Source organism: Mucilaginibacter sp., from assembly GCF_964263795.1.
Taxonomy (GTDB): Bacteria; Bacteroidota; Bacteroidia; order Sphingobacteriales; family Sphingobacteriaceae; genus Mucilaginibacter.
This window is the reverse complement of record NZ_CAXVWK010000113.1, coordinates 1-57,671: the sequence shown is the minus strand read 5'-3', so window position 1 is coordinate 57,671 and position 57,671 is coordinate 1. Positions and strand designations below refer to the sequence as shown.

56 protein-coding genes and 1 tRNA gene (1 of these 57 running past the window's edge) are annotated in these 57,671 nt (G+C 44.5%); 10 read left to right on the top strand and 47 right to left on the bottom strand.

Translation table 11 applies throughout. The features are described from left to right. From ACE5CV_RS18250 to fabG, 3 genes are all read right to left on the bottom strand, one after another. Nucleotides 1–1,423, bottom strand: the 5' portion of a protein-coding gene (locus ACE5CV_RS18250) for a hypothetical protein (RefSeq protein ID WP_374951634.1). 650 nt of this gene lie to the left of the window's left edge; 1,423 of the gene's 2,073 nt are visible here — the first part of the coding sequence; the start codon lies at nucleotides 1,421–1,423; the stop codon falls past the left edge of the window. A gap of 83 nt (nucleotides 1,424–1,506) precedes the next feature. Next, nucleotides 1,507–1,752, bottom strand: a complete 246-nt coding sequence (locus ACE5CV_RS18245) for a DUF3253 domain-containing protein (RefSeq protein ID WP_374951633.1) — start codon at nucleotides 1,750–1,752, stop codon at nucleotides 1,507–1,509. A gap of 71 nt (nucleotides 1,753–1,823) precedes the next feature. Continuing rightward, on the bottom strand, nucleotides 1,824–2,567 hold the full coding sequence (fabG, locus tag ACE5CV_RS18240) for a 3-oxoacyl-[acyl-carrier-protein] reductase (RefSeq protein WP_374951632.1): 744 nt from the start codon (nucleotides 2,565–2,567) through the stop codon (nucleotides 1,824–1,826). Between the two features lie 262 nt (nucleotides 2,568–2,829). Between fabG and ACE5CV_RS18235 the strand changes: the two genes are divergently transcribed. Next, nucleotides 2,830–3,108 (top strand): hypothetical protein, encoded by a 279-nt coding sequence (locus ACE5CV_RS18235; RefSeq protein WP_374951631.1) that lies wholly within the window; start codon nucleotides 2,830–2,832, stop codon nucleotides 3,106–3,108. 60 nt (nucleotides 3,109–3,168) lie between these two features. On the opposite strand, the gene ACE5CV_RS18230 is transcribed toward ACE5CV_RS18235, so the two are convergent. From ACE5CV_RS18230 to tatA, 4 genes are all read right to left on the bottom strand, one after another. Next, nucleotides 3,169–3,342, bottom strand: coding sequence for a hypothetical protein (locus ACE5CV_RS18230; protein WP_374951630.1), 174 nt, complete (start codon nucleotides 3,340–3,342; stop codon nucleotides 3,169–3,171). Nucleotides 3,343–3,367: 25 nt separating this feature from the next. Continuing rightward, complete coding sequence (locus ACE5CV_RS18225) at nucleotides 3,368–3,568, bottom strand: hypothetical protein (RefSeq protein ID WP_374951629.1); 201 nt, start codon at nucleotides 3,566–3,568, stop codon at nucleotides 3,368–3,370. A 2-nt stretch (nucleotides 3,569–3,570) separates the two neighbouring features. Then, the gene (locus ACE5CV_RS18220) at nucleotides 3,571–3,774 is read right to left on the bottom strand and encodes a cysteine-rich CWC family protein (RefSeq protein WP_374951628.1); all 204 of its coding nucleotides are present in this window, start codon (nucleotides 3,772–3,774) and stop codon (nucleotides 3,571–3,573) included. Between the two features lie 206 nt (nucleotides 3,775–3,980). Further along, a complete protein-coding gene (tatA, locus tag ACE5CV_RS18215) occupies nucleotides 3,981–4,157 on the bottom strand; it encodes a twin-arginine translocase TatA/TatE family subunit (RefSeq protein WP_374951627.1) in 177 nt (58 codons plus the stop codon). Between the two features lie 246 nt (nucleotides 4,158–4,403). Here tatA and ACE5CV_RS18210 point away from each other — a divergent pair, with 246 nt between their 5' ends. Further along, a complete protein-coding gene (locus tag ACE5CV_RS18210; RefSeq protein WP_374951626.1) occupies nucleotides 4,404–4,721 on the top strand; it encodes a hypothetical protein in 318 nt (105 codons plus the stop codon). Nucleotides 4,722–5,819: 1,098 nt separating this feature from the next. Here the strand turns inward: ACE5CV_RS18210 and ACE5CV_RS18205 are convergent. The 6 genes from ACE5CV_RS18205 to dctA all read right to left on the bottom strand — a co-directional run bounded on the left by ACE5CV_RS18205 (nucleotide 5,820) and on the right by dctA (nucleotide 13,769). After that, a complete protein-coding gene (locus ACE5CV_RS18205; RefSeq protein ID WP_374951625.1) occupies nucleotides 5,820–8,192 on the bottom strand; it encodes a ribonucleoside-diphosphate reductase subunit alpha in 2,373 nt (790 codons plus the stop codon). Nucleotides 8,193–8,338: 146 nt separating this feature from the next. Then, entirely contained in the window at nucleotides 8,339–9,313 is a 975-nt protein-coding gene (locus ACE5CV_RS18200; protein ID WP_374951624.1) for a ribonucleoside-diphosphate reductase small subunit, read from the bottom strand. Nucleotides 9,314–9,965: 652 nt separating this feature from the next. Beyond that, on the bottom strand, nucleotides 9,966–10,340 hold the full coding sequence (locus ACE5CV_RS18195; RefSeq protein ID WP_374951623.1) for a methionine-R-sulfoxide reductase: 375 nt from the start codon (nucleotides 10,338–10,340) through the stop codon (nucleotides 9,966–9,968). 212 nt (nucleotides 10,341–10,552) lie between these two features. Continuing rightward, nucleotides 10,553–11,311, bottom strand: a complete 759-nt coding sequence (locus ACE5CV_RS18190) for a TlpA family protein disulfide reductase (RefSeq protein ID WP_374951622.1) — start codon at nucleotides 11,309–11,311, stop codon at nucleotides 10,553–10,555. A 121-nt stretch (nucleotides 11,312–11,432) separates the two neighbouring features. After that, the gene (sucD, locus tag ACE5CV_RS18185; RefSeq protein ID WP_374951621.1) at nucleotides 11,433–12,311 is read right to left on the bottom strand and encodes a succinate--CoA ligase subunit alpha; all 879 of its coding nucleotides are present in this window, start codon (nucleotides 12,309–12,311) and stop codon (nucleotides 11,433–11,435) included. A 231-nt stretch (nucleotides 12,312–12,542) separates the two neighbouring features. After that, nucleotides 12,543–13,769: a C4-dicarboxylate transporter DctA gene (gene dctA / locus ACE5CV_RS18180; protein WP_374951620.1), complete on the bottom strand. Its 1,227-nt coding sequence runs from the start codon at nucleotides 13,767–13,769 to the stop codon at nucleotides 12,543–12,545. A gap of 100 nt (nucleotides 13,770–13,869) precedes the next feature. Here dctA and ACE5CV_RS18175 point away from each other — a divergent pair, with 100 nt between their 5' ends. Further along, a complete protein-coding gene (locus tag ACE5CV_RS18175; protein WP_374951619.1) occupies nucleotides 13,870–14,697 on the top strand; it encodes an oxaloacetate decarboxylase in 828 nt (275 codons plus the stop codon). A 2-nt stretch (nucleotides 14,698–14,699) separates the two neighbouring features. On the opposite strand, the gene ACE5CV_RS18170 is transcribed toward ACE5CV_RS18175, so the two are convergent. The 3 genes from ACE5CV_RS18170 to ACE5CV_RS18160 all read right to left on the bottom strand — a co-directional run bounded on the left by ACE5CV_RS18170 (nucleotide 14,700) and on the right by ACE5CV_RS18160 (nucleotide 16,252). Then, nucleotides 14,700–15,539, bottom strand: coding sequence for a sulfite exporter TauE/SafE family protein (locus ACE5CV_RS18170; protein WP_374951618.1), 840 nt, complete (start codon nucleotides 15,537–15,539; stop codon nucleotides 14,700–14,702). Nucleotides 15,540–15,606: 67 nt separating this feature from the next. Further along, nucleotides 15,607–15,954, bottom strand: a complete 348-nt coding sequence (locus ACE5CV_RS18165) for a DUF86 domain-containing protein (protein ID WP_374951617.1) — start codon at nucleotides 15,952–15,954, stop codon at nucleotides 15,607–15,609. Beyond that, nucleotides 15,941–16,252, bottom strand: a complete 312-nt coding sequence (locus ACE5CV_RS18160) for a nucleotidyltransferase family protein (protein WP_374951616.1) — start codon at nucleotides 16,250–16,252, stop codon at nucleotides 15,941–15,943. The genes ACE5CV_RS18165 and ACE5CV_RS18160 overlap by 14 nt, the downstream gene beginning before the upstream one ends. A 160-nt stretch (nucleotides 16,253–16,412) precedes the next feature. On the opposite strand from ACE5CV_RS18160, the gene ACE5CV_RS18155 reads away from it, so the two are divergent. Next, entirely contained in the window at nucleotides 16,413–18,251 is a 1,839-nt protein-coding gene (locus tag ACE5CV_RS18155) for a UbiD family decarboxylase (RefSeq protein WP_374951615.1), read from the top strand. Between the two features lie 119 nt (nucleotides 18,252–18,370). Then, complete coding sequence (gene dapA / locus ACE5CV_RS18150) at nucleotides 18,371–19,249, top strand: 4-hydroxy-tetrahydrodipicolinate synthase (RefSeq protein WP_374951614.1); 879 nt, start codon at nucleotides 18,371–18,373, stop codon at nucleotides 19,247–19,249. A gap of 86 nt (nucleotides 19,250–19,335) precedes the next feature. Here dapA and ACE5CV_RS18145 read toward each other — a convergent pair whose 3' ends face one another. Further along, on the bottom strand, nucleotides 19,336–19,515 hold the full coding sequence (locus tag ACE5CV_RS18145) for a histone H1 (RefSeq protein WP_374951613.1): 180 nt from the start codon (nucleotides 19,513–19,515) through the stop codon (nucleotides 19,336–19,338). Between the two features lie 287 nt (nucleotides 19,516–19,802). Beyond that, nucleotides 19,803–20,960: a hypothetical protein gene (locus ACE5CV_RS18140; RefSeq protein WP_374951612.1), complete on the bottom strand. Its 1,158-nt coding sequence runs from the start codon at nucleotides 20,958–20,960 to the stop codon at nucleotides 19,803–19,805. A 107-nt stretch (nucleotides 20,961–21,067) separates the two neighbouring features. Between ACE5CV_RS18140 and ACE5CV_RS18135 the strand changes: the two genes are divergently transcribed. Then, nucleotides 21,068–21,805, top strand: a complete 738-nt coding sequence (locus tag ACE5CV_RS18135; protein ID WP_374951611.1) for a DUF5020 family protein — start codon at nucleotides 21,068–21,070, stop codon at nucleotides 21,803–21,805. 44 nt (nucleotides 21,806–21,849) lie between these two features. On the opposite strand, the gene ACE5CV_RS18130 is transcribed toward ACE5CV_RS18135, so the two are convergent. From ACE5CV_RS18130 to ACE5CV_RS18005, 26 genes are all read right to left on the bottom strand, one after another. After that, complete coding sequence (locus tag ACE5CV_RS18130) at nucleotides 21,850–23,094, bottom strand: aminotransferase class I/II-fold pyridoxal phosphate-dependent enzyme (RefSeq protein WP_374951610.1); 1,245 nt, start codon at nucleotides 23,092–23,094, stop codon at nucleotides 21,850–21,852. A 201-nt stretch (nucleotides 23,095–23,295) separates the two neighbouring features. Continuing rightward, complete coding sequence (gene ftsZ, locus ACE5CV_RS18125; protein ID WP_374951609.1) at nucleotides 23,296–24,888, bottom strand: cell division protein FtsZ; 1,593 nt, start codon at nucleotides 24,886–24,888, stop codon at nucleotides 23,296–23,298. Between the two features lie 199 nt (nucleotides 24,889–25,087). Next, on the bottom strand, nucleotides 25,088–26,443 hold the full coding sequence (gene ftsA, locus ACE5CV_RS18120; protein WP_374951608.1) for a cell division protein FtsA: 1,356 nt from the start codon (nucleotides 26,441–26,443) through the stop codon (nucleotides 25,088–25,090). Nucleotide 26,444: 1 nt separating this feature from the next. Further along, entirely contained in the window at nucleotides 26,445–27,566 is a 1,122-nt protein-coding gene (locus tag ACE5CV_RS18115; RefSeq protein WP_374951607.1) for a cell division protein FtsQ/DivIB, read from the bottom strand. Continuing rightward, on the bottom strand, nucleotides 27,559–28,911 hold the full coding sequence (gene murC, locus ACE5CV_RS18110) for a UDP-N-acetylmuramate--L-alanine ligase (protein ID WP_374951606.1): 1,353 nt from the start codon (nucleotides 28,909–28,911) through the stop codon (nucleotides 27,559–27,561). Before murC ends, ACE5CV_RS18115 begins: the two co-directional genes overlap by 8 nt. 49 nt (nucleotides 28,912–28,960) lie before the next feature. Further along, a complete protein-coding gene (gene murG / locus ACE5CV_RS18105) occupies nucleotides 28,961–30,064 on the bottom strand; it encodes an undecaprenyldiphospho-muramoylpentapeptide beta-N-acetylglucosaminyltransferase (protein ID WP_374951605.1) in 1,104 nt (367 codons plus the stop codon). A 53-nt stretch (nucleotides 30,065–30,117) separates the two neighbouring features. After that, complete coding sequence (locus ACE5CV_RS18100) at nucleotides 30,118–31,278, bottom strand: FtsW/RodA/SpoVE family cell cycle protein (RefSeq protein ID WP_374951604.1); 1,161 nt, start codon at nucleotides 31,276–31,278, stop codon at nucleotides 30,118–30,120. Nucleotides 31,279–31,304: 26 nt separating this feature from the next. Next, nucleotides 31,305–32,699, bottom strand: coding sequence for a UDP-N-acetylmuramoyl-L-alanine--D-glutamate ligase (gene murD, locus ACE5CV_RS18095; protein WP_374951603.1), 1,395 nt, complete (start codon nucleotides 32,697–32,699; stop codon nucleotides 31,305–31,307). A gap of 17 nt (nucleotides 32,700–32,716) precedes the next feature. Continuing rightward, on the bottom strand, nucleotides 32,717–33,958 hold the full coding sequence (gene mraY, locus ACE5CV_RS18090; RefSeq protein ID WP_374951602.1) for a phospho-N-acetylmuramoyl-pentapeptide-transferase: 1,242 nt from the start codon (nucleotides 33,956–33,958) through the stop codon (nucleotides 32,717–32,719). An 11-nt stretch (nucleotides 33,959–33,969) separates the two neighbouring features. Further along, a complete protein-coding gene (locus ACE5CV_RS18085) occupies nucleotides 33,970–35,430 on the bottom strand; it encodes a UDP-N-acetylmuramoyl-L-alanyl-D-glutamate--2,6-diaminopimelate ligase (protein WP_374951601.1) in 1,461 nt (486 codons plus the stop codon). After that, nucleotides 35,427–37,523, bottom strand: coding sequence for a penicillin-binding protein (locus ACE5CV_RS18080; RefSeq protein WP_374951600.1), 2,097 nt, complete (start codon nucleotides 37,521–37,523; stop codon nucleotides 35,427–35,429). Before ACE5CV_RS18080 ends, ACE5CV_RS18085 begins: the two co-directional genes overlap by 4 nt. After that, nucleotides 37,520–37,933, bottom strand: coding sequence for an FtsL-like putative cell division protein (locus tag ACE5CV_RS18075; protein WP_374951599.1), 414 nt, complete (start codon nucleotides 37,931–37,933; stop codon nucleotides 37,520–37,522). Before ACE5CV_RS18075 ends, ACE5CV_RS18080 begins: the two co-directional genes overlap by 4 nt. Beyond that, nucleotides 37,930–38,832 (bottom strand): 16S rRNA (cytosine(1402)-N(4))-methyltransferase RsmH, encoded by a 903-nt coding sequence (rsmH, locus tag ACE5CV_RS18070; RefSeq protein ID WP_374951598.1) that lies wholly within the window; start codon nucleotides 38,830–38,832, stop codon nucleotides 37,930–37,932. The genes ACE5CV_RS18075 and rsmH overlap by 4 nt, the downstream gene beginning before the upstream one ends. Beyond that, the gene (gene mraZ / locus ACE5CV_RS18065; protein WP_374951597.1) at nucleotides 38,825–39,289 is read right to left on the bottom strand and encodes a division/cell wall cluster transcriptional repressor MraZ; all 465 of its coding nucleotides are present in this window, start codon (nucleotides 39,287–39,289) and stop codon (nucleotides 38,825–38,827) included. The genes rsmH and mraZ overlap by 8 nt, the downstream gene beginning before the upstream one ends. 481 nt (nucleotides 39,290–39,770) lie before the next feature. Then, a complete protein-coding gene (locus tag ACE5CV_RS18060) occupies nucleotides 39,771–41,282 on the bottom strand; it encodes a glycoside hydrolase family 32 protein (protein ID WP_374951596.1) in 1,512 nt (503 codons plus the stop codon). Between the two features lie 80 nt (nucleotides 41,283–41,362). After that, a complete protein-coding gene (locus ACE5CV_RS18055) occupies nucleotides 41,363–41,782 on the bottom strand; it encodes a hypothetical protein (RefSeq protein ID WP_374951595.1) in 420 nt (139 codons plus the stop codon). A gap of 69 nt (nucleotides 41,783–41,851) precedes the next feature. After that, on the bottom strand, nucleotides 41,852–42,274 hold the full coding sequence (locus ACE5CV_RS18050; protein ID WP_374951594.1) for a VOC family protein: 423 nt from the start codon (nucleotides 42,272–42,274) through the stop codon (nucleotides 41,852–41,854). A gap of 29 nt (nucleotides 42,275–42,303) precedes the next feature. Continuing rightward, on the bottom strand, nucleotides 42,304–42,930 hold the full coding sequence (locus ACE5CV_RS18045; RefSeq protein WP_374951593.1) for an outer membrane beta-barrel protein: 627 nt from the start codon (nucleotides 42,928–42,930) through the stop codon (nucleotides 42,304–42,306). Nucleotides 42,931–43,165: 235 nt separating this feature from the next. Continuing rightward, nucleotides 43,166–45,034, bottom strand: a complete 1,869-nt coding sequence (locus ACE5CV_RS18040) for a CocE/NonD family hydrolase (protein ID WP_374951592.1) — start codon at nucleotides 45,032–45,034, stop codon at nucleotides 43,166–43,168. Nucleotides 45,035–45,124: 90 nt separating this feature from the next. Then, nucleotides 45,125–46,315, bottom strand: coding sequence for a phosphoglycerate kinase (locus ACE5CV_RS18035; protein WP_374951591.1), 1,191 nt, complete (start codon nucleotides 46,313–46,315; stop codon nucleotides 45,125–45,127). Between the two features lie 96 nt (nucleotides 46,316–46,411). Beyond that, nucleotides 46,412–46,846, bottom strand: a complete 435-nt coding sequence (locus ACE5CV_RS18030) for a GNAT family N-acetyltransferase (RefSeq protein WP_374951590.1) — start codon at nucleotides 46,844–46,846, stop codon at nucleotides 46,412–46,414. Further along, the gene (gap, locus tag ACE5CV_RS18025; protein WP_374951589.1) at nucleotides 46,843–47,841 is read right to left on the bottom strand and encodes a type I glyceraldehyde-3-phosphate dehydrogenase; all 999 of its coding nucleotides are present in this window, start codon (nucleotides 47,839–47,841) and stop codon (nucleotides 46,843–46,845) included. Before gap ends, ACE5CV_RS18030 begins: the two co-directional genes overlap by 4 nt. A 503-nt stretch (nucleotides 47,842–48,344) precedes the next feature. After that, nucleotides 48,345–49,343 carry a GTPase ObgE gene (gene obgE / locus ACE5CV_RS18020; RefSeq protein WP_374951588.1) on the bottom strand — a complete coding sequence of 333 codons (999 nt, stop codon included), beginning with the start codon at nucleotides 49,341–49,343 and terminating at the stop codon, nucleotides 48,345–48,347. A 108-nt stretch (nucleotides 49,344–49,451) separates the two neighbouring features. Next, on the bottom strand, nucleotides 49,452–50,024 hold the full coding sequence (locus ACE5CV_RS18015) for an adenylate kinase (protein WP_374951587.1): 573 nt from the start codon (nucleotides 50,022–50,024) through the stop codon (nucleotides 49,452–49,454). A 59-nt stretch (nucleotides 50,025–50,083) separates the two neighbouring features. Next, a tRNA-Arg gene (locus ACE5CV_RS18010) sits at nucleotides 50,084–50,157 on the bottom strand. Nucleotides 50,158–50,259: 102 nt separating this feature from the next. After that, the gene (locus tag ACE5CV_RS18005) at nucleotides 50,260–50,718 is read right to left on the bottom strand and encodes a redoxin domain-containing protein (protein ID WP_374951586.1); all 459 of its coding nucleotides are present in this window, start codon (nucleotides 50,716–50,718) and stop codon (nucleotides 50,260–50,262) included. Between the two features lie 83 nt (nucleotides 50,719–50,801). On the opposite strand from ACE5CV_RS18005, the gene ACE5CV_RS18000 reads away from it, so the two are divergent. Next, complete coding sequence (locus ACE5CV_RS18000) at nucleotides 50,802–51,197, top strand: VOC family protein (protein ID WP_374951585.1); 396 nt, start codon at nucleotides 50,802–50,804, stop codon at nucleotides 51,195–51,197. A 23-nt stretch (nucleotides 51,198–51,220) separates the two neighbouring features. Further along, nucleotides 51,221–52,204: an NAD(P)H-quinone oxidoreductase gene (locus ACE5CV_RS17995; protein WP_374951584.1), complete on the top strand. Its 984-nt coding sequence runs from the start codon at nucleotides 51,221–51,223 to the stop codon at nucleotides 52,202–52,204. A gap of 141 nt (nucleotides 52,205–52,345) precedes the next feature. On the opposite strand, the gene ACE5CV_RS17990 is transcribed toward ACE5CV_RS17995, so the two are convergent. Together ACE5CV_RS17990 and ACE5CV_RS17985 are read right to left on the bottom strand one after the other, a co-directional pair. Further along, nucleotides 52,346–53,683, bottom strand: a complete 1,338-nt coding sequence (locus ACE5CV_RS17990; RefSeq protein WP_374951583.1) for an SGNH/GDSL hydrolase family protein — start codon at nucleotides 53,681–53,683, stop codon at nucleotides 52,346–52,348. 14 nt (nucleotides 53,684–53,697) lie between these two features. Then, entirely contained in the window at nucleotides 53,698–54,921 is a 1,224-nt protein-coding gene (locus tag ACE5CV_RS17985) for an OmpP1/FadL family transporter (RefSeq protein WP_374951582.1), read from the bottom strand. A gap of 205 nt (nucleotides 54,922–55,126) precedes the next feature. Between ACE5CV_RS17985 and atpD the strand changes: the two genes are divergently transcribed. Both atpD and atpC read left to right on the top strand, forming a co-directional pair. Further along, nucleotides 55,127–56,632 (top strand): F0F1 ATP synthase subunit beta, encoded by a 1,506-nt coding sequence (gene atpD / locus ACE5CV_RS17980; RefSeq protein WP_374951581.1) that lies wholly within the window; start codon nucleotides 55,127–55,129, stop codon nucleotides 56,630–56,632. A gap of 74 nt (nucleotides 56,633–56,706) precedes the next feature. Next, nucleotides 56,707–56,955 (top strand): ATP synthase F1 subunit epsilon, encoded by a 249-nt coding sequence (atpC, locus tag ACE5CV_RS17975; protein WP_374951580.1) that lies wholly within the window; start codon nucleotides 56,707–56,709, stop codon nucleotides 56,953–56,955. A 65-nt stretch (nucleotides 56,956–57,020) separates the two neighbouring features. Here the strand turns inward: atpC and ACE5CV_RS17970 are convergent. After that, nucleotides 57,021–57,671, bottom strand: a 651-nt coding sequence (locus ACE5CV_RS17970; RefSeq protein WP_374951579.1) for a Fic family protein, incomplete at its 5' end; no start/stop codon positions are given.

Sequence of the window (57,671 nt, the reverse complement as noted above, 5' to 3'; positions counted from 1 at the left end):
CTTCGCCTGTCAGCACCGCTTCACGGCGGCCGCCAATTTCATTGAATGCCAAGAGCGGGTAGTTGGTTGCTAAGTTGCCTATCTTTTGTTTAAGTAATACTGCCGCAGATGAAGCTGCTTCGTAACTACCAAAAGGCGATAACAGCGGCGGCAATTTGCTTAGTTTAGTCTGCGTAGAGTCGGATAAGGTAAAGGCCGAAAAGGTGCTTACCGGCTGCGCAAAGGTTTCCTGCACTTCCTGCCGGCCGGCCGATAACTTTATTGTTTTTTGATAGGTATTCAATCCCTGAATCTCGGCCTGCGCACCGGTTATAAACCACAGCGGCATTTTACTGCCAAGCACCTGCTGCAGCTTAGCATAACTTCCGGCACCGGGCTGATAAAGTATTGCCATGCTATAATCGCTGATCGATAGTGAGCTCATATCGGCGAGGAGGCTGGGCTTTACCTCAAAGTTGCGGTTGGTTTCGATAGCGTTTTTGATAACGCTGACATCAGGATGCGGTGTATCATACAGAAGCAGCACTTTCTGCCGCGCATCAAGCACCTCTATGTAAATAGTTTCGATATTGTTCTGTACAGAAATTTCATTTGCAACAGGCGCCAGCTTGAACGTAAATTTGCGGATACCTTTTCTATCAGCGTTCAGTTTTAGCGGCAACACCTTTTTAAAAGCTGCGGATGTGATATTGATGTTCTGAGCGGCTACCTGGCGGCCATCTTCTGTCACGGTTAAGCGCATGGTTTCGCCCTGGCTTTGGTAAGCCTCTGCGAGTAATTCTACTTCAAAATCATTCCCTAAAAAAACTGTTTTGTTATAGTTGACATTGCCGATCAGTAAATCCCGGCGGGGTACCGTATCCCCCTGGGCAACAGTATAAATATTGGTTTTGATGTTGCGCGCTTCGTATTGCGGGTCGCTTCCCAGGTTAGATAAGCCATCGGTGGCAAGCACCAGCGCACCGATATTGCGGTTCACAAACCGCTCGTTCAGTTGATGAAGAGCGTTATAAATATTGGTTTGTTTGCCCTTGAAATTTCCTGTTAATCCATCGTGAAGACCACTATCAAACGTAAACTCATGCACCTCATAATCATTTCCCAATTGTGCTTTAAGTCTTGCTAATCCGTCAACGGATGTACCGATATCCCCTGACTTTGAAAACAGCTTAATAGATTCCGAATTATCCTGCGCAATCAGTATCACCGGCTTTTGTGGCTGATAGCTTACTGTACGGATTAAAGGCGACATTAAAAGTAAGGCTAAGATGGATACTACTGCTGCCCTGAAAGAAAACAAAATGTATCGCGGCCGTTTAGCTAATTGCACTGGTTGCCGGTACATCAGCCATGCGTAAAGCAAGCCCAATAACAGGCAGGCAGGTATCCACCATATTGAAGCTGATCCCCAGGTGACGGACATTTAGTTGAGGGTGATGAGTTTTGAGTAACGCTTGATGCTCATAAGAACCATACCTGCAAAATGCGAAATTATTGTGATAAGGGCTATTTTAATTTGATACGGATTGGGCCTTTGATGTGGTTGATATCAACCGGTTCACCCTTTTGAGTAATCACTACTTTGCCGGCATGTTGCAACCCAATGGCGGCATCCCTTACCTCCTGCATATGCTTGCGCCAGTCGGCTGGGAATAAAGCCCGGGCAATTTCACTCGGGCAGGTTGATTTATCAGGTCCGCGGTCAGTAGCTACATCGATAATAGTTTGGGAAATGGACAGCTTGTTTGCCATTCATTTACAACAAAGGAGGCAAGCTAATGCTTGCCTCCTTTGTTAATATAATTTTTAATACTATTTCTTTCCTACAACATTCCACCATCTACAGGGATCACCTGCCCGGTAATGTAAGTTGCCATATCTGATGCCAGGAACACACAGGCATTTGCCACGTCTTCGGTTTCGCCGGCACGTTTCAACGGGATAGCCGCAGCCCAGCCTTCAACCACTTTAGGGTCTAAAACTTCGGTCATTTCGGTACGGATAAAACCCGGTGCCACCACGTTGGTACGAATATTACGTGAGCCTAATTCCTTCGCTATCGATTTTGAGAAGCCAATAATACCTGATTTTGAAGCCGCGTAATTGGCCTGGCCGGCATTGCCCTGCACACCAACTACCGAGCTCATGTTAATAAATACCCCTTTACGGTTTTTCATCATGATCTTGGATGCTGCCTTGGTTACATTGAAAATAGATTTCAGGTTAACGTTCAGCACTTCATCCCATTGCTCTTCGGTCATCCGCATCAGTAAACCATCTTTGGTAATACCTGCATTGTTAACAACGATATCTAACGTACCAAAATCTGCTACAATGTCTGTGATCAGTTTTTCAGCCTCATCAAATTTGGATGCATCGCTGCGGTAACCTTTTACCTGCGTACCAAAACTTTGCAATTCGTTTTCAAGTGCCTCGCCTTTTTCAACAGACGACAGATAGGTGAACGCCACATTAGCGCCGTGCTCGGCAAATTTCTCGGCTATTTTACGGCCGATGCCTTTTGATGCACCGGTGATCAGTGCGGTTTTACCTTCAAGTAATTTCATAATTTAGTGTGCTATGCAAAGATGCGAAGATAGAAATTTAGTCGGAAAGTTTAAAAAGGCGGAAAGCCCGTAAGACAGCACACCACACCGCAAATATTTAAAACGCTTATCCCTATTTGGTGTTAGGTTAATACAAATCAGCCCATATGATAACCGCCAAGATCATCCGCCACCGCCATAAGTACCATCACTACATGAACGACGACCTTAAAGAGGTACCGAGGAGACTTTTTTCAAGATCGTTTTTTCTGACCCTGCTGAAATGGATCTGTTTCAAGCATGGATTGTAAAACATGATGGCGAGTATAATTACAACAAGGAGTTAAGCAAACAGGAAGGAAAGTTCCCAAAGGTGCCGATGTTTCATGATGAAATCTGCTGGTGCGATATCATGACCTATTACCTGCTGCATGTTGCCGGCTTTAGTTTTCATTCGGTAATTGAGCCTTACAAAGGCGAAGTATATTTAAAAGATGCGGTTGCTAAAGCAAAAGATGAGGTGGTAAGTGAAGACAACGATTATGCAGGTAATCCGTCCTAACCTTAATTTGAGGATTGCTGTCGGTCATTCGCAATGATGCCGGAGGCACACAGGTTTGTATTAATACTTAAGTGCCAGCGGACCATCCTTAATTACCAGTACCGATAAGCCGGGTTTGGCACCGGGTGTTAGCTGTGCTATGAATTTACCGCGAATCAGTATATCTACTTCGATGATGCCGTCGCTGGTTTCTATCCATTCGCAGCGCACATCATCTTCAGATCTGATTGGCAAGGTTGCAGCATCTGTAGCCAGATATTCAACAGGGATTTACAAAAGGTTTGTCCGCTTCATTCCAAAAGCTGGCAACCGGCGCGGCAGCCAGGTTGTATAGCCATACATCGGCAACTTCATCGTTACCCTGCATTAGGTAAGCATAGGCAACGCGGCCATCATCTTCAATTTTCACAGAAAAGAACCGGTCAAACTCGCAATAATATTGTGCGGAAAATACGGACATGATCAAACCTGCAGACTCTCCTGATACTCGGCCTGCAACTCCAATAAACACTTGGCGCACATACAGCCTTCGTAGTTTTCGCTGATGTATTGCACTTCGTTCAAATTCAGCTGCACTATGCTGCACTGGCATTTGGTGTAAGAATTTGCTTTACACTCTATACCTGTACCGCAGCGGTCGCAACTGATGATCTCGTGTTTAGTCATTGCTTAATAGCCTATGGTCAATCAATTATCGTCCATGGTTTAACAAATGTCGTAAAGTTAGCGCGGATATCGATCATTGAAGCGTAAAAGGTATACCTACCTTAGGTGCTTCCTGATTTGATATTTGCTTGCCGGAAAAGAATATTAATTAATTATCGGATGCTCAATTAATACAAAAGCAAAAGGCCCCGTGCGGGGCCTTTCATTTATGCTTTGTTGATTGGTTCTGTCACCGGCGCCGGCTCTGATGTGCCGTCTTGTGCGCTCTTAAATTCTTTCATTCCTTTTCCAAGGCCTTTCATCAATTCAGGTATCTTTTTACCGCCAAATAATAATAAAATCGCTAATATGATCAATATGATCTCTGGTGCGCCTAATCCCATGGTATTTAAAGTTTAATGTTTGTATATGCTAACCTACGCAAAAATTGCGGGTTCGATTTTATATAACATCATAATTACATAAAGGTTATAAATATTCAAGTGTATTTATCTTTCCTTTAAGATTACAATTATCCTAAAGGTAGTGATTATTTTATCAATCGAAATTATTTTAATTTAAACGATAAAAACAACAAACATTTCATGGTTACCGATTGTCGTACATATACAAACAACAAACTTAAAATTATGGAAATCGATCAAAATTTTCCGGACGAACAACAGAATTATTCGTCGGATGCTGAAGACACATCTGTTGACAGGGATATCGCAGATCAGGAAGATTATCCTGAAACCGGTAGTGATACATTAACTGGTGCTGATACAGATCTTTCAGATACCGATACTGATACCGAATCGGACGATCTGAGCGACTTGGATGACGTGGATACCGAAGCCGATGGCGAAGGTGACGACGACTTACTCGATGACGAGGATGACGACCTTGTAGACGACGATGAGTTGGCGAGCGATGACGACGATGAACTAACATCCGACAAATTGTAACAAAGCCTGCTTATTTAAAAGGCTTTAGCCTCTTAAACATTGCTATTTTAACCCCGGCCCTTAACCAGCCGGGGTTATTTATTTCTACCAAGTATGTTCACGTTCACGGCCGTGAACGCTGTTAATTATCATGAACACGTGACAATCAGTAATTTAATAATTAGCGATATCGAATCACTGACAAAGTAGCGCCACCAACATCAAACTTTATCGCACCACGCAGTCATGTATATTACTCCCGCTGTCATCCTGAACTTGTTTCAGGATCTCTCAGGACGGTGACATTAAGCTGTCTACTTTGCGGGTGGGTTGCTGAAATAAATTCAGCATGACAGCTGGGTTGGCTTATTAGCGCGTGTACTCCTTTGTTTATCCCAATGCTGCATAATCGCGCCGATGGTACATTATGGGTTACAACTAATTTGAAGATTTGATGATCTTCCAATTTTGTATATTGTTGAACTTTTGGATGGGGCGTAAATTAAGGTGTAGCTTTCCTTTGAATTTAAAAAATTGCGAAGGTCGTTTACGCTAATATTTCTGTTCAAACAGTTTTTCAAAACGTATTTTAATTTGTCATAATCTAACAAGGCATTAATTTGTGCCGATTTCCCGACTTCAAGTTGCCCGACAAATTCATTTTTGACTAACAAGTTAAGGGTATCACGAAACATTTTTTTACTAATTAAAAAGCAATGACCTAACGAATCGGTACTTTCAGAATCGGATCTTGTTAAAATTATCGGATTTTGACTTTTATTAGTAATATTCAGTTCAAATATAATTCTACCCATTTCATTACCAGTTGTGTCGCATTTTAGTGCAATTTTTTTCAAAGAGAAAATCACTATCTTATTTTGAGGAGTACTACTGTTACAACTAAAAAAAATAAATGCTATAAACAATAAAATCGAATTACAAATAGATTTGATTACAAGGTTGTTCATTAAGTTTGTTTGAATGGTTAACTTGTACTCTTATTTTGTAGTCGGTATTCCCAACGCACCACTTATGCGCGAAGTTTCCCCAGCCCAATATAAACAAAAAGACCGTACTACTTTCGCTGCACGGTCTTTAACTTATGTAAGATTATGGTGATTAGGCACTGCAGGTAACACATCCCTCTTCCATAGAGCAAGACGGGCCGGCCGGTATCTCATCGGCAATTTGATTAACCACTTCCGGGATAACCGGATCCATGTTTTTACCGCCCTGGTTCTCAACGGTAAATTTAACCGCCTGCGATGCTGCTTGTGTACGCAGGTAATACATACCTGTTTTTAAGCCTTTCTTCCATGCGTAAAAGTGCATTGAAGTTAATTTTGACGCATTTGGCGAATTAATGAACAGGTTTAACGACTGCGACTGACAGATGTAAGCACCCCTATCGGCGGCCATATCTATAATGTTACGCATCTTAATTTCCCACACAGTTTTGTAAAGCTCTTTGATATCGGCAGGGATCTCTGCAATATCCTGGATGGAACCGTTTGCGGTAATGATCCTGTCTTTCATGCTGTTTGTCCACAAGCCGCGGTCAACCAGGTCGCGCAGTAAGAATTTGTTCACGATGATGAACTCGCCACTTAATACACGGCGGGTATAAATGTTTGAGGTATATGGCTCAAAGCACTCATTATTACCCAATATTTGCGAAGTTGATGCGGTTGGCATCGGCGCTACTAACAGGGAGTTACGCACACCGTGGTTCATTACATCTAAACGCAGGTTTTCCCAATCCCAACGGTCACTTGCCGGTTTTACATCCCAAAGGTCAAACTGGAATTTACCTTTAGATAGCGGCGAACCTTTAAAGGTTTCGTAAGCGCCATCTTTTAAAGCCAGGTCTTTAGATGCCGTCATGGCAGCAAAGTAAATGGTCTCAAAGATCTCTTTGTTCAGCTGGCGTGCTTCTTCGCTCTCAAACGGATAGCGCAGCAGGATAAATGCATCGGCTAAACCTTGCACACCTAAACCAATTGGGCGGTGGCGCAGGTTAGAGTACTCGGCCTCTTTAACCGGATAGTAATTATGATCGATGATCTTGTTCAGGTTCAAAGTAGCCTGGTAAGTAACCTCGTAAAGTTTTGCGTGGTCAAACTTACCATCAATAACAAAGCGTGGCAATGCTAACGAAGCCAGGTTACAAACAGCTATCTCATCTGCCGATGTGTACTCCATAATTTCGGTACACAAGTTTGAGCTTTTTATGGTACCTAAATTCTGCTGGTTTGATTTTGCGTTAGCAGCATCTTTATACAGCAGGTATGGTGTACCGGTTTCTACCTGGGCATCTAACACGGCAAACCAAAGCTCTTGCGCTTTAATGGTTTTGCGGCCCCGGCCTTCGGCTTCGTAACGCTCATATAATGCTTCAAATTCGGCACCATGGCAATCTGCCAGTCCTGGTGCTTCATGCGGGCAAAACAGTGTCCACTCTTCGTTAGCTTCTACACGGCGCATAAAAAGGTCTGATACCCACAGGGCATAAAACAAATCGCGGGCGCGCATTTCTTCTTTACCGTGGTTTTTACGCAGGTCAAGAAATTCAAAGATGTCTGCATGCCATGGCTCCAGGTAGATAGCGAAAGCGCCTTTACGCTTGCCGCCGCCCTGGTCTACATAACGGGCAGTATCGTTAAACACCTTAAGCATCGGGATGATACCGTTACTGGTACCGTTTGTACCGCTAATATATGAACCGGTAGCCCTTACATTATGGATGCTTAACCCAATGCCACCCGCGCTTTGCGAAATCTTGGCAGTTTGCTTTAAGGTATCGTAAATACCTTCAATGCTGTCATCCTTCATGGTTAACAAGAAGCATGACGACATTTGTGGTTTTGGTGTACCTGCGTTAAACAGGGTTGGTGTAGCATGTGTAAACCAACGCTCGCTCATCAGGTGGTATGTTTTGATAGCGCTTTCCACATCGTGTTTGTGGATACCTACCGATACGCGCATAAACAAGTGCTGCGGGCGCTCGGCTATTTTACCATTCAGTTTTAACAGGTACGATTTTTCAAGGGTTTTAAAACCAAAGTAATCAAACCCAAAGTCACGGTCGTAAATAATAGTGCTATCTAAAAGCTCAGCGTTGTTTTTGATCACCTCGTAAACATCATCAGCCAATAATGAAGCATCTTTACCCGTTTTAGGGTCAACATACTCGTACAGGTTGCGCATCGTTTCAGAGAACGATTTAATAGTATTTTTATGCAGGTTGCTAACCGCTATACGTGATGCCAGCAAAGCATAATCCGGGTGTTTAATGGTTAACGATGCGGCCGTTTCGGCAGCAAGGTTATCCAGTTCTGACGTGGTTACGCCGTCAAATAATCCCTCAATTACCTTTTTCGCTACATCTATCGGGTCAACCAATTTAAACCCGTAGCATAATTTTTCAATACGCGCTGTGATCTTATCGAACTTTACGCTTTCTTTTCTTCCGTCTCTTTTTACTACAAACATGTTTGTGAGGTGTGAATGGTAAGTGGTTAGTAGTTATTTAATGTTTTATAATTCTTTTAATTTCACCGATTAAGATGATTAGCATGATTTCACCGATTTGATTTGGTTTTAACTAATCTCCAATCAACTACGCTCTATTTGCTAACTTAGAAATCTTCGTCCAGTGAAAACGCTTTGCTTTCTGCGCTGCTGTTCATTACGCCGCTTTTTTGGTAATCTCCAACGCGTTTTTCAAAGAAATTGGTTTTACCCTGCAGGCTTATCATCTCCATAAAGTCGAACGGATTTGATGCGCCGTAAACTTTAGGATAGCCCAACTCGTCCAGCCACCTGTCAGCAACAAACTCAATATACTGGCTCATCATTTTAGCGTTCATACCAATAAGGCTTACCGGCAAAGCATCGCTTACAAATTCTTTTTCAATCTCTACCGCATCGGTAATGATCTTGGTTGCGTCTTCAGTAGATAATTTATTATCCAGCATTTTGTACAACATACAGGCAAACTCGCAGTGCGAGCCTTCATCACGCGAAATCAGCTCATTGCTAAAGGTTAACCCCGGCATTAAGCCGCGTTTTTTTAGCCAGAAGATAGAGCAGAAACTACCCGAGAAGAAAATACCCTCCACCGCCGCGAATGCTACCAAACGCTCTGCAAAGCTTCCGTTGTTGATCCATCGTAGTGCCCACTCCGCCTTTTTACCTACACAGGGTACGGTATCAATAGCGTGGAACAGGCGGTCTTTTTCGGCCGGGTCTTTTATATAAGTATCTATTAATAAAGCATAAGTTTCTGAGTGGATATTCTCCATCATGATCTGGAAACCGTAAAAGCAACGTGCCTCCGGTAACTGTACCTCACTCATGAAATTGATGGCCAGGTTCTCGTTAACAATACCATCGCTGGCAGCAAAAAATGCCAGGATGTGTGATATAAAATGCTTCTCGCCCGAATTAAGTCCCTCCCAGTGTTTCAGGTCGTCAGAAAGATCAATCTCCTCTGCTGTCCAAAAACTTGCTTCAGCTTTTTTATACATTTCCCATATAGCAGGGTATTTTATGGGTAAGATCACAAAGCGGTCTTTGTTCTCTTTTAGCAGTAATTCGGTTTCCTCTTGCATGTCGCTCTTCTTTATAATTTTTTCTCTGTTTCTTACCCCGTTCAACACTATTTAAAACCACTATGTGTACGAGCCGATAGCAGACAGGTATACCATGCGAGTTTTTTGTTAGCGGCCGAAAATTAAATTTTTCCTGACCTTTTTTACTCACTGCTACATCCTTCGCACTAATCGTTGCTTAACTATTTATTTGCACATTAGCCCCATTACTAAGACGGGTTTGTTTTTCATAACCGGCCAGATTGCCGGCAAATCAGATAGCGTTAAAAGAACTTATGATTCAAAGATAGGGTAAGGGTGGATAGGCTGTTAGTCTAAGTTTTTAACATCACCTATAAGTTATAAACACTTAAAGTTTTTTATGTAATTATTTTGCGGTACCGGTTAAATTTCAACTTCTTGCAGTACAGCTATTTAAACAGGCTTTTTTGTACACTAAGCACTACAAGGCAATTTTTTTTTAAGATTTTTTAGGGCTGTAAAGACATGACAAAAGCACGACAAAACCGGCTCAAATCCTTTAGGTAAACCGCATTAAAAACGCGGTTTATAGACCGCTTGCAATGTTAATTCTACCCCTTGTTTTTGTTAAGAGAAAATTATGTGGAAAACAAAAAATCCCGAAGTTTTTTTCTCCGGGATTTTGTCAATTTTACTTTTTAAGATCCTCTATCGGGACAAACTTCATCGACACGGAGTTAACACAATGCCGTGTATTTTTAGGAGTAAGGTATTCGCCCTGGAACACGTGGCCAAGGTGTGCGCCGCAATTGTTGCAAACGATCTCTACCCGGCGGCCATCGGCATCAGGTACGCGTTTTACAGCATCGGCAATCTCGTCATCAAAGCTTGGCCAGCCACAATGCGATTCAAACTTCGACTCGGATGTATATAAGGGTGTATCACAGCGTTTACAAACGTAAACACCTTCGGCCTTATTATCCAGCAGCGCACCGGTAAACGGGCGCTCAGTACCTTTATGTAATATTATATATTCTTCTTCGGGGGTTAATTGATTATATTGCATTGTTTTTATTTTGTGTTTTACCGATTACAAGATTGATTTAACGATCTTATCTTTCGGACTTTCGGTCATCCGACTTTCGGACTTACTACATAAATATACGACAAGTTGAGCGTAGATTTTGTTTGGGCGCAGGATGTTTACACAGCCTTGACGGAGGGGAATTGAGATGCAGATGCGCTGCTCTAACAATTCGTATATTGAATAACCAGCGACTATATTTTGTGTTGCAGCGCCCATTCAATCTCTTCAGGGTCATTTACCACGTTCACCACCATCCCCTGCTTATTAACGATCAGATGGGTAGGATATTCGGTTATTCCAAGCTGCTTCACCATAAAATTGTCCTGACTTGGTATTATAGGATAATCGAAGCGTTTGCGTTTTAAAAAAGCCTGCAGTTTTGTTTTAGAGTCTGGTGCCAGGCTAATGAACACAATATCTTTACGGCTTTTGTATCGCGCTTTAAGGGCATTAAGCTCCGGCATTTCCTTTTCGCAAAGCTGGCAGCCAATAAACCAGCATTTTACCACCAGCACTTTTCCTTTTGTGTTTGCTGTGTTGTATTTAATACCATTAAGGTCAACAAAATTAAAAGCCGGAAAACGTTTGCCTTCTTTGCGATAATTGCCCGCCCAGGAGTTTGCATAACCGCTAATATAACCTCCCATATCTTTTGACTGACCGGCGGTCATACGGTGTAATTTATAATAAAGCTTTCCATCTTCGCCATACAAACGCACGGGCAGGTACTTGCTGGTTATCAGCTTTTCAAAAAACATCGCCTTGCCGATCATCTTGCCGTTAACATCATAAGCGATAAGGTCCTGGTTAGGCTTATAGTGTGTTTTTAGGTAACTAAAAAAGTTGTCGTAGTTTTTGAGGATGAATTCCGGAGTTTCAACCGGTTTGCCCGGTTTAGCAAAAGTTAACGCGCTGATAAAAAGCAGGGCAAGTAAAAGCAGCTTTTTCATGGTGTATAATTGGTTGCTGTAAGATAAGGAATTTAGCAACTGAATTACACAAAAAATCCCGGCCAAATTGACCAGGATCTATATATCTAAAATCCTATACCCTTTAAAGGCTTAGGGGTAATTATGCTAATTTTGCTAATTCTTCGGCCATGGCAGCACCAATTTCAGCAGGTGACTCCACTACGCGGATACCGCATTCGGCCATGATCTTCATTTTAGCAGCGGCAGTATCATCGGCACCGCCAACAATTGCACCTGCGTGGCCCATACGGCGGCCCGGAGGCGCTGTTTGGCCGGCAATAAAGCCAACAACCGGTTTAGTACCGTTTTCTTTGACCCAACGTGCAGCATCAGCTTCCATCCCACCTCCAATTTCACCAATCATGATGATACCGTGTGTATCAGGATCATTCATCAACAACTCAACAGCTTCTTTAGTTGGCGTGCCGATGATAGGGTCACCACCAATACCAATCGCTGTTGTGATACCTAAACCAGCTTTTACAACCTGGTCAACCGCCTCGTAAGTAAGCGTGCCAGATTTTGAAACTACACCAACGTTACCTTTTTTAAAGATAAAGCCCGGCATAATGCCAATTTTACTTTCGTCGGCAGTAATAATACCCGGGCAGTTAGGGCCAATAAGGCGGCTGTCTTTATCAGATAAATATTCTTTTACCTGTATCATATCCTTTGTAGGGATACCTTCGGTAATACAAACAATAACTTTAATACCGGCTTCAGCAGCTTCCATAATGGCATCTGCACCAAAAGCAGGCGGAACAAAAATGATAGATACATCGGCTCCGGTTTGGTCAACCGCATCTTTAACCGTGTTAAAAACAGGCCTGTCTAAATGGCTTTGGCCACCCTTACCCGGTGTAACACCACCAACTAACTGCGTACCGTAAGCAATCATTTGCTCAGCATGGTAGCTGCCTTCTTTACCGGTAAAACCCTGTACGATAACTTTTGAATCTTTATTTACGAGAACGCTCATCGGCTTTTTGTTTTTGTAGGGCAAATCTAAAAAAAAAATCGCCCCTCAAACATTTATAGGGACGATTTTTAAAATTACTTTTTTACAGGATTGCCATAAACCGGCATCAAGTATAGTTTTATCCCTGCAAATACTATTGCTTTACAACCGGATCTATTAACATCAAATAAATTGCGGCCTTGCTTTTTGTAAAGTAGTACAGACCGCGTTTAGCCACCAACTATTAATTGTCTAATCCGGCCTTACAAACTCCCCTTCACTCTTAGCAACAACTATCGTAGCTACGCCGTTGCCAATTACATTGGTAATGGCCCGCGCTTCGCTCATAAAACGGTCTACGCCCAGCAATATGGCTACCCCTTCTACCGGGATAACTTTAATCGCGGCTAAGGTTGATGTTAGTACGATAAACCCGCTGCCGGTTACACCTGCCGCGCCTTTTGATGTGATCATCAGGATACCGATAATGGTAAGCTGCTGCTCGATAGAAAGATCTATTTTGAATACTTGTGCTAAATATATGGTCGACATGGAAAGATAGATGGTAGTACCATCCAGATTAAAAGAGTACCCTGCAGGGATCACCAGCCCCACTACTGATTTGGAACAGCCGAATTTTTCCAGCTTTTCCATCATCCCCGGCAGGGCCGATTCTGATGAGGACGTACCCAGCACAATCAGTATCTCTTCTTTAATATGCTTCAAATATTGCCACAGGCTGAAGTTAAAGAAGTAAGCGATGAGGTTCAGCACTACAAAAATGAACAGGAACATAGTTAGGTAAACCGAACCCATCAATAAGGCGAGAGGTTTTAACGTTGCCAAACCATAAGTGCTGATCGTGTACGCCATCCCGCCGAAAGCACCTAAAGGCGCTACCCGCATCACTATCTTCATGATATTGAAGAATACTTTAGATAGTTTATCGAACGTGGTTATGATTGATTGTCCTGCCTCACCCATTCGGCTTAAGCCGAAACCGAACAATATGGCAAAAAACAGGATCTGCAAGATATCGCCTTTAGCAAACGCCTCAAATACGTTGCCCGGTACAATATGCGCGATGAAATCGCCCCATTTCATTTCGGAGGCCGCCTTTTCGTAAGTGGCCAGTTTGGCCATATCCACCTTTACATGATTGTTAATAAAGTTAGCCCCCGGTTTTATAATATTGGCAACTGTAACGCCGATTATCAAGGCCAGTGTGGTAACCAGCTCAAAATAAAGCAGGGCCTTACCGCCTACCCTGCCCACCTTCTTCATATCGCTCATGCCGGCAATTCCTAAAACGATAGTAAAGAAGATGATAGGCGCTATCAGCATCGTGATGAGCTTGATAAACACCTGGCTGATGAGCTGCGCAGTTGGCGCAAATTCTTTAAAATTTAAGCCTACCAATACGCCTAAAATAATCGCGATAATCACCTGAAAGGTAAGGTTGCTGAAAAGGCGTTTCATCAAACAATAATACAATATTTTACCCACAGTTGTTAGTTATCGCCAATGCGGTAAAGGCAAATTTGTAACTTAACGGCGCACTAAATTCCATACTTATATTATGCAAAACCAACAGCTTATAAAAGCCAATGCTTTTAAAGCGCTGCATGAGCGCAACGGCCCTTTCGTGATCCCCAACCCCTGGGACGCCGGTTCGGCAAAGCTGCTGGCCAGGTTAGGTTTTGAGGCTTTGGCTACCACAAGCGCAGGGCTGGCTTTCAGCAAAGGCAAAACCGATGGAGCCGGATTAATTAACAGGGCAGAAGCTTTAGAGAATGCGCGAATGATTGTAGCAGCGACCGGTTTGCCTATCGCGGCCGACCTGGAAAATGGTTACGGGGATAGCCCGGAAGCATGCGCTGACACTATTTTAGCTGCTGCGGAAACCGGCCTTTGCGGCGGTTCGATCGAAGATGCTACCGGCAACACTGCCGCGCCTGTTTATCCTCTTGAGCAATCAGTATCGCGTATAAAAGCTGCTGCCGACGCTGCGCGTTCCCTGCCCTATCCGTTTATGCTGACTGCACGGGCCGAGAACCTGCTTTATGGAATAGACGATCTTAACGATACGATCAGGCGTTTAGTGGCTTATGCGGATGCGGGTGCCGATGTTCTATTTGCCCCAGGTTTAAAAACACTTGCCGAGGTAGAAATGGTTGTAAATGCCGTGGCACCCAAACCTGTCAATGTGCTGTTAACAGTAAACCATCCAACATTCAATCTCAAAGGTTTAGCCGATTTGGGAGTGAAAAGAGTGAGTGTAGGATCGTTATTGGCGCGGGCAGCGTATGGCGCATTTTTTAACGCAGCGCAACAATTAAAGCAAGGCTCATATGACTTTGCAGAGGGTGCTATCCCTTATGCCCTGATCAACGGGTTATTTAAATGATGTTAAACGTTACCGGTAACCCCTTTGTAAATCATTTGCGCCGCCAATACGGTAACTACAACCGCAAATACCCAACGCAGCCAGCCCGACGATTTGGTGTGCACCAGGATCTTAGACCCGGTCATAGCTCCAAGCAATACACCAATCACCACCGGCATAGAAATCCCCGGGTCTATATAGCCACGCTGCAGGTAAACCACCGCGCTGGCCGCCGCAGTAACGCCTATCATAAAATTACTGGTAGTGGTTGATACTTTGAACGGGATGCGCATAACGCTGTCCATCGCGATTACTTTAAGCGCACCCGAACCTATCCCCAGCAGCCCCGAAATTACCCCTGCAAAAAGCATCATAAAGAAGCCGCCACTAACGCGCGTTACACCATATTGTATCACATTGCCGTTACCATCAGGGTAGCTGCCGTACAATTTGAATTTGGCTGCCAGGTAGCTTGGCTCGGTGATTAGCTGCTCTGCCTTTTTGCGTAATGACATGATTGCCGAAAAGATAAGGATAGCGCCAAATAAGATCGCAATATATTCTGTAGGGACATAAACTGCCAGTAATGCCCCGGCCAGCGCGCCCAGTGTAGTAGCTATCTCCAGGAACATGCCCAGCCTGATGTTGGTGATCCCTTCTTTTACATATGCCGCGGCCGAACCCGAAGATGTGGCAATAACCGATACCAGTGATGCACCGATAGCGTAGTGAATATCAACCCCAAGCAAAACCGTAAGCAATGGAATAATCACAACCCCGCCGCCCAGGCCGGTCAACGAACCCAGCAGGCCGGCAAAATAAGCACCTACAAGAATTATTAGCGTGAATACGAGTACCGACATAGATCAATAACTGGTTGCGCGGTAAAAGTAAGATAAGTTTATTAGAACGAATGTGCAGGAGGAAAGATCACTGCTCAATGTCAAGTCTTGAAGCAATTTCCGCCTTAAGAGCGGTCAAGTCATCCTTGATAATTGCCCACACGATAGCATCGTCAATGCCGTCGTAGTTATGAATCAATATATTTCTAAACCCTATTATATCACTATGGAAACGGATTAACTCCTCCGGGTCAATATCTTTAATTCGTTTAACAGCTTCTCCAATAATCCCTAATTGACGCTCAATAGCGCTTTTGGTTTTTGTGTCAACTGTATATTCTTCGAATAGATTTATACCTCCAAGAAACTGCTCTATTAAAATAATGCTGTTAATAATATCATTGAACAGTTTTATCTTCCTGTCAATCTCTGGCATAGACTATTTTTTTTGATGTGCCTATATATTCTTCTAGGATTGGGTTTTTCACAGAATCGAAAGTAAGCAGGTCGACTTTTTTATTAAAATATTGTTCAAATTTATTGTAAAGGCTTAATAGCAATTTACCTTTATATATTGGGTTAGGCTCATCAATTTCAACTATCAAATCCATGTCGCTTGTATCATTATCGGTACCGCGCCCTACCGACCCAAAGGCATAAAGCTCTTTCACTTTATGAACCCGGCACAGGTCAATAAATTCTGGTGATTGAAAGATGGCGTTATTACGGATCATAATGTAAATTTACAATTAAAAGTAATATCAAATCAATTATTACTTCAGCTCTATTCAATTTGCTATTAGCCATACAAATTCCGGCAAAAGATTAAGAATAAAGTAGATTCATTACCTAAATATAATTTTAGAATGCCTAACGTGTAATATCTTTGCCCAAATGGGTTACAAAAGTTTACAGGCTTGTATAGCCGACCTTGAAAAACATGGTCACCTGATCCGGATAAAAGAACAGGTTGATCCGCATTTGCAAATGGCAGCAATTCACCTGCGTGTTTTTGAGCACGAGGGTCCGGCGATATTGTTTGAGAATGTTAAAGGCAGTAAATTCCCTGCGGTATCAAACTTATTTGGGACGTTAGACAGGTCGAGGTTTATTTTTCGCGACACACTGGGTAAGATCAAAACGCTTGTAGAGATCAAAAACGACCCGATAAAAGCCATTAAAAACCCTTTCAAATATGCTAACACTGCTTTAACCGCGTTGTCTGCACTACCTATGAAGGTTGGCAGGGGCGCGCCCGTCCGTTTTAGTAAAACAACCATCGCCCAGTTGCCCCAAATTTTAAACTGGCCTATGGACGGCGGCCCGTTTGTAACCATGCCCCAGGTTTATACCGAAGATGCCGATATGCCGGGAATAATGAATGCCAACCTGGGCATGTACCGTATTCAATTGGGCGGGAACGAGTATCTGCAGGACGAAGAGATCGGGCTGCACTACCAATTGCACCGTGGTATCGGGGTGCATCAAACCAAAGCTAACGCCAAGGGCCAACCGCTTAAAGTAAGCATTTTTGTAGGCGGGCCGCCCTCACATCCCGTTGCAGCGGTAATGCCACTGCCCGAAGGACTATCAGAGATGACTTTTGCCGGGGCACTGGGTAACCGCCGCTTTAGGTATTTTTATGACAATGAGGGTTTTTGCATTTCTGCAGATGCTGATTTTGTGATAACAGGCACCGTGATGCCAATGGAGAATAAGCCGGAAGGCCCATTTGGCGACCACTTGGGCTACTACAGCTTGAAACACCCCTTCCCGTTAATGAAGGTGCACAATGTTTATCACCGTAAGGATGCTATCTGGTCGTTCACGGTAGTTGGCCGCCCGCCGCAGGAAGACACCAGTTTTGGCGCCCTGATACATGACATTACGGGCAGCGCCATCCCTAAAGAGATCCCCGGTTTGCATGCTGTTAATGCCGTAGACGCTGCCGGCGTACACCCGCTGTTATTTGCTATCGGCAGTGAACGGTACACCCCTTACGTGAAGGAACGCCGCCCGCAGGAGATCATTACCATTGCCAACCATATTTTAGGTAAAGGACAGTTAAGTTTAGCTAAATATTTATTTATTGCCGCTAAAGAGGACGACCCCACGCTTAATGTTAATGATATCGGCGCATTTTTGAAACACATTTTGCAAAGGGTGGACTTAACCCGCGACCTGCATTTCCACACACGGACTACCATAGATACACTCGACTATAGCGGCAATGGTTTAAATACCGGCAGCAAGGTAGCCTTTACCATCGCGGGCGATATCAAACGTGAACTTTGGGGCGAAATGCCGGCAACATTTACCTTACCACGACCGTTTGCGCATCATAAAATGGTGATGCCGGGCGTGCTGGCTATTGAAGTACCAAAGAACATCCGCACCAGCGACATGCCATTAATGATGGAGATTTTGCAGGAGCACCTGGGCGAAACGGAGTTAAGCGGCTTGCCGTTAATAGTACTTTGTGATGATGCCGGTTTTACAGCGCACAGTATCAACAACTTTGTTTGGGTAACTTTTACCCGCAGCAATCCATCGCATGATATTTACGGGATCAATAGCTTTACCGAGCATAAACATTGGGGCTGCTATGGCCCGCTTATTATCGACGCCCGCATTAAACCACACCACGCCCCGGTGTTGGAACGCGACCCTGCAGTTGAAAAACTGGTAGATGCTATGGGCGTTAAGGGTGGCGCTTTACATGGGGTGATCTGACAAGAGCCGTTTAGTTACTCTATGCTTGCTGATACCTGAATGCTTTGTAGCATCTGCACATTTGTAATTTGCATGTGCGCACATTTACATATCTTAGCGTCCTTTTAACATTTAATTAGATGAACAAATTTCACGGAACAGGGGTTGCCGTTGTAACTCCTTTTCAGGCAAACGGACAGGTAGACTATCCTGCTTTACAAGCATTGATAGATCACCTGGTTGATGGCGGGATAGAATACCTGGTATCATTAGGTACAACCGGCGAAAGCGCCACACTGAGCAAGGACGAGAAGAAGCAGGTGTGGGAATTTACCGCCAAAGCCGTGAATAAGCGTTTACCATTAGTGGCCGGCATAGGCGGCAATAATACTCATGAAACCGTTGCCGAAATTAAGGCGTTCAATTTAGATGGTTACGATGCCATATTATCTGCAAGCCCTCATTATAATAAACCTACACAAGAAGGCATCTATCAGCATTACAAGGCCATTGCAGAAGCAGCGCCTTTGCCAGTAATTTTATACAATGTACCCAGCCGTACCGGCAGCAGCGTAAGCGCAGAAACCACCGTTAGGTTGGCTAAAGATTTTAAAAATATAATCGGCATAAAGGAAGCTTCCGGAAACTTTGATCTGCTTAACCAGCTGATGCGCGATAAGCCCGAAGACTTCCTGGTAATATCCGGTGATGACCCGATAAGCCTGCAAATGATAGCGATGGGTGCTGTAGGGGTTATATCGGTAGTAGGTAACGCTGTACCCCGCCAGTTTTCTGACATGATAAGGTTATGCCTTGGCGGCGATTATAAAGCCGCGCATCCGGCACATTATAGTATGATAGAATTTACCCGCCTGATGTTTACCGAAGGCAGCCCGGCCGGCGTTAAAACCGCGCTGAAACACTTAAACGTGTGCGGAGATACCGTGCGCCTGCCCCTTGTGCAGGTGAGTGAAGGCACCGCACAGCAAATTAAAGAGCAAATAGCTGCGATTGGTTAGCAGCACACACTATATTAAAATCAAAAATCCGGTTTAGCTAAGCGCTCACCGGATTTTTTTCTTTAAAGTAAAATAACCTATCAATATTACTCCGCTTTATTTTTCGCTTCCTGTACTTCTAAACGAATCGCCTGCGCTAAGTTTTTTAGGTCCTGCATACCTTTACGAACACGGGTACCAGCAGCGCTGTTGCCTTTGTTATAAAATTTGTCAGCATCAGCTTCCAGCGATGCAACCAGTTCTTTTACTTCAGTAAATTTTTTCATTGTGATTACTCCTTTAATTTTGAGGTTTATTGTTTTAATTAAAGCTAATCTAAAGCGTTTTTTGATAAATAAAAATTTTTACCCTATAAAAAAACTGCCTTTAAACCTGTTTTTTTCCACATTTTAAGCTGATTGTACAAACGCTTAACGCTACAATTATCAATTAGCTGATGCATTTAACACGGTTCATCCCGACTGCCGCTACTTTAATTTCTTATTATTTAATTTATTTATTTGCCGATAAATAAATAAGGTTAGATCAGCACAAATAATAGAGATCATTGCGCTTACTCGCAATTGGTATACTTTAATAAAAATGTCTTTACAATCACTGCTTTCACCTCGCTTTTAGTGCCCTGCCCCTTTATAGCGAATATGCCGATGTAACGTGGTTCAAATGAAAACTCTTTAATTGCCAATTGCCTGAATGCGGCATTATTAACCGCTCCGCCAGCGTATAAAAAACGAAATTGTTTTCCATTCTTTTCAATCCGCAGGGCGCTATACGCAAGGTTTTTAGTTAATAAGGTATCTCTTTGGGCGGTACTATCGCTGGTTAAAACAGGCGCATGTACAAACTCTTCCGGCTTATCGGTAAGCCCGGATGATGAGATAGCTTGCACCAGTATTTCGTTTCCCTTTTTGTACCCTCCAAACAGATCGTTAAATGCGAGGGATAAACGTATGGTAGGGCTACTCAAAGTACTATCCCTTAGTAACAATAAACCCGCCTGCTGCCACTCGCCTTCGGGTACAAAATCTTGCAGGTCTAATTCAGCTGTAAAACACCGCTCTTCGAGCGGCCTTAAAAGCAAATTCTTTATTCCGGGTTTAGTCTTTCCATCCGGCCAGTTATCTCCATCAAGCGTAAATAACGCGAGCACGCCGGGTTTAATGCTGCGTTTTGCCCAGTAGTAGTTGTCTTTATTTATTACTTGCCAACCCCGGTTCCGGATACCGTTTTCGCTTAGGTCGGTAAAATTTTCTATAACGTTCGTATGCACACTGCGATTGTACCAGATTACCAAAGCTGAAAGCAATGCCACTATCGCCATTACCGCCAATATCTCCCGGCTTTTACCGCGTTTAGGTAATTGTACTGACACGCGCGCCAAATGCATTTCGCGGTACCTGAACCAATAAGGATGATGACTTTCGTGGTTCTTGCGGTCAATATCGTTGGTGTAAGGGGCACCGAGTACATAACGCGCTATCGTATCCATCGAAGCGACAGAGGGGTTTTCTTCCCGTGCAGTACCCAGCACAAAAAACGAATAGTTTTTAAGGCTCCGCCAGCCAACAGTTAAACCGGTGCGATCAAGTATCTGCTGATAAAAGAGTTTGCTTTCGGTTTCAGTAAGCGGATTTGAAAGTGGCTGTTTTAAACACTGTAAATACGCTTCGCGGTACAGTGCTGAAAAAATACTGAAATCCGGTTCTTCCATAAGCGTAAATATACAATTCCGCTACGTTTCCGTAAGGCTTCCGCACTATTTGCTGTGATCGCGGCACTTTTGTGCCATGCTTCAGATCACCATCTAATTATATATTCATGAAATACCTTTTTTTAATTTTATCACTAAGCTGCTGCCTGCAAGTAAATGCCCAGACCCTTCAACTGCATTATGACGCCAGGCACACGTTAGACCCATCCCGTAACGCCAAAAATTTCGCTACACTTTACTTTGAATATTTTAAGACGCCCGATACCGGTAAATTTTTCATTAAACCGGGATCATTCCTGTTGAAACTCCAGGCCGACTTTACCGGCGAGCAACAGAACATCGGAAAATACTATATGCAAGTTTCGCAAGAACTCCGCTTCTGGAGACCTAAGGTGTTTTTGAATTTGCAATATACGGGCGGATTAGGCATTACCAACCCAAGGCAGTACAGTTATTACATTATAAACACTTACTCGGCCGGGGTAAGTTATCCGTTTAAAATAGGGAATGCCTTTATGAGCAGCGTTCTTAATTTTAGGTATGTGCCTTATACCACACCAAGTAAAGACCTGATGTTTACCTTGTATTTCTATAAGGGGCTTTTTAACTACAAAGCAGAATTTGCTGGTGATTTTTCCGTCTGGACGGAAAATAAAAATCATGGTGATGAATTAACAGAGAACCTGCACGGCAAACGATTCTCATTTTTTGCAGAGCCGCAACTGTGGTACAACCTAACCAAAACACTTGCATTTGGCACCCGGATAAATACAAACTACCATGTGCTTACCACGGAAGATGTGTTGCAGATCTACCCAACAGCGGCCGTGAGATTGAAGCTATAAAAATGCCATCCTAAAAGATGGCATTTACTATCGAAAAGAATTTTTTAGGCTATGGCCATTTTATGCTCTTTATAATAACCCTGTTTTAATTTGGATGCTACCTCGCTAAAAGCGTCCAGGGTGCGCTGTACATCATCAAGCGTATGCATAGCAGTTGGTATCAACCTTAACTCAATTAAGCCTTTAGGGATTACCGGGTAAACTACTATAGAGCAAAAGATGCTGTAGTTCTCGCGCATATCCATTGTAAGGCTGGTAGCTTCCAGCAATTCGCCCTTTAAGAATACCGGGGTAACCATAGTATTTGTGATGCCGATATCAAAACCGTGCTCAACCAATCCGTTCTGTAAAGCGCGGGCAATCACCCAAAGTTTTTCGCGAAGTTCCGGGTTTGTCTTTAAAAGCTCGAAACGCTTTTTTAAGCCTAATACCATCGGCATTGGCAACGCTTTAGCAAATGTTTGCGAGCGCATGTTATAGCGCAGGTAATTGATGATCTCGTTATCTGCAGCTACAAAAGCGCCAATACCCGCCATTGATTTGGCAAACGTACCAAAGTAAACATCAACCCCATCGATGCAATTCTGTGCTTCGTGCGTACCGGCACCTGTGGAGCCCATGGTACCGAAGCCATGTGCATCGTCAATCAGCAAACGGAAGGTATATTTTTCTCTTAAAGCGATGATCTCTTTTAGCCTACCCTGCGCGCCCGACATACCAAAGACCCCTTCTGTAATTACCAGGATGCCGCCGCCCGTCTGCTCAACCATGCGTTGAGCGCGTTCCAGCTGTTTCTCAAAGCTTTCAATATCGTTATGCTTGTAAACAAAGCGCTTACCCATGTGCAGGCGTACACCATCCACGATACAAGCGTGTGACTCAGCATCGTAAATAATAACGTCGTTACGGTCAACCAGCGCGTCTATAATAGATACCATGCCCTGGTAGCCATAGTTTAGCAAAAACGCAGCGTCTTTACCAACAAATTCAGCAAGTCCGTTCTCCAGCTCTTCGTGATGTTTGGTATTTCCGCTCATCATGCGTGCACCCATTGGGTAGGCCATCCCGTAATCGGCAGCGGCCTGGGCATCTGCTTCACGTACTTCCGGATGATTCGCCAATCCCAGGTAATTGTTCAGGCTCCAAACCAGGTGTTCTTTGCCATTAAACATCATATGCGGATGGATCTCTCCCTCTAACCGCGGGAACGAAAAATATCCGTGCGACCATTTTTGATGCTGACCAATAGGCCCGCCCATGTTTTTTGTTATTTTATCGAATAAATCCAAACCGGTATCTTAATTTTTATTCAAAGCAAATATACCCAATTAACGGCCAAGGCACAACGTTATTACTTTTTAGAATAGATTATAACACATCGATTGCACATGGCGAAGACTTCATAGTAAATTTGTTACAAACGTTTACCGGTAACAAAAAGGGGCACGTTAACCGCACCCCTATTATTTTATGACCTATGATACAACGATCTAATCTACATTATCATGCAGGAACGAATTATTGTTCCTGATCTCTGTTTTGCCTTCACTATCCGGCAATAATGAGAAACGCGATATCTGGCTTTCGTCAGACGCAGGAGTTTGCTGCAGGGCAATCTCTTTGCGTTTGTAAGCAGGGATGTTTTCCATCTCCTGGATATTTCCGTTGCGCAGTTTCATGCTCAGGTCTTTTAGGCGCATGATCCGCTCGCGCGATTTACGCAACTGCTCTTCAATCGACTCATCCGTTTTGTTCTCATCGGCATTAACAGGTTCCGGCTCTGGCTCCGGCTGTTTTACCTCGGCTTTTACAGGCTCAAAGTTCATCACTGTTTCAGTTACCTTAAACGTAAAATCCGATGATTCTACTTCGTCAGGCATCGGCACTTCGTCGTTCAGGTCGTATTTGATCACATTATCTTTGGCATCCTGCTCTTCTGCTTTGGCAAACAGGTCGAATAAACCGGTTTGTTTCGGCTCATCCTTCAATTTCATGAAGGGTACCGACGCTGTCTCATCTGTGTTAACCGGGGTGATAAATTCATTAACCGGTTTTACCAGCGGTGCGCTTTCGGGCACCAGCATTGATATGATCTTTTTATTGCTTATTTCCTGCTCACGCTCATCTTTGGTTTGGAAACCGGTAGCAATGATGGTAACAGAAAGCTTTTCGCCAAGGTTTTCGTCTACACAGTTACCCCAAATCAGGTCGGCGGCTAAACCAGCTTCTTCCTGGATATAGTCGGTAATAATGCTTACTTCATCCATCGTAACCTCCTTAAGGCCCGAGCTAATATTCAATAAGATATAACGCGCACCTTCAATTTCGTTATCTTTTAACAGCGGAGATGACAAGGCACCTTCAACCGCTTTTAAAGCACGGTTCTCGCCTTCGGCAGCGCTGCTACCCATTATAGATACGCCACTGTCTTTCATCACCGTGCGCACATCTTTAAAGTCGACGTTTATATAACCCGGTAATGTGATGATTTCGGCAATGCCTTTAGCAGCAGTTGTAAGGATATCATCGGCCTGGCCAAACGCCGAGCTCATGGTGAGGTTACCAAAGATCTGGCGCAGCCTGTCGTTTGATATCACCAGGAACGAATCGACATACTTTTTCAATTCTTCCAATCCGGCGTCGGCCTGCATCTTACGACGTTTGCCTTCAAAAGAAAACGGAGTGGTAATGATACCTACTGTAAGTATATCCAGTTCGCGGGCGGCTTTGGCAATAATAGGACTTGCACCTGTACCTGTACCACCACCCATACCTGCTGTGATAAACAACATTTTGGTATTGGCGCCCAGCATCTGTTTAATATCGTCGATATTTTCGATAGCCGAGTTTTTGCCCACTTCGGGAATTGAACCGGCACCCATACCTTCTGTTAAACTTGCCCCTAACTGTACCTTGTTAGGGATGGGGCTTAACTCCAAAGCCTGGGCATCCGTGTTGCAAATAATAAAGTCAACACCAGTGATTCCTTGCCTGTACATGTGGTTTACCGCGTTGCCGCCACCACCGCCAACACCAATTACTTTGATGATTGACGATTTTTCCTTTAACATCTCAAACTGCATAATCCTTGTTTTCAGCTAAATGTAATCTGATGATCAGATAGATTTTGTTATTGTAATATTAGCACTTTATCCACAGACTTTTTCCACATTTGTGCACAATGTGGAAAAGTTTTACGTTGTGAATAAGTTGCAGGCTCAATTAAAATTTCCGCTACGAAGAATTCTCTAACCCTTCGCTATGGCAATAATTGATAAGTGCCTATTTCAAAAAGTCTTCGTCATTAATATCGTCCTTGATGAACTTTTTGCCCGACTCCAATATTTTCCCCAACAAACCAAATTTACGATCGTCGGTATATTTTGCCTTTTCTGATTTTACCGTCACCCTGGCTTGCGCAGGTGCTTCGGGCACACTGTTGTATTCCATTTTTTGGATTCCTTTGATCAGCAGGCCAATACCAGTAGCAAAAGTTGGGCTTTGCAGCTCTTCATAAATGCCTTTTGGTAATACTTCGTTTTTAGCCAGGTGCTCGTTAGGGTAACCCACGCGGCAATCCAGGCCGGTAACATACTCAATTAACTGTGTAAGGTGCTTTAACTGTGCACCGCCGCCTGTTACCACAATACCTGCTATCAATTTTTTCTCGTAGCCTGATGATTTGATCTCATAGTACACATGCTCCACAATCTCTTCCATACGTGCCTGGATAACAAATGCCAGGTTTTTAACAGAGATCTCTTTTGGCTCGCGGCCGCGCAGCCCGGGTACGCAAACAATCTCGTTCTCTTTATTTTCTTCGGCCAGGGCCGATCCGAACCTCACTTTCAGTTGCTCTGCAATGTTGCGCATTACCGAGCAGCCCTCGCGAATATCTTCTGTTACGCTGTTACCACCAAACGGAATAACGGCAGTGTGGCGGATGATTCCCTCATGGAAGATAGCCACATCAGTAGTACCACCGCCAATATCAACCAATACCACACCTGCTTCTTTTTCCTCGTCGCTTAAAACCGACTCCGATGATGCCAGTGGCTCCAGTATCAGCTCCTGGCTTTCTAATTGTGCTTTGTTAACGCATTTCACAATGTTTTTGATAGCGGTAACCTGCCCCGATATAATATGAAAATTAGCTTCCAAACGTACGCCGGCCATACCGATAGGATCTTTTACACCGGGCTCATTATCTACGGTGAATTCCTGCGGCAGCACATGGATGATCTCTTCGCCCGGAGGCATCACCAGGTTATACATATCTTCCACCAGTTTATCAATGTCCTTACGTCCTATTTCCGTGTTCAGGTCCTTACGGGTTATTAACCCGCGGTGCTGTAAGCTTTTTATATGCTGCCCCGCTATACCCACGTTCACTATTCTGATCTCTACGTTCGACTGGGAACCGGCCACATCTACTGCCTGGGTAATGCCCTGTACGGTTTTATCGATGTTAGATACCATACCACGGGTTACCCCGGCTGATTCTGCTTTACCTATTCCCAAAACCTCAATTTTGCCGTTCTTGCTTCTGCGGCCAACAATTGCGCAAATTTTTGTAGTCCCGATATCCAGGCCTACTACAATTGGCGAACTTTTTTCTTGTGTTGAACTTTTGTCCATATTATTGATTTTTAATAGATGTCTTCTTTTCGGTTTTATTAACAGCAGGCTTGCTATCCGGCTTACCCACTGTTGATTTCTTCTCAGTTCTTACTACCGCCGGCTTATCAGCCTTCGGCGCTGCAGTCACTTTAGCCGGCTTTGGTACTGCAGGTTTTATCACCTTTGGCTTTGCTTCAGCAATTTTTACGGCTGGTTTTTTTTCACCTGGTTCATCAACCACGTTGCTTATTTCTGCCCTGATCACCGAATCCGGGTTTACCTTTGCGGCCGTAGTACTGGCATGAACCACTGAATCGGCCATGCGCGCTTTGTGGGCCGCAGCCGCTTTTAACGAATCTTGCAGGGTTTCATTCTTAACCCCAACCACCTGGTTGGCATATTTGATATTGATGAGCTTGTAAGCATCCCAGCCTACCATAGGTAGTGCCTGCTTATAAAAAACTTTAAGGTTACTAAATTTAAGGCTCAAAGAATCGGCGTTGCCCAGCAATATACGTTGGCTGCCCACACGTGGTATCAACTCTATTTCGTGCTGTTCGTTTACATAGATCTGCGCTATCTGTGCATCCCACAAAGAGTCGCGGCGAATAAAATCGGCGGTCTTAAATACATCCCGCGCAAGCGCCGTGTGCAATGAATCTACCTTGTTGGCAAATAATTCATCTATAAACCCATTGGCAGCAAGCACCCTGGCGGTAAAGTTTTGCGATAACGGCATTTTTAACCCATGCTGGTCTACGTAAAAATCCTGATCAAAACGGTTCATCACACGCAGTATAGGCTGGCGCTGGCTTACCTCTACATGTATCACCCCGTCCATATCGGCGTACACCTTTGCAAACTCAATAAATGGATTAATCTTGAGTTTGTTTTCCAATTCGTGGATATTAATTCCGTCGATGCGCCGGCCTATCAGCGTATGGCTGCTCATCTGTAAAATATTGTCAATTTCCTGCCTGTCTATAAAGTATTGGTTACCGGGGATAAACACTTTAATGGCCTTGCAAACCATCTCCGACTTTTTTACCTCGATGAAACTCATCAGCACCACCAAACCAGCCAGGCAGGTAGTCCACCCAAGCGCAATCAGTAAAGGTTTCCAAATGCGTTTCTTAAACATTTAAAATGGCTTTTAAAGGTTCAACCAAACTATCTATATCTCCTGCGCCAACGGTTAACAGCAGTTCGGGCATTTCTGCCTGTACAATATCCAATGCTTCCTTTTTACTGCAAATGCGTTTATTCCGGAGATTCATCCGGTTCAAAATGATCTCGCTGGTTACGCCCTCAATGGGTAATTCGCGCGCCGGATAAATATCCAGTAACAAAAGCTCATCAGCCATATCAAGCACCTCAGCAAAGCCGTCCACAAAATCGCGCGTGCGGGTAAATAAGTGCGGCTGAAAAACAACCGTTAACTTTTTACCCTGGAACAGCTTTTTAACCGAAGTTATCGCTGCCCGCAGTTCTTCGGGGTGGTGCGCATAATCATCAATGTAAATATGTTTGTGGTTACGCACAATGTACTCGAACCGGCGCTTAATACCTTTAAAAGAGCCAAGGGCCTCGTGTATGGCAGCCAGCGATACTTCTACATGCAGTGCGGCTTCTATAGCGGCCGTAGCGTTCTCAATGTTATGGATCCCGGCTATGCCCATTTTAATATCGGGAATGAAAGTAACGCCGTTATCAAAATCAAAGTAAAAGTTACCTTCCGATATCCGGATGTTTGATGCCACAGCGTTTGCTTCGCCGTCGATAGCGTAAGTTAACCCATCGCCTAAAGGCAGGCCCTTGCGGTAGATAAGCGTACCGCCGGTTTTCAATTGAGAAGCGAACAGTTTAAAAGAATCAGTCAGATGCGAGTGATCGCCATAAATATCCAGGTGATCCGCATCCATCGATGTAATGATGGCTACATCCGGATGCAGCGTGAGGAAAGAGCGGTCATACTCGTCTGCCTCAACCACTACAATATTGTTATCGCCGTAAAGTACGTTGGTTTGATAATTGGTGCTGATGCCACCTAAAAAAGCAGAGCAATCTTTGCCGGAATCTTTCAGGATGTGTGCTATCATGCCCGATGTGGTAGTTTTACCATGCGTACCTGCTACTGCTATACAGAACATTCCCCGGCTGATCAATCCCAATACCTGCGACCGCTTCTGCAGCTCAAAACCTTTCTTTTGAAAATAGTTTAAGATATCAGAATCCTTTGGAATAGCCGGTGTATAGATGATCAGCGTACTATCGCAAGGCTGCTGAAAACTCATCGGGATCAAATCCCTCTGGTCAACAAATATAATCTGGATGCCTTCGCTCTGCAGCTTATCTGTTAATGGCGTAGGCGTTTTATCATAACCACATACTACGCAGCCTAAATGGTGAAAATAGCGCGCCAGGCCGCTCATGCCTATGCCGCCTATCCCTACCAGGTAAACCCGTTGTATGTTGCTTAATTCCATTTTCTCTTTTAAAAAAAGGCTATCCCCGCACCTGCAGGGATTAGCCGATTTAATTGTTGTTTGTTATTTGGATAACCTCTTTTGCAATCACTTCATCGGCGTTTGGCAAGGCCAGCGCGCCGATGTTGTTGCTTAATGTTTTTTGTAATTCCTTATCGTTTAATAACGCCAGAGCCTGGTCAACCAAATTTGACTCGGCATCGCGGTCGGCAACAAAAAGGGCTGCTTGGCTTTCAACCAGTGCCAGCGCGTTCTTGGTTTGATGATCTTCGGCCACGTTTGGCGAAGGCACCATTATCACCGGTTTCCTGATCACGCAAAGCTCGGCAATAGTGCCTGCTCCTGCCCTGGAGATGATGACATCTGCTGCAGCAAAAGCCAGATCCATACGGTTTAAAAACTCTACCACACAAATAGCTTCGTTTTTATCAGGCCCCAATGCTTCAAGTATAGCTTTATGGTAAAACTTACCGGTTTGCCATATTACCTGCACATCGGCAGCAATGATCTTGTCAACGCCCGCCAGGATGCTGTTGTTCAAAGTACGTGCACCTAAACTTCCGCCGGTTATCAGGATGGTTTTTTTTAACGATGACAGGTTGAACAGTTCCAATGCCTGCATGTGCTTGCCGGCTATGTTTACCGATTCTTTACGGATAGGGTTACCGGTTTTAATGATCCTGTCATATGGGAAAAACTTCTCCATCCCGTCAAATGCCACACAGATCTTTTTAGCCTTTGCACCTAACCATTTATTGGTGATGCCCGCGTAAGAGTTTTGTTCCTGTATAAGTGTTGGGATGCCTTTTAATGATGCCGCATACAAGAGCGGGCCCGAGGCATAACCACCTACACCAACTGCCGCATCGGGCTTAAAATCCTTGATGATCTGCACTGCTTTACTAACGCTTTTTATAAGCTTTACCGGGAACATGATATTTTTCCAGACGGACTTACGCTGAATGCCCTGGATATCCAGCCCGATAATTTTATAACCTGCCGCAGGTACTTTTTCCATTTCCATGCGGCCGCTGGCACCAACAAATAATATCTCGGTATCAGGATCGAGTTTTTTCAGCGCATTGGCTATAGCAATAGCCGGGAAGATATGCCCTCCTGTACCGCCGCCGCTAATGATAATTCTTTTACTCATCCTGATATATTAGTTAACGCTTATCCTTAATTGAAACAAAACCTTAATTTCAACTACGCTACTTCCCTTATTTCTCCTACTACTACTTTTTTGGGCTCATCTATATCACGGCTAACCGATAATATAATACCAAAAGCAATACTTGTAAACAATATAGATGTACCACCCATACTTACCAACGGCAACGGCACCCCTGTTACCGGGCCAAGGCCTACTGCTACCGCCATGTTGGCAAATGCCTGTATAGTTAAGCTAAAACTTAACCCCGCAGCCAGCAATGCGCCAAAAGCCTTAGGCGCCTTTGTTACAATTTTAATACACCGGTATAACAGGAACAGGTAAATACCTACCAGCATAAACCCGCCCAAAAGGCCGTACTCTTCAACAATAGTGGCATATATAAAATCCGAATATGGGTGCGGCAGGTAATTACGCTCGGTACTGTTTCCCGGCCCCTTACCCAATACGCCACCGGTAGCGATAGCTATCTTAGAGTGGTCTGACTGGAAGGACTTGTCTTTGTCAGCCTTATCCGGGTGCATAAACGTTTGGATACGCGTTATATACATGTGCCTGCGCGGGCCTAACATCATAATACCGGCAAGTAACATAACACCGGCAACACACACAACCGCAATTTGCTTAACACTCACACGGCCCATGATCAGCAGTAAAATGCTTACGCCAAATAACATTAAAGCAGTAGAAAGATTAGCCCATGCAATAAGTACAAATACTAAACAAACAGCCCCCATTATAGGAATAAATGATTGCTTTACATCCTTGATATTTTCCTGCTTGCGCGATAAAGTACGGGCCAGATAAGTAATTAGTGCCAGTTTAGCCAAATCGGAAGTTTGGAAAGTTAAACCGGTACCGGGGATCGCTATCCAACGGCTTGCATCATTTACGTGGTTACCAAAAACCAGTGTATACATTAATAACGGGATGGTAATTACCATCAGGATCTTAGAAATACCGGCATACCAGCGATAATCTAACCGGTGCGAAATATACATCAGCGCGATACCGCCTATGATCATTGCCATGTGCTTTACCAGGTACGATTCGTTAGACTTTTCGTGCTTATAGGCCAGAGTGCCTGTAGCGCTGTAAACCGCCAGTAACGATAATACCGAAAGCAATATCACGATCAACCAGATCCACCGGTCGCCTTTTAAATTACTTAGTACATTACTTATTGCCTGATTCATTTTTTTTTATTAAAGCAGTAGGTTTACTACAGTTCCTTTACCGCATCTTTAAACTGTTTGCCCCTGTCTTCATAATTCTTGAACAGGTCAAAGCTGGCACAAGCAGGTGACAGTAAAACAGTGTCACCTTTTTCTGCCAGGTGATAAGCTACCTGCGCAGCTTCAGCTGCAGATGATGTGTTTACAATAACTTCTACATCATCTTCAAAAGCATCATGAATACGCTTGTTATCTTTACCCAGGCATACAATAGCCTTTACCTTTTGCTTTACTAACGACTTCAGCATGCTGTAATCATTGCCTTTATCAACTCCGCCCAATATTAATACAACATCGGTGGTCATGCTTTCCAGCGCGTACCATGTTGAGTTTACATTGGTGGCTTTAGAATCGTTAATAAAGCTGATACCCGAAATTTTGCCTACCGACTCCAGCCGGTGCTCAATATTGCGGAAATTACCCATGCTCTCTCTCATCGTTTCGTTACGAAGCTCCAGCACCTTGGCAACAATACCTGATGCCATTGAGTTGTAGATGTTGTGCTTCCCTTGCAGGGCCAGTTCGTTTATTGACATTGTAAAATGTTGTTGATGTACGTTTATAATTAGGTTATCCTGATCCAGGTATGCGCCCGGTTCAATCTTTTTTTCAATAGAAAAGGGCAGCTGCTGCGCTGCAATCTCTTTGCCGGCCATAACCTTTTGGGTTTCGGCGTCGTCGGCACAATAAATAAAATGGTCGGTACCTGTCTGGTTCTGCGTTATTTTAAATTTAGAGGCCGCATAGTTTTCCAGTTTGTAATCGTACCTGTCCAGATGGTCGGGCGTAATATTTAACAGTACTGCCACATCTGCTTTAAACTTGTACATACTATCCAGCATAAAGCTGCTGATCTCCAGCACGTAACACTCAAATTTCTCGGTCGCAACCTGATAGGCAAAGCTCTTACCTATATTACCTGCAAGGCCTACATTAAGCCCTGCGTTTTTTAAAATATGGTATGTTAAACTCGCTGTTGTTGTTTTACCATTTGACCCGGTTATACAAATCATTTTGGCATTACTGTAACGGCCGGCAAACTCAATCTCAGATATCACCGGGATGTTATTCGCTACCAGCTTTTTTACTATCGGTGCTTTATCCGGTATACCGGGGCTCTTTACCACTTCAGCGGCATTTAAGATCAAAGCTTCCGTATGTCCGTTCTCCTCAAACTTTATATTCCAGCTTTGCAGTTGTTGCTTGTAATGATCAGCTATTGGCCCAAAGTCGGACACAAAAACATCATACCCCTGCTGTGAAGCCAGGTAAGCCGCACCTACGCCGCTTTCGCCGGCGCCAAGTATGGCAAGCCGCACCAGCCCACCCCTGTTTAAAGGAGAGGTAGCAGGATTGCCCGGTATGTTTTTGTCCTCGTTCATTTAACTATTCTCTTATACTATCTCAGTTTCAATGTTATCACGGTGATAATTGCCAGGAAAATACAGATGATGTAAAACCTGGTAACGATCTTCGATTCATGGAAACCCTTCTTTTGGTAATGGTGATGCAATGGCGCCATCAAAAAGATCCGGCGGCCTTCGCCAAAACGCTTTTTGGTGATCTTGAACCACCCTACCTGCAATATCACCGACATATTTTCGATCACGAAAATGCCGCAAAGCACGGGGATCAATAATTCTTTACGGATCACGATAGCAAATACGGCTATAATACCGCCAATGGCCAAACTCCCGGTATCGCCCATAAATACCTGGGCAGGGTAAGAATTGTACCATAGGAAGCCTACACATGCCCCTACAAATGCCCCGGCAAAAATTACCAGTTCGCCCGAATTGGGGATGTACATAATGTTCAGGTAATCGGCAATCATTGTATTACCGGATACGTAGGCCAGTATGGCCAGCGTGAGGCCGATAATAGCCGATGTACCTGTTGCCAATCCATCTATACCATCAGTAATATTTGCCCCGTTTGATATGAAGGTGATGATGATGATCACGAAGAACATGAATACCATCAGCGAATAATGCTCAAAACCGGGGCCGATGAACTTAAGCACCTTACCGTAATCAAACTCGTTGTTTTTATAGAACGGCATTGTGGTTTTGGTAGATTTGATATCCTGCGTTAAAACCTGTTTATCGCCGCGCATATGAAAATCAACCGGCACATCATATTTAACCGGCAGCTTAACTTCCTGGCGCATGGTAATAGAACTGTTAAAGTACATTGTCCACCCGATGAAAAGCGCCAGCCCAACCTGCCCGGTGATTTTAAACCTGCCTGCAAGGCCTTCTTTGTTCTTTTTAAAAACTTTGATATAATCATCTAAAAAGCCGATAGCACCGAGCCAAATGGTGGTTACGAGCATCATTATGATGTAGATATTATCCAGTTTGGCAAATAGCAGTGTCGGTATCAATATCCCCAGCAAGATAATGATGCCACCCATTGTAGGCGTACCGGATTTTTGCATCTGTCCCTCTAACCCAAGGTTGCGCACAGTTTCTCCAACCTGTTTAAAGCGCAGGTAATCTATCAGCCTGCGGCCATAAACCGTAGTTACCAATAACGATACTATTACTGCCATAGCCATCCGGAATGTGATGTACTGAAACACCCCCAACCCCGGTATGCTGTAATTTTTGTACAAGTATGTAAATAGGTAGTATAGCATCGGTTTATTGGTTAACTCATTTGCTTAAACTGTTCCGTCAATTCTTCCATATCGTCAAAGTGGTTTTTCACCCCGTTGATCTCCTGGTATTTTTCATGTCCCTTACCAGCAAGCAGGATAATATCGCCCGGCTGCGCAAACATGCAGGCCGTTTTGATCGCCTCATGCCTGTCGGCAATGCTTAGGGTTTGGCGTTTAAATGCAGGGTCTATACCAGCTTCCATATCCTTAATGATATGTGCAGGGTCTTCGGTACGCGGGTTATCTGATGTCATTATCAACTTGTCGCTCCACTCGCTCGCTACTTTAGCCATTACCGGGCGTTTAGTTTTATCCCTGTCGCCGCCGCAGCCTATCACCGTAATAACCTTTTCGTTTCCCTTACGGATGTCATGAATGGTGCTCAGCACGTTTTGCACGGCATCCGGCGTGTGGGCGTAATCAACAATGCCGATAACCTTGTTTGGCGATACGATATATTCAAACCGGCCCTCGGCCCCTGTTAATTTGCTCAGGCTTACCAACACTTTCGACCTGTCCTGATCCAGTAACATGGCGGTAGCGTAAACTGCCAGCAAGTTGTAGGCGTTAAAGGTGCCTACCAGCTTAAACCAAACTTCTTCATTATCTATATTCAGCAACAAGCCGCCAAACTGGTTCTCTATTATACGGGCCCGGTAATCGGCCATGCTTTTGAGTCCGTAGGTTTTTTTATATGCCGATGTATTTTGCAGCATTACATTGCCGTTTTTGTCATCGCTGTTAGTAAGTGCAAAGGCGCTTTTTGGCAACCCGTCAAAGAATGCTTTTTTAGCTTTCAGGTAGGCATCAAACGTTTTATGATAATCTAAATGGTCGTGCGTAAGGTTAGAAAAGATTGCGCCGGAAAAACGTAGGCCTTCTATGCGATGCTGTGATACCGCGTGTGAGCTCACTTCCATAAAACAATAATCGCAGCCCTCATTAACCATTTGTGCCAGCAGCTCGTTTAGCGCTACCGGATCTGGCGTGGTATGAGTTGACGGAACGATACGGCCGTTTACCTGGTTCTCTACTGTAGAAAGCAACCCGCACTTGTATCCCATATCACGGAACAGCTTATATAACAGCGTAGCAATAGTGGTTTTACCATTAGTACCGGTAACCCCAACAAGTTTCAGGTTAGAAGATGGATTTTCGTAAAAATTAGCAGCAATAGTCCCCAGGGCTTTGGCAGAGTCTGCAACCATCAGGAAGTCAACCTCGTTGGCAGTATGCGCCGGCAACTCCTCGCAGATAACGCAAACAGCACCTGCAGCAATAGCCTGGTCAATAAAATCGTGCCCATCTACAGCGGTGCCCTTTATTGCAACATACATGCAGCCCGGCACTACCTTGCGTGAATCGAAAACCACTGAAGAGATCTCTACGTCGGCACTACCCTGTAGTTCGGTAAATGCCACACCATCTATAATTTCGCTCAAATATCTCATTGCAGTTCTATTGTTATTTTTGAACCCTTTGGTATCTGGCTTCCACCCGTTACCGATTGCTTTTCGACCGAGCCGCTGCCCATCACTTTTACTTTATAACCCGCGTTGCCCAGTGCAAACAAGGCATCGCTTAGGCCCATGCCAGTCACATTAGGCACAGTCCCGGTTTTATACTTATTTTCTTCTGCAGGTATGCCACTGCTGGTATCGATGCCATTGTTGTTAATAGACGCGTATAGTGGTTTTACACCCAGCTTATCGTACACTTTTTTAAGTGCTTTTATATTGCCTTGTTTGTATTTAGGCAGGGTGGTGTTACCTACCAGTGTAAGCGGAGCGCGCTCAATCTTCATATCGCTGGCATAAACTTTCTCACAAATTTCTTTAAAGGCCGGACCTGCGGTTGACGCTGCATAGTAACCGTTCTTAGGATCATTGATTACCACGATCAGCGAGTACTTGGGATGATCTGCCGGAAAGTAACCACAGAACGACGACTGATATTGCTTTTTGCCTTTATAACCATTACGGCCATCGGCAACCTGCGCGGTACCCGTTTTGCCGGCTATTTTAAACATGGTGCTTTTTACGTTGGTTTTACCGGTACCTTCACTCACAACACCCTCCAGCATTTCCTGCATTTTTTTCAAGGTGACGTCAGAGCACATTTTTTCTGTTACGGTACGTGCCTGGAAACGCTCGACTGTATTACCTAACCGCCTGATCTCTTTTACAAACAAGGGCGACACCATCTTACCGTTATTGGCTATACCGTTGTAAAATGCCAGCATTTTTAAAGGGGTTAGCTGCATTTCATACCCGTAAGCCATTTGCGGCAGGGTCATGTATTTGTTCCAGCTTTTATTCTTCGGGTTTTTAACTACCGGCTGTGCCTCGCCGGGTATCTGTAAAACAAATTTTTCATTCAGGTGCCAATCGTACAAATGATCAGTAAATTTCGACTGATTATTTGTGTAATATTTATTGACCAATGATGCCACCGCAGCGTTAGACGATTCTTCAAATGCCTTTTTTACAGATACAGTACCAATACTTCCGTGCGAATCTTTTATGATATGGCTGTTACCCGGGATCTTATAATTTTCGGTACTTACCCTGTAATTAGTATCCACCATCTTATCATCAAGCAAGGCCATATAAGAAGCCACTTTGAAAGTAGAACCCGGATCCTGGTTACCTGCTATGGCGTAGTTGAATTTTTCTTTAAAGCTACCGTCGGGCATGCGGTTATAGTTGGCTACCGCACGGATCTCGCCGGTTGCTACCTCCATCAATATAACCGTGCCGTGGTCGGCATCGCTTTTTACCAATTGCTTTTCTAAAGCGGTTTGAGCAATATCCTGGAAATTGATATCGATGGTCGACATGATATCCGCACCTTCTTTAGGCGCTATCTCGTCATCTTCGTTAACGGGTTTCCAAACGCCGCCGGCAATACGCTGCTCTAAACGTTTGCCGCTTTCGCCGTTGATGTAGCTGGCATAAGCACCCTCTAACCCTACAGCATTTTTAACGTTGTCATTTTTGTAGCCTATAGTACGTGCTGCCAATGACCGGAATGGCAAAATGCGTTTGTTTTGCGGCACAATGATTAACCCGCCTTTGTTTTTACCCATCCGGAAGATGGGAAACTTGCGCAGTTCCTTTAGCTCGCGATAGGTGACCTTCCGCCTAACCAATTGGTAACGCGAGCTATCGCTGCGCGCATCTCTAAATATTCGTGAATACTCCCTGGCCGATTTGTCGCCGTAAACCTGCGATAACTTCATCGCAAGGGAGTCTATTTTCTCATCAAATACCTTTTCATCAGCAATGCCACCGGCCAGCATATCCATACGCACCTCATATTCGGGTACCGATGTTGCCAGCAGGCTGCCATCTACAGAAAATATATTACCACGGGCGGCCTCGATGGTTTCGTAACGGGTAGACATCGTTTTGGCCATTGCCTTCCACTTATCGCCCTGTGCAAACTGCACCCTGCAAAGCTGGAACAATACGGCCGCTGCAAACAGCAGGATCAACCCAAACGCAAGGTAAACCCTTAGCAGTATGTTAGTTCTGATACTCATTGCTGTATATCCTCCTTTACGGTTATTTTTTGCGGCGGCGTTTCAGATGTGCGGATCCCCAGCGTATCGGCACGTTTAGCCACCTCCGTCAATGTGCTTTTAAAAGCCAGGTCGGCTTTGCTGCTTTTATATTCCCAGCTCAGCTCTTTCACTTCGCGGCTTAGCTTATCAATATCACGGATCGTATTTTCAGATATATGCCTGTTGGCAATGTAAAACATCCCTAAAAGTGCTATGTAAAGAATGAACGGCAGCGCGCGGGTTGCATCATCTGTGCTGATGGTACCTTTGGCAAACAGCTGGGTAAAAAAATTATCGGGAATTTCCTTTACAGGCTTTTCTTCCACGATGAGTTTCTTCTCCGCGATTATTTCTTCTTCCTGAATTTCTGTACGTAAACGATTGGTCATCTTTTTACAGCTATTCTAAGTTTAGCGCTGCGCGCCCTGTTGTTGTTACTTATCTCTTCATCGGTGGCTGTTACCGCCCCGCGGGTTACCGCATCAAAAGGGCGGTTGTCATTCCCGTAAATATCTTTTTCTAATTCGCCGCTGAATTTCCCTTTGGCAATGAAGTTTTTTACCAGCCTGTCTTCCAGCGAATGATAAGACATTACCACCAGCCTGCCGCCAACCGCCAGCACATCGCTGGTTTGCAGTAGAAATTCTTTCAACGCCTCTAGCTCCTGGTTAACTTCAATACGCAGCGCCTGGAAAACCTGCGCCAGGTATTTATTTTCCTTACCGCGCGGGATCAGGTTGCTAATCGCGTTCTTCAGATCGGCTACGGTAATAATCGGGCCGTTAAGCCTTGCAGTTACAATGGTTTTGGCCAGCGATTTTGCATTTTGAATTTCGCCGTACATACCAAAAATGCGGTGCAGATCGGCTTCGCTGTAATTATTTACCACCTCTTTGGCGCTCAATTCAGATTGCTGGTTCATTCGCATATCCAGTTCGGCATCAAACCGGATAGAAAATCCTCGCTCCGCCTGGTCAAACTGATATGATGACACACCCAGATCGGCAAGGATCCCGTCTACCGGGATAGCGTCATGCAAACGGGTAAAGTTTTTGAGATACCTGAAGTTTTGATCGATAAACACAAAGCGGTCATCGTCTATCGAATTTTGCTGAGCATCTGCATCCTGGTCAAATGCTAATAGCTGGCCGTTGCTACCCAGGTGCTTTATGATCTCGCGGGAATGGCCGCCACCGCCAAAGGTTACGTCTACATAAGTACCGTTAGGTTTAATAGCCAACCCTTCAATGCATTCCTGCAGCATTACAGGGGTATGGTAATTACTCATTACGCCCTCCCCTTTTGTTAGCCATTACTTCCTCGGCCAGTTCAGCAAAATTTTCAGGTTCGTTATTGATCATTTGCTGATGTGCAGCTTTATCCCACACCTCAACCTTATTCAGCATGCAGTTTAAAACCACCTCACCGGTTATGCCGGCATAATCCATCAGGTTTTTTGGCAAATTGACACGGCCTGCACTGTCAGGCATCAAAGTTGTTGCGCCGGCAGTAAAATATCTTACAAACTGAAGGCTTTTCCTGTCGTATTCGTTAAGTTTGCTTAGTTCATCCAACTTCTTGTCCCACTCAGTTTTTGTGTAAATAACCAGATACTTTTCGAGGCCACGATTGATCACAAGGCCCTCAGCGTCAGCTTCAGGAAGCTGCTTTTTGAGGCCTGTAGGGATCATCATCCGCCCCTTGGCATCTAGTTTACATTCAAATTCACCGGTTAAGTAAGGCATTCGTATTGGTCGACAATTTTTGTAACGTAAAAGTATATTACTTTTACCACTTTCTACCACTTTTTACCACCAAAAAGTTTTCAACATTTTTGGGGGTGGATTTTCATATGGTAACTGCCTGTAATTTATAGGGTTGAGAGCTGATTTACCCCCGATTTTAGAGTAATCATCATTGTTATAAAATGTATCGACCGTGCAGGCCTGTTGGCAGCTATTAACAGAGATAACATCGCTTGAGAAAAGCGAATGATGGAGATAATTGAAATAAGGAATTTGATTACCTGTTGCTGGTGAAGTTCATGCGAATCCTGTCGCCTGATATGCTCCCGCTAACCATTCGCTTACCTTAAAAGACATGGTTAAGCAGGGAAAAAAGTAGTAACCGCCGTGCTCGCAAACGCGCTGAAACTGATTTTTGACGACCGCGTATTTGTTTATCACAACACAACAGTGCTTGAGTAAAATTAAGTTCACCCAGCCTTTACCAGATCGATTTCAGCGGTGTTATCTCCACATCCTTTAATTCCATCCCGTTAGTACTAACGCTTAAACGGGTAAAAGGCTTTTTAGGAAAAAACACACCGGTAAGGTTGCTTAAGCCGCCATCGGCAAACATTTCTATAGATGAGGCATCTACAATCAATTCTACGTCGGAAGCTGGTGTAATATCAACCCGTGGGGCGTAGGCCACCCCGGTGAATACCTTGCTAAAATCGTTTCGGCCGGCATTGGTACGGTTTAGGTAATATCGGTTGTTCTCTTTATCAAAGCCCAGGATCAGCTTTTCGCCGCTTTCGTTAGCGAGCGTAACGGCATAGCCCGTCAAATTATCTGTGCGGAACTTAAGCTTGTATTGGGTTAAATTCTGCTTGATAACTGAAAAAATATTATTGCTGCCCGCCAGCTGCTTTTCATCCAGCTTGATTGTCTTTGCCGAAATATTTTTCAATTCCTTAACCGGGTTAGATGCCAGGTAGATATCGTCTCCAACCTCTTCTAAAGACAGTTCGCGCGGAATGGTCATAGCATTTCGCCACTTAACGGTTGGCACTTCATTGGCGTACAGCCAGTTACTCATCCAACCTAAAAATACTTTTCTGTTACCCGTGTTGCCCCAGGTTACACCTGCGTAGTTATCCGGCCCGTAATCAATCCACTTAGTTTTGGTGCTTACCGGTTTAAAGTTACTGCCATCAAATTCGCCAACAAAGTATTGTGTTGCCGAACCACCGTTAGTTCCACCCGGATTAATGCTCACCAACAGCGCCCAATAATCTTTGCCGCCCAACTTTAAAGGTATTAAATCCGGGCATTCCCAAACACCGCCATGCGCACCCAGCGTTTGTCCAAAATCGCTTTGTTTTGTCCATGTTTTTAAATCCGGCGACGAATAGAAGGTAATATGATCTAAAACTGCCAGGCTCATGATCCACTTTTTGCCAGGAGCATACCAAAACACTTTAGGATCGCGAAAGTCTTTTATTCCCGGGTTTTTAAGCACCGGGTTGCCTTTATATTTTAACCAGGTTTTACCCTGGTCCAGACTATAGGCAAGGCTTTGATTTTGATAATTGATAGCGCCAAGCTTTTCGCCTTTTGGGTCGTGATGGGTAAATATGGCTACCATAGCCGGGTTATCTTTTGTGCCCAGGCCGGATGTGTTCTTTTCATCAACCACCACGCTGCCGCTAAATATATAGCCCAGTTTATCGGGATATAGCGCTATAGGCATTTGTTTCCAATGGATCATATCCTTACTAACGGCATGCCCCCAGTGCATCGGCCCCCAAACGGTACCTTTAGGATAGTGCTGAAAAAACAGGTGATAAGTGCCTTTGTAGTAAACCATCCCGTTAGGGTCGTTCATCCATTTAGCTTGTGGCGAAAAATGTGCCTGCAGGCGGTAAGGCTCATGATAAAGTTTAGTCTGTGCTTTTGCAATCGTGCCGGCAAAGGCCATACAGCCTATCAATAATCCCTGCTTAATGTTCATGTTCGGAAGTTTACTGCGTAATAATACGTTTTAACAACTAAACGACAAATTGGATTTAATAATTGCCCATTGGCACGCCGTTAAAACTCCAGCTTATCCGGGCCTGAAATTTTAGCAACACTACAATTACACCCACCCGAAATCCTAATAACAGCGCTTTTGGTTTGATTAGTAACAGCGTTAGTAGCCGTTATGCGGATGTTGTCGCCACCGGTAGAAAATTCTCCTTTATTGTCATTTGCCGCAATGAGCAAAAACCCTGCAACAAAATCTATATTAGGTGGGTAAAGCGGTAAAACAACCGGCTTATTGGTCCGCTGGTTTATAACGCTGATATTGATAAATTTGGCGTCCGGGTTCTTACTGTCGGTTAGTATAATGCCATAGTAATTATAAACGTATTGTGCAGTACAGGCCATTGTACAGCCTTGCGTACTGTTTTTATTGCATGCGCTTAAGCCAAGCAATAAGAGTAACAGGATGAGGAGGTTTTTTAACATCAGCGTAATGTATTTAGTAACATTACGGCGCATCCATCAAATACGCTACAATCAGATTAATTGCGTTTTTTAAAGTCGCTGGTTGAATTCCAAACGTTCGCCGTCGGGGCCGGTAATATTGAAATACTTGCAACCCCTTTCCCAAAACTGTAAAAAAACAGGTTCAGGCTCAATTATATTTAAACCGGCGCTGCTAATGGCTGCGTACGCCGCATCTATATCCGGCACGTTAAAGGCAATGTGATCGATGTGGCCGTTATCCCGTCTGCCGATCTCTTGCAGCTCAGGTTCTGGCAGTTGATAAAGTTCAATAACAATAGTATCCCGCTGCATCATAATACAAGTACCGCGGGCATCTGCAGCACCAAAGCTAGCCTGCATTACGTTGATAAAACCAAGACGGTTATAAAACGCTTGCGAGGTTTGGATATCGGTTACCGGGATGCCAACGTGCTGAATACCCGTAATGGCGATACTAATAAGAGACTGCATAAGTGATAAACACCGCTAACAGGGGTTTGTTATCCCTCCCAGTTCAAATATTTGCCGCCGCGGCCTTTGCGGTTGCCGCCGCGCGATGAGCCGGAATCTTTACGGCCGCCTCCAAAGAAAAAGCCCATCTTTACACCTAAATATCCGGCTTTGTTTGGTAAAAAGTTATAGTCGCCGGATACGCGGAAGTGCCCCACTTCGAACCCCACCTCTGGGAACGCACCAAACTTCGATTCGAGCAGGGTGCCGCTAACATTGGTGTCACCATTTGCATCGACCACCTGTATTGCCGACTGGGTAAAGATACCGCCGCCGGCGCCAATGAACGGGCGGAAACCGCCATCCATCAAATAATATTCGGCAGTTAAACTGTAAGAGTTAAGTGAAGCTATACTGGAAAAGTTATCGAATTCATCACCGTTTTGATAGGCCAGCAACGCTGCTTCCGCACGGATACCTACTGCAAACTGATCTGTTAAACGGTAATGCGGATGCAGGCTGAACGATACGCCACCACTTGATGAATTTGTTGAATTTGCGGGCGATGCATAACCCAGACTAATATCGACTTTAAAGGCCCGGAAGTTTTCTGACTGCGCGCTTGCGTTTAAGATGAAAGTAGCAAACACTGCTACTGCAAGTAAAAATTTCTTCATAATAAGGTTTAGAATGGTAAAAATAACATTCTTATCGATAACCTGAAGTTAAATAGTTGAACGCTTGGCATACTGCACTGCAATTTTACGGGTACCCTGCACAATTAATATGGTAAACATTAAAATCATTAGGTATAGCTACAAGAGGAAGCTGCAGCTGGATTAGTGGAAAGTATTAGCACCTAATAATAATGGAACAAATAAAAAGAGGCGCGATACATCGCGCCTCTTTTAATTACATCACCCTCATCTTTAAAAAGCTTGGGTGTAGTTTTGAGCTATACACCCGGTGTGTGGCTTTCTTAAAGTCGGTGTCTTTTGCTTTCATAATATCCTGAAACTGCTGGGTGTTCCTGTCAATAAGCGGGAACCAGGTGCTTTGCACCTGTACCATTAGGCGGTGGCCCTTCTTAAAAGTGTGCAGTACATCCTGCAACTCAAAACTAACCGGGGTTACTTTGCCTGGCACAAAAGGCTCGGGTTTTTCAAAGCTGTTGCGATACTTACCGCGCATAGCTTCGCTGCGTACCATTTGCTCATAGCCGCCCATTTTAATCTCCTTGCCGGTAAATTTATTAGCGCTGGTGCTATCCGGGTAAACGTCTATCACTTTCACAATCCAGTCGGCATCGGTACCTGTAGTGCTTACTTTTAAGTTAGCCCAAATGTTACCGGCAATGGTTACATCCTTGTCCAGCACATCGGTTTGATAAGTTAACACATCAGGCCGTTTTTCGGCAAAGCGCTGGTCGGCGGTCATGTATTCGCGCTGCATATCGTCCGTTTTGCCATCCCAGAAAGGTACCGGGTTCATCGGGTCGGATACAAATTCCTTATAATCATCTTTTCCGGCAGCAGGCGCGGTGAACGATAGCTTACCACCCGGCAAAAAGTAAAGGTTCTTTTCGCCAGCCTCTGCCGGCGGCCAGGTTTTATAAGTTTTCCATTGATTGACGCCGGTTTCAAACGTAGATACCTTCGGCATATCAAGTGGTGTACCTTTCAGGTAATGGCTAAAAAATGCAAATTCAATCTTCTCCCGGTAAAAAGGGCCGGTTGGGCCACCAAAGTTAACATCGCCTAAATGATCGCCGGCACCACGTGCCCAGCCGCCATGCACCCACGGGCCCATGGCAAAGTAAACGGGAGTAGTTGGATTTTTTTGCGCTAAAACTTTGTAGGTATTTATCGCACCGTACAAGTCCTCGGCATCATACCAGCCGCCGGTAACCAGGGTAGCTGTTTTAATATCATGCAGGTGGGTCAACACATTACGGTCCTTCCAATGCTGGTCGTAGTCAGGGTGATCCATCATCTCGTTCCACAAGCGAATGGTATCTTTGTAATATTTAACATTGGAATTGCGCATGCTGCCCATATCTAAAAAGAACCGGTAACCATCATCCGTACCCATATTAAAGCCTTTGGCGCGGCGCTGTGTTGGCTTATCGTCCTGGCGATTAGTGAAGCCCGGGTAAAACCCAAAGTTGGCTACCAGCATAAACGCGCCGTTGTGGAAAGCGTCATCACGATACAGATCGGCAATAGGTGCCTGCGGCGACGCGGCTACCAAAGCGGGGTGGCGGCTTAATAACGCAGTAGTAGTGTAAAAACCCGGATAAGAAATACCCCATACCCCTACCTTGCCATTGTTATTGGCTACGTTTTTTAACAGCCAGTCGATCGTATCATAAGTATCCGTCCCCTCATCTACATCCTTATTGGTTTTGTGCACTTCCAGCTCGGGGGTCATTTCTTCGTAGATGCCTTCGCTCATCCAGCGGCCGCGAACATCCTGGTAAACAAATATGTAACCGTCATGCAAAAACTGCGGCGACGGGCCAAGGCTGCCTTTGTATTTATCTACACCATACGGCGCTACGCTGTAGCAGGTACGATCCATCATAAAGGGGTATTTTTTAGTTTGATCTTTAGGTACATACACCGATGTGAACAGCTTTTTGCCATCGCGCATGGGTATCTGGTATTCAAACTTGGTGTAATTGTCTTTTACGTAGGCCGCATCGGCACCACCCGGTTGCTGTGCTTGTGTAGCGATTGCCGAGAAGATAAAACAAAAGGCGATAAGGAGAGATCTTTTCATGAAATGGGGATTGATGCTTTAAAAATACAAATAAAACAAAAAGCCCCCCGAATAAATCGGGAGGCTTTCATAAATATGTTACAACGAGGCTTACTCGTTGATGGCTTTTACACCCGGCAACTCTTTACCTTCCATATATTCCAGCAACGCGCCGCCGCCGGTTGATACATAGCTAACGTCGTCAGTCATATCAAACTTGGCTACTGCAGCAGCAGAATCGCCGCCACCGATCAAGGAGAAAGCACCGTTATCGGTTGCCCTGGCTACTGCCTCGGCAATAGCCTTGGTGCCTACCAGGAATTTCTCCATTTCGAACACTCCCATCGGGCCGTTCCAAAGGATGGTTTTTGATTCTTCTACCACTTTGCTAAAGATCTTCACTGTTTCCGGGCCAATGTCCAGTCCCATCCAGTTATCGGGTATCTGGCCTGTTTTCGCAACGTCAGTATTGGCGTCAGGAGCAAATTTATCAGCAATTACATTGTCGACAGGTAGCAACAGGTTAACGCCTTTCTCTTTGGCTTTTTTAACCAGGCTTAAAGCCAGTTCCAGTTTATCAGCTTCAACCAGTGAAGTACCAATGTTGCCACCATCTGCTTTGGCGAAGGTATAAGCCATACCACCACCAATGATCAGGTTATCTACTTTATCTAACAATTTTTCGATCAGTTCGATCTTGTCCGACACTTTAGAGCCGCCCATGATAGCGGTAAATGGTTTTGGCGCATCATTCAGGATCTTCTCGGCATTAGTTAATTCGGCAGCCATCAGGTAGCCAAAGAATTTTGCATCCGGGAAAAACTGTGCGATAACCGCAGTAGAGGCGTGGGCACGGTGAGCAGTGCCAAAGGCATCGTTCACATAGATATCGCCTAACTTCGAAAGCTTCTCTGCAAAGTCTTTATCACCCTTTTCTTCTTCTTTATAAAAACGAAGGTTCTCTAACAACAACACTTCGCCCTTATCTAAAGCTTTTGCTTTTTCAACGGCTTGCGCGCCAATGCAGTCATCAGCAAAATCTACCTGCTGGCCTAACAGGTCCGACAGGTGTTTAACAACATGTTTTAAAGAGTATTTATCTGTAGGGCCATCTTTAGGGCGGCCCAGGTGCGACATTAATATTACGGCGCCACCATCTTTAAGTATCTTCTTAATGGTTGGCAAAGCCGCGGTCATCCGGTTATCGTCGGTAATGTTAAAGTCATCATCCAGGGGGACATTGAAGTCCACACGGACAAGTGCTCTTTTACCGTTAAAACTGATCTGATCTATTGTTTTCATATGAGTATGTATGGGTTTTGATCGGGGGCAAATTGAACAAATTTATTCTAATAGGCAACGTAAAAGTTAAAAAGGTGTTTGATAGCGCTCTAAACTTCACTGTATTTTAACATACATTACATAGTGCGGACCAATGCCGTGCACCTTAAACTCTGGCGAGATGATCTCGAAACCCAGGCTTAAATAAAATGCCGCAGCCTTTTTACGGGCGTTGCACCAAACGTAATTTACCTTTTGCCCGCGCATATAGGTAATTGCAAAGTTTACCAGCATGTTGCCATATCCTTTGCCACGATAAGGTTCTGTAGTGGCCATACCGCGCAGCTGGTAGGCCTTGCCTTTAAAATCACCATAGGCTTGCGGGTGAAACGACGCTATGCACACCAATTCTTCACCAACGTAGTAACCCAAATGGAACGCGGTTTCGGCATCATCGCCTGCAAACCGGCACTCATCCGGGGTTAAGCGGCCATCGCGTAACACCTCATTACGAATGGGCAGCACATCATAGGCTGTAATAAACTTTATCATGATTTAAGCTTACTTATTTTTTCTACCAGGTCTGCAAGTCGGCTGCTGTAACCCATTTCATTATCATACCAGCCAACTACTTTAACTAACCCCCCCACTATCGACGTAAGCTGCGCATCAAAAATACAACTGTGCGGGTTGTCCAATATATCTGTAGATACAATGGGATCGTTGGTGTACTCCAGTACATTTTGCATTGGCCCATCGGCAGCTTGCTTGAAGGCGGCATTGATCTCGGCTACGGTGGGCAGCATTTTGAGGCTGCAGGTAAAATCGGTGAGGGAGCCGTTCAGTACAGGTACGCGTATTCCTGCCCCACCTAAATGGCCTTCCAAATGAGGGAATATAGCCGTAATAGCCTTTGCCGCACCCGTTGTTGTGGGGATAATGGATGCCGATGCTGCCCTTGCGCGTCTTAAATCTTTATGTGGCGCATCATGCAGGTTTTGGTCGCCGGTCATAGAGTGCACGGTCGTGATGTAGCCATCGGTAATGCCCCAGTTTTGATCCAGTATCTTTACCATTGCGGCCACGTTGTTAGTGGTGCATGACGCATTGGACAAAATTGGCGAGCTAAGGTCGACCTCATCATCATTTACAGCCAGCACAACAGTTGGGATGTCTTTATCGCCCGGAGGGGCAGATATGACTACCTGTTTAGCACCTGCCGTTAGATGTTTAGTTGCTCCCTCGCGGGTGATGAACTTACCGGTAGACTCGATAACCAGATCGATGCCCAGTTGCTGCCAGGGCAGTTTAGCCGGATCTTTTTCCTGATAGGTATGAATAGTTGCCCCGTTTACAATTAAGGATGCGGCATCACTGGTTACTGTGCCTTTAAAGCCCCTGTGTACCGAATCATACTTAAAAAGGTGGGCCATGGTGACGGTATCCGCCAAATCATTTATAGCTACTACCTGTATGTCGGGTTTGGATAATATAGTTCGTAAAAATATGCGCCCTATACGGCCAAAGCCGTTAATAGCAATCCTCATGATATGATAATTAAGGGTGCGAAATTACAGAAAATTTAGATGGGGTATGTTGGTGCTGTGTAAACCAAGGACAGATCTTAACAAATGTCAGGTTGAGCCTGTCGAACCATTTACTACGCTCGCCCTTCGACAAGCTCAGGGTGCCATAGATGAACTGTCATGGTGAGCCTGTCGAACCATTTAACACGCTCGCCCTTCGACAAGCTCAGTGTGACAAAGATAAACTGTCATGGTGAACCTGCCGAACCATTTACTACACTTGCCCTTCGACAAGCTTTGGGAGACAAAGATCAACTGTCATGGTAAGCCTGTCGAACCATTTAACACACTTACCCTTCGACATGCTCAGGGTGACATAAGGGCTTAAAAAAAGTGTACAACGGTTAACAAAGGTTTACACTTTTTCTTAAAAATAGGCTTAAATCACTCAAGATCAACTGTTTGTAAAAAACGTGGGCTAACACTCTTTTTGGGAATATTTGCTGTTTAGCTGATTGATAAGGTTACCGGTTGATCTCTTTCCAGAGCAGATCTTTAAGTTGGGTAATGTTTTTCTGGGCTACGGATGAGATAAAAACATATGGGATATCTCCCGGCACTTCTTTAACCATCTCTTGCTGCAACTCTTCGTCCAGCATATCAGATTTGGTAATGGCCAGCACGCGGGGCTTGTGCATTAATTCGGGGTTGTATTCGTTCAGTTCCTTTAACAGAATGCTATATTCTTCGGCAATGGTACGTGTGGTATCGGCAGGCACCATAAACAACAATACCGAGTTACGTTCGATATGACGCAGGAAACGGATCCCTAATCCTTTGCCTTGTGATGCCCCTTCGATAATACCGGGAATATCCGCCATTACAAACGATTTGTTGTCGCGATAGCTTACAATACCCAGATTGGGCACCAGCGTGGTAAAAGCGTAGTCGGCAATCTCCGGCTTGGCCGCAGAAACTACCGATAGCAAAGTTGATTTACCCGCATTTGGGAAGCCCACCAAACCAACATCGGCAAGGATCTTCAGCTCCAGTATATTCCAGTCTTCCTGGCCTTCTTCGCCGGGCTGTGCAAAACGGGGCGTTTGCTTGGTAGCGGTTTTAAAGTGCCAGTTGCCCAGGCCGCCACGGCCGCCATTGGTCAAAATCCTTGTTTCGCCATCAGTATTGATCTCGAAAAGCACTTCTCCTGTTTCGGCATCTTTGGCAATTGTACCCAGCGGCACTTCCAGGATCTCATCACGGCCGGTTTTTCCAGACCTTAAAGAACTGCCCCCGGCGTCGCCGTCGCCGGCTATAACATGTTTGCGAAATTTAAGGTGCAGCAAGGTCCACAACTGGGCGTTACCTTTTACAATTACATGCCCGCCACGGCCCCCATCGCCGCCATCCGGGCCGCCTTTAGAGGTTAGGATATCACGGTGCAAATGTGCCGAACCCGCACCGCCTTTACCAGAGCGGCAGCAGATCTTTACATAATCGACAAAATTTGAACCTTGAGACATAGCTTTTTATTTGGAGACGGAAAGTCCGAAAGTCAGTAAAGTCCGAAAGTAAAGAAATTAAATACTTCCTTCTTACGGACTTTATTGACCCGCCGACTGACGGACTGATTAATACCCTGCAACTACAGAATTGATAGACCCAAAGATCTCATCTATCGAACCAATTCCATTTATGCTGGTGTACTTGTTATGGTTTTGATAAAAACCTGCAACGGGTGCGGTTTTATCGTTATATTCTTTAATACGTTTGCGTATCACTTCAGGATTAGCGTCGTCGGGCCTGCCAGAGCTTTTACCGCGTAATAACAGGCGCTGCTCTAACTCATCATCAGTAACCTCTAACGCAATCATGCCAGAAATTTCTGAGTCTTTAGAAGCCAGCAACTGGTCTAACGCTTCGGCTTGTGCCACCGTACGCGGAAAACCGTCAAAAATAAAGCCCCTAGCACCTTTGTTGGCATCCAGCTTATTGCTGATCATCCCTATCACCACCTCATCAGGCACCAGTTTACCATCGTCCATCAGCTTTTTTGCTTCCAGGCCAAGTTGGGTACCATTCGCTATTTCGTTACGCAACAAGTCACCTGTCGAAAGATGAATTAAACCGTACTTTTCGATAAGATTTTGTGATTGAGTACCCTTCCCTGCTCCGGGCGGACCAAACAGTACTAAGTTAAGCATCCCTTTGTTATTAAAGTTAAAAGCCTTCCCGTTGCATACAGAAAGGCTTAAAGTTGTTGTGCACTTGTAGGGATTCGAACCCCAAACCTTCTCATCCGTAGTGAGATGCTCTATCCAATTGAGCTACAAGTGCCTTTCCCGGTAGTAAAACATGTACCGATAACCGATATATGTCCTTTTTTTAACGGATTGCAAAAATAGAATTCTTTTCCATTTGCTGCAAACTTTTCTGAAATTACTTCACTTTTTCTGCAATAGCATCAAAATCGGGCAGGTCACCGGCGTTTTCCAGTACTTCCGCGTATATCACATTCTGATCTTCATCAATTACGAAAGCCGCACGTTTAGATACACCCTTCATGCCCATAAAATCGGCATACAAAGCGCCGTAAGCTGCCGATGCATCTTTGTTAAAATCAGACAGTAAAGGGAACTGGTAGTTGTTTTCTTCTTCAAACTTACCCAGGGTAAAAGGCGAATCTACCGATATGCCCAGGATCTGGGCGTTTAAGCCATCGTAATAACCAAAGCTATCGCGCATGGTGCAAAGCTGGGTAGTACATACGCCGGTAAAGGCTAAGGGGAAAAAATGAAGCACTACTTTCTTTCCTTTAAAATCAGATAAAGAAACATCTTTCAGATCGGTTGATTTCAATGTAAACTGTGGGGCCGGCTGGCCTGTTTGTATCGACATATAGCTTGTGTTTTTATGCAAATAAAGCACTTTAATAACAATAAATTAGCCGGTAACGGTTTATGACAAATAAAAAACAGATCATGACAAATAGCATAGGGCTTATAACGATACTGGTAAAAGATTACGATGAAGCCATTAGCTTTTATACCCATAAACTTGGCTTTGCTTTGATAGAAGACACAACCATCAGTGTAACCAAAAGATGGGTACGGGTGTCACCATCTGCATCGGCAGGTTTTTGCCTGTTACTTGCCCGTGCTGCAAACGACCGGCAGTTAAGCCGCGTAGGCGATCAAACCGGCGGGCGGGTTTTCCTGTTTTTGTATACCAATGATTTTGAACGCGACTATCAAACCTATCGGGATAAAGGTGTAAAATTTATCCGCCAGCCTGTCAAAGAACCGTATGGCACCGTGGCGGTTTTTAAAGATCTGTACGGCAACCTTTGGGATTTGATTGAAGCTAATCAACAATAACCCGTCAACGATGTTGAGTTGGTATGAAAGCCATCATCATTACCCAACCCGGCGGGCCCGAAGTTTTACAACCTGCAGAGAGACTGATACCTGCCTTTAGTGAAAACGAGGTATTAGTGCAGGTTAAAGCAGCCGGGGTTAACCGCCCGGATGTGGCACAACGCAAAGGCAACTACCCTCCCCCTGCCGGCGCGCCGCAGGATATTCCCGGATTAGAAGTTGCCGGTATTGTTGCCAAAACGGGCGCGAATGTTACCCGATGGAAAATTGGCGATAAGGTATGCGCGCTGGTAATTGGTGGTGGCTATGCCGAATATTGCAACGTACCCGAAGGACAATGCCTGCCCGTGCCGGACTGTTTGTCGTTTGCTGAGGCGGCAGCCCTCCCCGAAACCTTCTTTACCGTTTGGAGCAATGTATTTGACCGTGCCCACTTGCAGCCGGGCGAAAGCTTGCTGGTACATGGCGGCAGCAGCGGCATTGGTGTAACAGCCATACAAATGGCGGCCGCTTTAGGCAGCACCGTTTACACCACGGCCGGCACCGATGAAAAATGCAGCTTTTGCGAAGGGTTAGGTGCCACAAAAGCCATCAACTATAAAACAACCGATTTTAGCCGGGAGATCTTAAAGGTTACCGGCAATAAGGGTGTAGATGTAATATTAGATATGATAGGCGGCGACTACACTACGCCTAACCTGCAATGCCTTGCCGATGAAGGCCGGCTGGTGCTCATTAACACCATGAAAGGGAAAGACGTACAGATCGACTTATCTACCGTGATGCGTAAACGCTTAAACATTACCGGCTCGATGCTACGCTCACGCGATGTGGCTTTCAAAAGCGCTATTGCGAGAAAACTTGAAGTTCATGTTTGGCCGCTGCTGATCTCCGGACGGATAAAGCCGGTGATCTATAAAATCTTTAAAGCCGAAGACGCAGCCCGGGCACACTCCCTGATGGAAACCAGCGACCATATGGGGAAGATAGTTTTGGAGTTTGAGTAGTGAGTGGTATGGTGAGTAATGAGTAGTGAGTAGTGAGTAGTGAGTAGTGAGTAGTGAGTAGTGAAAGTATTTTAAAATAAAAAAGTTCTGAGCTTTAAATAATCTATTTAAAACCCAGAACTGATTACTCAAAACCACAAACTACTTAACAGGGAATTTCACCCCGTTATAGTCGGATACACTAACCGTTGGGATAGATGATCCGTAGGTTTTGTTGATAGCCTTAATAAATTCGTTGGCTACAATTGCATAACCGCGCGGGGTTAAGTGAACACCATCTAAAGAGAATAAGCCCCCGCTGATATAGCTGGAGCTTATGCTTACACCATCAACCACCAAACCATTTTGTTTAACACCATTTAAAAACGTGTAAGCATCAAACACCGCCAGTCCCTTGGTTGCAGCGATAGATTTTATGGTGTTGTTATAGTTAACCACGTAGTTTTTGGTTAGCGAAATTTCGTTAACATCCAATACATACTGGTTCTCGATAGGTGTAAGCGGTGTTAAGCCATACGGCAACGTACCTGCAGGGGTAGCAACCGGGGTGCCTATTTTGCTGGTTGGGAACGTAAGGACAATAAGATCGGTAGCAGTTGCAGGGCGCGCAGCATAAGTTGCAGTACCATCGGCATCTGTTGTGCGGGCACTGATATACAAATTGGCAACTGTTGGGTTCGCAGCTTTTACGGCGGCCAATACGGCACCAACTGTAACCGTATTAAAATATGGGATAGACGTAACATCCGGAATGGTTGCTACAGCACCCTTCTGGCCGTTGGCGGTTAATTTAGCGATAGACGCATTGTACAAGGCTGCAAAAGTGCCTTTGTCTGTCAGCACATCGCCTGCGCCGCCGGATGTGGCGTAGCCTAAGGCATCGTTATTACCCAGCCAATCGGTAAAAAAGGTAAAGGGCTTTGCGGTCACAAAGTCTAAATAGGTAGTGGAATTAGTTGGCGCGTTACCGGGCAACATCCGCTCGAAATAACCATTAAGGTTACCGTATGGCGCAAAAGTTATTTGCTGTAATTTAATACCGGGCACTCCGTAATTGTTAATATCGCCGGTGTACTTGGTGTATAGGGTTACGTTGCCAAAGCCGGGTACGGTAACCTGGCCGCGTATAGCTGTATTCTCGGTAACGGTACGGGTAACCGGCGAGCCTGTAGCCGTAAAACCGGTTAATTGCAAATAACCCGACCCGTTTGCCTGATCGGCATTAAATAAAGGCTGGGTAAACGTGCCGCCGCCCACCACTGCCATTTGTTTGGCAATAATACTTGGATAAGAGTTTTGCTGACCTTCCAGGTATAAACCACCATCGGCATAACCTGCGGTTAACGAGTTACCAACGGCTATGTACCGGCTAAAATCAGCATTTGTAGTTGCCTTGTTGGCTGTTTTAATTTCGGGTTTGCAACCTGCCAGTACAAACAGGGATGCAGCTATATAAAAATAGGTATTTAACGTTTTCATGTATTTAATAAAGATTACCAGTGATAAGCAATTCCGATCCCGGGGATGTAAACATTTGTTCTGAATGTGCCCGATAAGTTAGACTCGATGTTGGTTTGGAAGCGTGAGCCCAAATGCTCGTACTCAAAAGAAAGATCGATATTTAAATGTTTAGCTACACGGTAACCCAAACCGGCAGTTAGGTAGTAACGGTTGGCATCCGGCACCTCGGGTGTTACGTAACCATCGGCAACAGCAGTGCTGGTGTAACCGCCACCCGCGCGGATAGCGAAGTTATCGGTAGCTTTATATTGCGCACCGCCACGCAGGCTAAATGCATCTTTGTAATTACGGGGCGAATAGGTATCCTGTAAAGTTGGTGTATTACTAGCATAATCAAAGGCAAGTGCCTTGTAAGAATGCCATCCAACAACATTGGCATCTAACGCTAAGGTTAATTTTGAAGACGGGTAAAAACCAAAACCTATTGATGCCTGCGAAGGCAATGGGATACCGGCATTAAATGTATTAGGCTTCGGAAAATTAGCCTGCAATGAGCCCGGCACACTGAACAACGCATCACCGCCTTTTATTTTAGTGTTCACTTCAGACCGGTAGGTTATACCAACTGTCATCCCCACTTCTGTCTTCATGTAGATGCCTGCATTCCAACCATAACCGTGGCCGGCACCGTTAAGCCGGGCTTTGCCAATCTCGTTAGTAGCACTCACCAATGGGATGCCGCGTTGCAGATCAACACTGGCGTAATTATAGATAAAACCACCGCCGATGCTTAGGAAATCTGCCAGCTTAACGCTGATAGTTGGCTGAAAAAAGATGGCTTTAAGGTCAAGGCTTTCTAATACGTACCGGCCCTCCCAAGTGTTACCCCAGTCGGTTAAGCCGCCAAACGGTGTGTAAACGCCTAAGCCTAATTTCCAGGCAGCGTTCTTAGGGCCCCAAACAGCGTAGGCATTAAAAGGCGTTGCCACCTTATCTTTGTTGTAAGTTACAATGTTACTGCCTGCCGCGTTAAATGCCGACTTAAAAAAAAGTGGGCTTATACCACCCTGTACATAGTTTTCGGGCAGCATGGCTACGGCACCCGGGTTAAACGAAACCGACGCACCATCCTGCACTAAACCAACGCCTGTATGGCCCATTCCAATTTGTTTTTGGCCGTTGAGGTTAACCTGAAAACCCTGGGCATAAATAACCGCAGGCAATAACCACATAAAGAGGAGTAAAATTTTTTTCATTAATTTATTTTTTGGGTTGATGTAAACCGCGTTTATAATTGGGCATCAAACATAATAAAAAGCATTTGAAAAAATACATTGAAATTTCTTACTATATCTGTTTAAATATTTGGTTATAAACCTTAACTTTGCGCCTCTGAAATAGTACCGTTTTTTAATAAGGGTATGTGTTTCATTTTAAATTCTTTAATACACCAGGTTATATATGCCAAACATTGGAAAAATATCAAGGATCATTGGTCCGGTAGTTGACGTTAGTTTCGCTGATGATGCACATCTTCCTAAAATTTATGATGCGCTTGAGATCACAAAAGATAACGGACAAAAAATTATTTTAGAAGTTCAGCAACATTTGGGTGAAGACCGTGTGCGCGCGATCGCCATGGACTCGACCGACGGTTTGCTGCGCGGAATGAAGGTTTTAGATACCGAAGCGGCTATTAAAATGCCGGTTGGAGAAGGTATTAAAGGACGCGTATTCAACGTTGTTGGCGACGCTATTGACGGTATTGCCAACCTGGATAAATCATCCGGTCGCCCTATCCATGCTACCCCTCCGCGTTTCGAAGATCTATCTACCGAAACTGAGGCCTTGTTTACAGGTATTAAAGTAATCGACCTTTTAGAGCCTTATGTAAAAGGTGGTAAAATTGGTTTGTTTGGTGGTGCCGGTGTAGGTAAAACAGTATTAATTCAAGAACTGATCAACAACATCGCTAAAGCTTACGCAGGTTTATCTGTATTTGCAGGTGTAGGTGAGCGTACCCGTGAAGGTAACGACTTACTGCGCGAGATGTTGGAATCGGGCATTATAAAATACGGAGATGCATTTATGCACTCTATGGAAGAAGGCGGCTGGGATCTTTCTGTTATCGATCCGGAAGCATTGAAAGAATCTAAAGCAACCTTTGTGTTCGGACAGATGAACGAGCCTCCCGGTGCACGTGCACGTGTAGCGCTATCTGGTTTAACCCTTGCAGAATATTTCCGCGATGGTGATGAAGAAGGTAAAGGCCGCGATATCCTTTTCTTTATCGATAACATTTTCCGCTTTACACAAGCAGGTTCTGAGGTATCGGCGCTGTTAGGCCGTATGCCATCTGCAGTAGGTTACCAACCAACCCTGGCAACAGAGATGGGTACCATGCAAGAGCGTATCACATCAACAAAACGTGGTTCAATTACATCTGTACAGGCCGTTTACGTACCTGCGGATGATTTAACTGACCCTGCACCGGCAACAACATTTGCCCACTTAGATGCTACAACCGTGCTTTCACGTAAAATTGCCGAGTTAGGTATCTACCCGGCTGTGGATCCTTTGGATTCAACTTCACGTATCCTGAGTGCGGCTATCCTGGGCGATGAGCATTACAACACCGCTCAGCGTGTTAAAGAAACTTTACAACGTTACAAAGAGTTACAGGATATCATCGCCATTTTAGGTATGGACGAGTTATCTGAAGAAGATAAATTAGTAGTAAGCCGCGCACGCCGCGTTCAGCGTTTCCTTTCTCAGCCATTCTTTGTGGCCGAGCAGTTCACCGGTTTAAAAGGTGTATTGGTTGACATTAAAGATACCATCAAAGGTTTCAACATGATCATGGATGGCGAAGTTGACGAATACCCGGAAGCAGCGTTTAACCTGGTAGGCAGCATTGAAGACGCTATTGAAAAAGGTAAAAAATTATTAGCAGAAGCAAATAATTAAGAAGTTAAAAGTGATGAGTAGTGAGTTTAAAGTTAACTCACCACTCAAATCTCATTACTTAAAACTATACAACCATGACATTAGAAATCCTTACTCCCGATAAAAAGGTATTTGAAGGCGAGGCTACCTCGGTAACCCTGCCGGGTGCTTTGGGTTCTTTCGAGATCCTGAACAATCACGCCCCTATCATTTCTACATTAAACGACGGTAAGCTAACTGTTAAAGGTAACGGTAAGGACGAAGTGTTTATGATACAGGGCGGTGTTGTAGAAGCTTCAAACAATAAGGTTACTGTTTTAGCTGAAGGTATTACACACAAATAAAATTATTAAGCATAAGCTTAAAAAGCCCGGACATATGTCCGGGCTTTTTTTTGTCCTTTGCAATTTTAATTTTCTTCGTCCAAAGCCTTCGGCAGCATTTTTAAAAATGGCATAGCTTTACCGTAGTCCAAGCCTGGATATTCCAACCCCATCAGCCTGATATTTTGATAATAGGTGTTATGCTGACTATAATACAGTTTTTCAGATTGCAGGAACCAGGCCTTGTCGCCGAGTTTTTGCGCCAGGAACCATTTCTCCAATAACCTTGCGCTACGCCCGTTGCCATCATTAAATGGGTGGATCTTCACAAATACCAAATGAATAAGCGACGCGAAGTAAAATACCTCTTTTACATCAAGGTCGGCACTTAAAAGCAACTCAATATCACAGTAAAGTTTGGCCAATTCATCTTTCACCGCACCGGGTGCGCAAGCCACATACTCTATCCTGCCATCAGGAGTAATTACAACCATGTTTCCGTTACGGATTTCGCCACGCTGTGATTGTTGTAGAATATGGGTAGTTAACAAAATATGGCTTTGCTTTACAGCCTGTTCATTTAGCTTTGATGCTTGCGCAAACTGGTAAGCTGCATACAGGTCGTCTATCTTTTGCGTATAATCCGGTAAAAATTTAACCCCTGATAGCTTGTGTTTGATAAAGGAGTCTAATTCAATGTCCTCACCTTCTATTTTAGATGAGAAAACAGCGGATAC

Coding starts and splice junctions, on each gene's coding strand:
- ACE5CV_RS18035 (WP_374951591.1), bottom strand. CDS start 46,315: ATGAAAACAATAGATCAGATCAGTTTTAACGGTAAAAGAGCACTTGTC.
- mraY (WP_374951602.1), bottom strand. CDS start 33,958: ATGCTATACTACCTATTTACATACTTGTACAAAAATTACAGCATACCG.
- ACE5CV_RS17990 (WP_374951583.1), bottom strand. CDS start 53,683: ATGAAAACGTTAAATACCTATTTTTATATAGCTGCATCCCTGTTTGTA.
- ACE5CV_RS18050 (WP_374951594.1), bottom strand. CDS start 42,274: ATGCAGTCTCTTATTAGTATCGCCATTACGGGTATTCAGCACGTTGGC.
- ACE5CV_RS18245 (WP_374951633.1), bottom strand. CDS start 1,752: ATGGCAAACAAGCTGTCCATTTCCCAAACTATTATCGATGTAGCTACT.
- ACE5CV_RS18170 (WP_374951618.1), bottom strand. CDS start 15,539: ATGTCGGTACTCGTATTCACGCTAATAATTCTTGTAGGTGCTTATTTT.
- sucD (WP_374951621.1), bottom strand. CDS start 12,311: ATGAGCGTTCTCGTAAATAAAGATTCAAAAGTTATCGTACAGGGTTTT.
- gap (WP_374951589.1), bottom strand. CDS start 47,841: ATGAGGATTGCTATTAACGGCTTTGGCCGTATAGGGCGCATATTTTTA.
- ACE5CV_RS18060 (WP_374951596.1), bottom strand. CDS start 41,282: ATGAACATTAAGCAGGGATTATTGATAGGCTGTATGGCCTTTGCCGGC.
- murD (WP_374951603.1), bottom strand. CDS start 32,699: ATGAACGAGGACAAAAACATACCGGGCAATCCTGCTACCTCTCCTTTA.
- dctA (WP_374951620.1), bottom strand. CDS start 13,769: ATGAAACGCCTTTTCAGCAACCTTACCTTTCAGGTGATTATCGCGATT.
- ACE5CV_RS18195 (WP_374951623.1), bottom strand. CDS start 10,340: ATGCAATATAATCAATTAACCCCCGAAGAAGAATATATAATATTACAT.
- ACE5CV_RS18005 (WP_374951586.1), bottom strand. CDS start 50,718: ATGTCGATACAAACAGGCCAGCCGGCCCCACAGTTTACATTGAAATCA.
- ACE5CV_RS18115 (WP_374951607.1), bottom strand. CDS start 27,566: ATGTTTAAGAAACGCATTTGGAAACCTTTACTGATTGCGCTTGGGTGG.
- dapA (WP_374951614.1), top strand. CDS start 18,371: ATGAACAAATTTCACGGAACAGGGGTTGCCGTTGTAACTCCTTTTCAG.
- ACE5CV_RS18145 (WP_374951613.1), bottom strand. CDS start 19,515: ATGAAAAAATTTACTGAAGTAAAAGAACTGGTTGCATCGCTGGAAGCT.
- ACE5CV_RS17985 (WP_374951582.1), bottom strand. CDS start 54,921: ATGAAAAAAATTTTACTCCTCTTTATGTGGTTATTGCCTGCGGTTATT.
- ftsA (WP_374951608.1), bottom strand. CDS start 26,443: ATGGACAAAAGTTCAACACAAGAAAAAAGTTCGCCAATTGTAGTAGGC.
- ACE5CV_RS18220 (WP_374951628.1), bottom strand. CDS start 3,774: ATGACTAAACACGAGATCATCAGTTGCGACCGCTGCGGTACAGGTATA.
- ftsZ (WP_374951609.1), bottom strand. CDS start 24,888: ATGCAGTTTGAGATGTTAAAGGAAAAATCGTCAATCATCAAAGTAATT.
- ACE5CV_RS18040 (WP_374951592.1), bottom strand. CDS start 45,034: ATGAAAAGATCTCTCCTTATCGCCTTTTGTTTTATCTTCTCGGCAATC.
- rsmH (WP_374951598.1), bottom strand. CDS start 38,832: ATGAGTAATTACCATACCCCTGTAATGCTGCAGGAATGCATTGAAGGG.
- ACE5CV_RS18000 (WP_374951585.1), top strand. CDS start 50,802: ATGACAAATAGCATAGGGCTTATAACGATACTGGTAAAAGATTACGAT.
- murG (WP_374951605.1), bottom strand. CDS start 30,064: ATGAGTAAAAGAATTATCATTAGCGGCGGCGGTACAGGAGGGCATATC.
- ACE5CV_RS17995 (WP_374951584.1), top strand. CDS start 51,221: ATGAAAGCCATCATCATTACCCAACCCGGCGGGCCCGAAGTTTTACAA.
- ACE5CV_RS18055 (WP_374951595.1), bottom strand. CDS start 41,782: ATGTTAAAAAACCTCCTCATCCTGTTACTCTTATTGCTTGGCTTAAGC.
- ACE5CV_RS18235 (WP_374951631.1), top strand. CDS start 2,830: ATGGATCTGTTTCAAGCATGGATTGTAAAACATGATGGCGAGTATAAT.
- ACE5CV_RS18085 (WP_374951601.1), bottom strand. CDS start 35,430: ATGAGATATTTGAGCGAAATTATAGATGGTGTGGCATTTACCGAACTA.
- fabG (WP_374951632.1), bottom strand. CDS start 2,567: ATGAAATTACTTGAAGGTAAAACCGCACTGATCACCGGTGCATCAAAA.
- ACE5CV_RS18135 (WP_374951611.1), top strand. CDS start 21,068: ATGAAATACCTTTTTTTAATTTTATCACTAAGCTGCTGCCTGCAAGTA.
- ACE5CV_RS18175 (WP_374951619.1), top strand. CDS start 13,870: ATGCAAAACCAACAGCTTATAAAAGCCAATGCTTTTAAAGCGCTGCAT.
- ACE5CV_RS18015 (WP_374951587.1), bottom strand. CDS start 50,024: ATGCTTAACTTAGTACTGTTTGGTCCGCCCGGAGCAGGGAAGGGTACT.
- ACE5CV_RS18160 (WP_374951616.1), bottom strand. CDS start 16,252: ATGATCCGTAATAACGCCATCTTTCAATCACCAGAATTTATTGACCTG.
- atpD (WP_374951581.1), top strand. CDS start 55,127: ATGCCAAACATTGGAAAAATATCAAGGATCATTGGTCCGGTAGTTGAC.
- mraZ (WP_374951597.1), bottom strand. CDS start 39,289: ATGCCTTACTTAACCGGTGAATTTGAATGTAAACTAGATGCCAAGGGG.
- ACE5CV_RS18225 (WP_374951629.1), bottom strand. CDS start 3,568: ATGTCCGTATTTTCCGCACAATATTATTGCGAGTTTGACCGGTTCTTT.
- ACE5CV_RS18210 (WP_374951626.1), top strand. CDS start 4,404: ATGGAAATCGATCAAAATTTTCCGGACGAACAACAGAATTATTCGTCG.
- ACE5CV_RS18165 (WP_374951617.1), bottom strand. CDS start 15,954: ATGCCAGAGATTGACAGGAAGATAAAACTGTTCAATGATATTATTAAC.
- murC (WP_374951606.1), bottom strand. CDS start 28,911: ATGGAATTAAGCAACATACAACGGGTTTACCTGGTAGGGATAGGCGGC.
- ACE5CV_RS18140 (WP_374951612.1), bottom strand. CDS start 20,960: ATGGAAGAACCGGATTTCAGTATTTTTTCAGCACTGTACCGCGAAGCG.
- ACE5CV_RS18190 (WP_374951622.1), bottom strand. CDS start 11,311: ATGAAAAAGCTGCTTTTACTTGCCCTGCTTTTTATCAGCGCGTTAACT.
- ACE5CV_RS18075 (WP_374951599.1), bottom strand. CDS start 37,933: ATGACCAATCGTTTACGTACAGAAATTCAGGAAGAAGAAATAATCGCG.
- ACE5CV_RS18100 (WP_374951604.1), bottom strand. CDS start 31,278: ATGAATCAGGCAATAAGTAATGTACTAAGTAATTTAAAAGGCGACCGG.
- ACE5CV_RS18155 (WP_374951615.1), top strand. CDS start 16,413: ATGGGTTACAAAAGTTTACAGGCTTGTATAGCCGACCTTGAAAAACAT.
- obgE (WP_374951588.1), bottom strand. CDS start 49,343: ATGTCTCAAGGTTCAAATTTTGTCGATTATGTAAAGATCTGCTGCCGC.
- ACE5CV_RS18045 (WP_374951593.1), bottom strand. CDS start 42,930: ATGAAGAAATTTTTACTTGCAGTAGCAGTGTTTGCTACTTTCATCTTA.
- atpC (WP_374951580.1), top strand. CDS start 56,707: ATGACATTAGAAATCCTTACTCCCGATAAAAAGGTATTTGAAGGCGAG.
- ACE5CV_RS18200 (WP_374951624.1), bottom strand. CDS start 9,313: ATGCAAGAGGAAACCGAATTACTGCTAAAAGAGAACAAAGACCGCTTT.
- tatA (WP_374951627.1), bottom strand. CDS start 4,157: ATGGGATTAGGCGCACCAGAGATCATATTGATCATATTAGCGATTTTA.
- ACE5CV_RS18080 (WP_374951600.1), bottom strand. CDS start 37,523: ATGAGTATCAGAACTAACATACTGCTAAGGGTTTACCTTGCGTTTGGG.
- ACE5CV_RS18030 (WP_374951590.1), bottom strand. CDS start 46,846: ATGATAAAGTTTATTACAGCCTATGATGTGCTGCCCATTCGTAATGAG.
- ACE5CV_RS18205 (WP_374951625.1), bottom strand. CDS start 8,192: ATGTTTGTAGTAAAAAGAGACGGAAGAAAAGAAAGCGTAAAGTTCGAT.